47 protein-coding genes (2 of these 47 only partly in view) are annotated in these 57,671 nt (G+C 60.7%); 20 read left to right on the top strand and 27 right to left on the bottom strand.

The window, feature by feature from the left end:
* Both gatB and HNQ39_RS03770 read left to right on the top strand, forming a co-directional pair.
* Window positions 1-758, top strand: partial view of an Asp-tRNA(Asn)/Glu-tRNA(Gln) amidotransferase subunit GatB gene (gene gatB / locus HNQ39_RS03775; RefSeq protein WP_184192621.1) — the 3' portion only. Its footprint begins 685 nt before the window's first position; 758 of the gene's 1,443 nt are visible here — the last part of the coding sequence; the start codon falls outside the window, past its left edge; the stop codon is at window positions 756-758.
* Between the two features lie 126 nt (window positions 759-884).
* Window positions 885-1,892 carry a sigma-70 family RNA polymerase sigma factor gene (locus HNQ39_RS03770; protein ID WP_221289790.1) on the top strand — a complete coding sequence of 336 codons (1,008 nt, stop codon included), beginning with the start codon at window positions 885-887 and terminating at the stop codon, window positions 1,890-1,892.
* A gap of 5 nt (window positions 1,893-1,897) precedes the next feature.
* Here the strand turns inward: HNQ39_RS03770 and HNQ39_RS03765 are convergent, their stop codons facing one another.
* From HNQ39_RS03765 to HNQ39_RS03735, 7 genes are all read right to left on the bottom strand, one after another.
* The gene (locus HNQ39_RS03765; RefSeq protein ID WP_184192619.1) at window positions 1,898-3,943 is read right to left on the bottom strand and encodes an invasin domain 3-containing protein; all 2,046 of its coding nucleotides are present in this window, start codon (window positions 3,941-3,943) and stop codon (window positions 1,898-1,900) included.
* A gap of 65 nt (window positions 3,944-4,008) precedes the next feature.
* On the bottom strand, window positions 4,009-4,731 hold the full coding sequence (locus HNQ39_RS03760) for a hypothetical protein (protein WP_184192618.1): 723 nt from the start codon (window positions 4,729-4,731) through the stop codon (window positions 4,009-4,011).
* Window positions 4,732-4,798: 67 nt separating this feature from the next.
* Entirely contained in the window at window positions 4,799-7,630 is a 2,832-nt protein-coding gene (locus HNQ39_RS03755) for a hypothetical protein (RefSeq protein ID WP_184192617.1), read from the bottom strand.
* A gap of 419 nt (window positions 7,631-8,049) precedes the next feature.
* Window positions 8,050-11,343, bottom strand: a complete 3,294-nt coding sequence (locus HNQ39_RS03750; RefSeq protein WP_184192616.1) for a S8 family serine peptidase — start codon at window positions 11,341-11,343, stop codon at window positions 8,050-8,052.
* Between the two features lie 121 nt (window positions 11,344-11,464).
* On the bottom strand, window positions 11,465-13,417 hold the full coding sequence (locus tag HNQ39_RS03745) for a hypothetical protein (RefSeq protein WP_184192615.1): 1,953 nt from the start codon (window positions 13,415-13,417) through the stop codon (window positions 11,465-11,467).
* Between the two features lie 297 nt (window positions 13,418-13,714).
* Window positions 13,715-20,089 (bottom strand): carboxypeptidase regulatory-like domain-containing protein, encoded by a 6,375-nt coding sequence (locus HNQ39_RS03740; protein WP_184192614.1) that lies wholly within the window; start codon window positions 20,087-20,089, stop codon window positions 13,715-13,717.
* A 221-nt stretch (window positions 20,090-20,310) separates the two neighbouring features.
* Window positions 20,311-20,832, bottom strand: a complete 522-nt coding sequence (locus HNQ39_RS03735; protein ID WP_184192613.1) for a YkgJ family cysteine cluster protein — start codon at window positions 20,830-20,832, stop codon at window positions 20,311-20,313.
* A 54-nt stretch (window positions 20,833-20,886) separates the two neighbouring features.
* Here HNQ39_RS03735 and HNQ39_RS03730 point away from each other — a divergent pair, with 54 nt between their 5' ends.
* Window positions 20,887-21,771, top strand: a complete 885-nt coding sequence (locus HNQ39_RS03730; protein ID WP_184192612.1) for a magnesium transporter CorA family protein — start codon at window positions 20,887-20,889, stop codon at window positions 21,769-21,771.
* Between the two features lies 1 nt (window position 21,772).
* Here HNQ39_RS03730 and HNQ39_RS03725 read toward each other — a convergent pair whose 3' ends face one another.
* Window positions 21,773-22,081 (bottom strand): hypothetical protein, encoded by a 309-nt coding sequence (locus HNQ39_RS03725; RefSeq protein ID WP_184192611.1) that lies wholly within the window; start codon window positions 22,079-22,081, stop codon window positions 21,773-21,775.
* A gap of 80 nt (window positions 22,082-22,161) precedes the next feature.
* On the opposite strand from HNQ39_RS03725, the gene HNQ39_RS03720 reads away from it, so the two are divergent.
* A complete protein-coding gene (locus tag HNQ39_RS03720; RefSeq protein ID WP_184192610.1) occupies window positions 22,162-22,710 on the top strand; it encodes a hypothetical protein in 549 nt (182 codons plus the stop codon).
* A gap of 44 nt (window positions 22,711-22,754) precedes the next feature.
* Complete coding sequence (locus tag HNQ39_RS03715; RefSeq protein ID WP_184192609.1) at window positions 22,755-23,300, top strand: hypothetical protein; 546 nt, start codon at window positions 22,755-22,757, stop codon at window positions 23,298-23,300.
* A 34-nt stretch (window positions 23,301-23,334) separates the two neighbouring features.
* Here the strand turns inward: HNQ39_RS03715 and HNQ39_RS03710 are convergent, their stop codons facing one another.
* Genes HNQ39_RS03710 through HNQ39_RS03690 form a run of 5 tightly spaced genes read right to left on the bottom strand, consistent with a single transcriptional unit; the run spans window position 23,335 to window position 27,552 of the window.
* On the bottom strand, window positions 23,335-24,828 hold the full coding sequence (locus HNQ39_RS03710; RefSeq protein WP_184192608.1) for a hypothetical protein: 1,494 nt from the start codon (window positions 24,826-24,828) through the stop codon (window positions 23,335-23,337).
* A complete protein-coding gene (locus HNQ39_RS03705) occupies window positions 24,825-25,802 on the bottom strand; it encodes a glycosyltransferase family 4 protein (protein ID WP_184192607.1) in 978 nt (325 codons plus the stop codon). The genes HNQ39_RS03710 and HNQ39_RS03705 overlap by 4 nt, the downstream gene beginning before the upstream one ends.
* Window positions 25,799-26,281: a regulatory protein RecX gene (locus HNQ39_RS03700; RefSeq protein ID WP_184192606.1), complete on the bottom strand. Its 483-nt coding sequence runs from the start codon at window positions 26,279-26,281 to the stop codon at window positions 25,799-25,801. The genes HNQ39_RS03705 and HNQ39_RS03700 overlap by 4 nt, the downstream gene beginning before the upstream one ends.
* A gap of 26 nt (window positions 26,282-26,307) precedes the next feature.
* On the bottom strand, window positions 26,308-26,850 hold the full coding sequence (locus HNQ39_RS03695; RefSeq protein ID WP_184192605.1) for a GNAT family N-acetyltransferase: 543 nt from the start codon (window positions 26,848-26,850) through the stop codon (window positions 26,308-26,310).
* Between the two features lie 60 nt (window positions 26,851-26,910).
* Window positions 26,911-27,552 (bottom strand): thiamine diphosphokinase, encoded by a 642-nt coding sequence (locus tag HNQ39_RS03690; protein WP_184192604.1) that lies wholly within the window; start codon window positions 27,550-27,552, stop codon window positions 26,911-26,913.
* A gap of 55 nt (window positions 27,553-27,607) precedes the next feature.
* Here HNQ39_RS03690 and HNQ39_RS03685 point away from each other — a divergent pair, with 55 nt between their 5' ends.
* Both HNQ39_RS03685 and HNQ39_RS03680 read left to right on the top strand, forming a co-directional pair.
* On the top strand, window positions 27,608-29,224 hold the full coding sequence (locus HNQ39_RS03685; protein WP_184192603.1) for a hypothetical protein: 1,617 nt from the start codon (window positions 27,608-27,610) through the stop codon (window positions 29,222-29,224).
* An 11-nt stretch (window positions 29,225-29,235) separates the two neighbouring features.
* On the top strand, window positions 29,236-29,850 hold the full coding sequence (locus tag HNQ39_RS03680; RefSeq protein ID WP_184192602.1) for a translin family protein: 615 nt from the start codon (window positions 29,236-29,238) through the stop codon (window positions 29,848-29,850).
* On the opposite strand, the gene HNQ39_RS03675 is transcribed toward HNQ39_RS03680, so the two are convergent.
* The 4 genes from HNQ39_RS03675 to HNQ39_RS03660 all read right to left on the bottom strand — a co-directional run bounded on the left by HNQ39_RS03675 (window position 29,833) and on the right by HNQ39_RS03660 (window position 36,072).
* Entirely contained in the window at window positions 29,833-31,137 is a 1,305-nt protein-coding gene (locus HNQ39_RS03675) for an aspartate aminotransferase family protein (protein ID WP_184192601.1), read from the bottom strand. The genes HNQ39_RS03680 and HNQ39_RS03675 overlap by 18 nt on opposite strands.
* Before the next feature lie 181 nt (window positions 31,138-31,318).
* Window positions 31,319-32,809 carry an aldehyde dehydrogenase family protein gene (locus tag HNQ39_RS03670; RefSeq protein WP_184192600.1) on the bottom strand — a complete coding sequence of 497 codons (1,491 nt, stop codon included), beginning with the start codon at window positions 32,807-32,809 and terminating at the stop codon, window positions 31,319-31,321.
* Window positions 32,810-32,912: 103 nt separating this feature from the next.
* A complete protein-coding gene (locus HNQ39_RS03665) occupies window positions 32,913-34,250 on the bottom strand; it encodes a hypothetical protein (RefSeq protein ID WP_184192599.1) in 1,338 nt (445 codons plus the stop codon).
* 94 nt (window positions 34,251-34,344) lie between these two features.
* Window positions 34,345-36,072, bottom strand: a complete 1,728-nt coding sequence (locus tag HNQ39_RS03660; protein WP_184192598.1) for a protein O-mannosyl-transferase family — start codon at window positions 36,070-36,072, stop codon at window positions 34,345-34,347.
* Window positions 36,073-36,130: 58 nt separating this feature from the next.
* On the opposite strand from HNQ39_RS03660, the gene HNQ39_RS03655 reads away from it, so the two are divergent.
* Window positions 36,131-36,970, top strand: a complete 840-nt coding sequence (locus HNQ39_RS03655; protein WP_184192597.1) for an alpha/beta hydrolase — start codon at window positions 36,131-36,133, stop codon at window positions 36,968-36,970.
* A 192-nt stretch (window positions 36,971-37,162) separates the two neighbouring features.
* Here the strand turns inward: HNQ39_RS03655 and HNQ39_RS03650 are convergent, their stop codons facing one another.
* Both HNQ39_RS03650 and HNQ39_RS03645 read right to left on the bottom strand, forming a co-directional pair.
* Entirely contained in the window at window positions 37,163-38,530 is a 1,368-nt protein-coding gene (locus HNQ39_RS03650) for a sulfatase family protein (RefSeq protein WP_184192596.1), read from the bottom strand.
* Window positions 38,527-38,730, bottom strand: a complete 204-nt coding sequence (locus HNQ39_RS03645; protein ID WP_184192595.1) for a hypothetical protein — start codon at window positions 38,728-38,730, stop codon at window positions 38,527-38,529. Before HNQ39_RS03645 ends, HNQ39_RS03650 begins: the two co-directional genes overlap by 4 nt.
* 94 nt (window positions 38,731-38,824) lie before the next feature.
* Here HNQ39_RS03645 and HNQ39_RS03640 point away from each other — a divergent pair, with 94 nt between their 5' ends.
* The 5 genes from HNQ39_RS03640 (at window position 38,825) to HNQ39_RS03620 (ending at window position 44,356) form a co-directional block, all read left to right on the top strand.
* Complete coding sequence (locus HNQ39_RS03640; RefSeq protein WP_184192594.1) at window positions 38,825-39,184, top strand: hypothetical protein; 360 nt, start codon at window positions 38,825-38,827, stop codon at window positions 39,182-39,184.
* Between the two features lie 114 nt (window positions 39,185-39,298).
* Window positions 39,299-41,536: an ATP-binding protein gene (locus HNQ39_RS03635; RefSeq protein ID WP_184192593.1), complete on the top strand. Its 2,238-nt coding sequence runs from the start codon at window positions 39,299-39,301 to the stop codon at window positions 41,534-41,536.
* Between the two features lie 44 nt (window positions 41,537-41,580).
* Window positions 41,581-43,443 (top strand): response regulator, encoded by a 1,863-nt coding sequence (locus HNQ39_RS03630; protein ID WP_343075953.1) that lies wholly within the window; start codon window positions 41,581-41,583, stop codon window positions 43,441-43,443.
* 83 nt (window positions 43,444-43,526) lie between these two features.
* On the top strand, window positions 43,527-43,691 hold the full coding sequence (locus tag HNQ39_RS03625; protein WP_184192591.1) for a hypothetical protein: 165 nt from the start codon (window positions 43,527-43,529) through the stop codon (window positions 43,689-43,691).
* Between the two features lie 74 nt (window positions 43,692-43,765).
* Window positions 43,766-44,356: an SUKH-3 domain-containing protein gene (locus tag HNQ39_RS03620; RefSeq protein WP_184192590.1), complete on the top strand. Its 591-nt coding sequence runs from the start codon at window positions 43,766-43,768 to the stop codon at window positions 44,354-44,356.
* A gap of 31 nt (window positions 44,357-44,387) precedes the next feature.
* Here the strand turns inward: HNQ39_RS03620 and HNQ39_RS03615 are convergent, their stop codons facing one another.
* From HNQ39_RS03615 to HNQ39_RS03605, 3 genes are all read right to left on the bottom strand, one after another.
* The gene (locus HNQ39_RS03615) at window positions 44,388-44,648 is read right to left on the bottom strand and encodes a hypothetical protein (RefSeq protein ID WP_184192589.1); all 261 of its coding nucleotides are present in this window, start codon (window positions 44,646-44,648) and stop codon (window positions 44,388-44,390) included.
* Window positions 44,649-44,719: 71 nt separating this feature from the next.
* Window positions 44,720-45,049 carry a type II toxin-antitoxin system RelE/ParE family toxin gene (locus HNQ39_RS03610; RefSeq protein ID WP_184192588.1) on the bottom strand — a complete coding sequence of 110 codons (330 nt, stop codon included), beginning with the start codon at window positions 45,047-45,049 and terminating at the stop codon, window positions 44,720-44,722.
* Window positions 45,046-45,294: a ribbon-helix-helix domain-containing protein gene (locus HNQ39_RS03605; RefSeq protein ID WP_221289787.1), complete on the bottom strand. Its 249-nt coding sequence runs from the start codon at window positions 45,292-45,294 to the stop codon at window positions 45,046-45,048. The genes HNQ39_RS03610 and HNQ39_RS03605 overlap by 4 nt, the downstream gene beginning before the upstream one ends.
* Before the next feature lie 83 nt (window positions 45,295-45,377).
* Here HNQ39_RS03605 and purH point away from each other — a divergent pair, with 83 nt between their 5' ends.
* Window positions 45,378-46,979, top strand: coding sequence for a bifunctional phosphoribosylaminoimidazolecarboxamide formyltransferase/IMP cyclohydrolase (purH, locus tag HNQ39_RS03600; RefSeq protein ID WP_221289783.1), 1,602 nt, complete (start codon window positions 45,378-45,380; stop codon window positions 46,977-46,979).
* Between the two features lie 89 nt (window positions 46,980-47,068).
* Here purH and HNQ39_RS03595 read toward each other — a convergent pair whose 3' ends face one another.
* Both HNQ39_RS03595 and HNQ39_RS03590 read right to left on the bottom strand, forming a co-directional pair.
* The gene (locus HNQ39_RS03595; protein ID WP_184192585.1) at window positions 47,069-48,607 is read right to left on the bottom strand and encodes an alcohol dehydrogenase catalytic domain-containing protein; all 1,539 of its coding nucleotides are present in this window, start codon (window positions 48,605-48,607) and stop codon (window positions 47,069-47,071) included.
* Window positions 48,608-48,779: 172 nt separating this feature from the next.
* Window positions 48,780-49,052, bottom strand: a complete 273-nt coding sequence (locus HNQ39_RS03590; protein WP_184192584.1) for a hypothetical protein — start codon at window positions 49,050-49,052, stop codon at window positions 48,780-48,782.
* 82 nt (window positions 49,053-49,134) lie between these two features.
* Here HNQ39_RS03590 and HNQ39_RS03585 point away from each other — a divergent pair, with 82 nt between their 5' ends.
* Genes HNQ39_RS03585 through leuS form a run of 3 tightly spaced genes read left to right on the top strand, consistent with a single transcriptional unit; the run spans window position 49,135 to window position 53,965 of the window.
* On the top strand, window positions 49,135-49,854 hold the full coding sequence (locus HNQ39_RS03585) for a hypothetical protein (RefSeq protein WP_184192583.1): 720 nt from the start codon (window positions 49,135-49,137) through the stop codon (window positions 49,852-49,854).
* A 10-nt stretch (window positions 49,855-49,864) separates the two neighbouring features.
* Window positions 49,865-51,196 (top strand): hypothetical protein, encoded by a 1,332-nt coding sequence (locus tag HNQ39_RS03580; protein ID WP_184192582.1) that lies wholly within the window; start codon window positions 49,865-49,867, stop codon window positions 51,194-51,196.
* Between the two features lie 33 nt (window positions 51,197-51,229).
* Window positions 51,230-53,965, top strand: coding sequence for a leucine--tRNA ligase (gene leuS / locus HNQ39_RS03575; RefSeq protein WP_184192581.1), 2,736 nt, complete (start codon window positions 51,230-51,232; stop codon window positions 53,963-53,965).
* Window positions 53,966-54,061: 96 nt separating this feature from the next.
* On the opposite strand, the gene HNQ39_RS03570 is transcribed toward leuS, so the two are convergent.
* Window positions 54,062-54,664, bottom strand: coding sequence for a hypothetical protein (locus tag HNQ39_RS03570; protein ID WP_184192580.1), 603 nt, complete (start codon window positions 54,662-54,664; stop codon window positions 54,062-54,064).
* 164 nt (window positions 54,665-54,828) lie between these two features.
* Window positions 54,829-55,302 carry a hypothetical protein gene (locus HNQ39_RS03565; protein ID WP_184192579.1) on the bottom strand — a complete coding sequence of 158 codons (474 nt, stop codon included), beginning with the start codon at window positions 55,300-55,302 and terminating at the stop codon, window positions 54,829-54,831.
* A gap of 53 nt (window positions 55,303-55,355) precedes the next feature.
* Here HNQ39_RS03565 and HNQ39_RS03560 point away from each other — a divergent pair, with 53 nt between their 5' ends.
* Window positions 55,356-56,219 (top strand): ATP-grasp domain-containing protein, encoded by an 864-nt coding sequence (locus tag HNQ39_RS03560; RefSeq protein ID WP_184192578.1) that lies wholly within the window; start codon window positions 55,356-55,358, stop codon window positions 56,217-56,219.
* A gap of 137 nt (window positions 56,220-56,356) precedes the next feature.
* Here the strand turns inward: HNQ39_RS03560 and HNQ39_RS03555 are convergent, their stop codons facing one another.
* Window positions 56,357-56,923: a discoidin domain-containing protein gene (locus HNQ39_RS03555; protein ID WP_184192577.1), complete on the bottom strand. Its 567-nt coding sequence runs from the start codon at window positions 56,921-56,923 to the stop codon at window positions 56,357-56,359.
* A 90-nt stretch (window positions 56,924-57,013) separates the two neighbouring features.
* Here HNQ39_RS03555 and HNQ39_RS03550 point away from each other — a divergent pair, with 90 nt between their 5' ends.
* Window positions 57,014-57,340: a hypothetical protein gene (locus HNQ39_RS03550; RefSeq protein ID WP_184192576.1), complete on the top strand. Its 327-nt coding sequence runs from the start codon at window positions 57,014-57,016 to the stop codon at window positions 57,338-57,340.
* Window positions 57,341-57,361: 21 nt separating this feature from the next.
* Window positions 57,362-57,671 carry the 5' portion of a DUF1963 domain-containing protein gene (locus HNQ39_RS03545; protein ID WP_184192575.1) on the top strand. 500 nt of this gene lie beyond the right edge of the window, so the window shows 310 of its 810 coding nt (coding positions 1-310); it begins with the start codon at window positions 57,362-57,364; its stop codon lies off the right edge, out of view.

The raw sequence follows: 57,671 nt of genomic DNA, 5'->3' as shown, positions 1-57,671 counted from the left end.
AGGGAGTCGAGTACGAGGCCAAGCGCCAGATCGCCGCGATTGAGAAAGGCGAGGCCGTGCTCCAGGCCACCTACGGCTGGGACTCCGAGAAGGGCGAGACCGTCCTGCAGCGCATCAAAGAGAGCGAGCAGGAGTACCGCTACTTCCCCGAGCCGGACCTCATTCCCATCGAGTTTCTGGAGGAGTACATCGAGAGCCTGCGCGCCAGCCTCCCCGAGCTTCCGATCGCCCGTAAGCGCCGCTTTATCGAGCAGTACGGCCTCCCTGCCACCGATGCGACACAGCTCGTGGGCGAGCGTGCGACGGCAGACTTCTTCGAGGCCGCGGCCCAGAACGCCGACCCCAAGCAGGTCGCAAACTGGATGCTGGGCGACCTCACCCGCCTCGCCAACGCCGCCGGCCAAGCCGTCCATGCCACCCCCGTCACCGTGGAGCACCTTGTGGGCCTGGTGAGTGCCATTGCCAAGGGGACGATCACCGGCAAGATCGCCAAAGAGCTGATTGATTCCATGCATGCCGAGGGCAAGAGTGTGGAACAACTCATTCAGGAGCGTGGCATCAAGGTGGTCGATGCGGGTGCAGTCCGTGGAATTGTCCAGGCAGTCCTCGCCGCCAACCCCGATATTGTCGCCAAGATCAAGGCGGGCAACGACAAGAGCAAGGGCTTCTTGGTGGGCCAGGTCATGAAAGAAGCCAAGGGCCAGGCACGGCCCGATGATGTAAACCGGTTGTTAGAAGAGGAGCTCGCAAAGCTCTGAAGTTTGGGCAAAATAGTCCTAAAAACGGGAACCATTTTACCCATTTTTACTGTTTAATAGAGTGGGTGGCGCAAGCTGCCCATTTTAACGCAGACGGAAGTTAAGGCAAAGTCTAGCATGTCCAGGATGGGAAGTCTCCCTCTCAAGGATCACCCGGTTTTCTCCACGATGAACCGTGGCCGAGCAACCTCTCTACCCGACTCAAATCGGGAGTTCTCCTCACCTCTCTCCGAAGAGGAAGATGAGTTCACCGCCCCCACTCTGACGTTCTCGGACGACCTCGACGAGGAAAAAGAGAGTGCCAGTGCGCTAGATGCTCGTGAGCACGAACAACAGCTCCGCCGCTACCTGGGCCACTCGCGCTCCTCACGGCTCCTGACCGCCTTAGAGGAAGTGAGCCTTGCTCGGCGTGTTGCGCGGGGTGATCAGCAGGCCAAGGACATGCTCATTGAGTCAAACCTACGCCTCGTGATCTCGGTGGCGCGACGCTACTCGGTGCCGGGGGTTGCCCTCGCAGACCTCATCCAGGAAGGGACCATCGGCCTGATCCGCGCGGTTGAAAAATTCGACCCAGACCGTGGCTTCCGCTTCTCCACCTACGCCACCTGGTGGATTCGCCGCTCTATCGCCCGTGCCGTGATCAACCAAGGGCGCACCATCCGCATCCCGGTCTATGTCGCCGACATGATCCACAAGGTCTCTCGCACGGCAGGAACTCTGCGGCAAGAGCTCGCCCGTGAGCCCAGCCTAGAGGAGATCGCCGCAGCCGTCTCCATGGCCCCAGAGCGAGTCGATGAGATCCTGCGGGCGGCGGCAGAGCCCCTCTCTCTGGAAGCTCCCATCGGGGACCGTGAGTCGTCGCAGCTGGGTGATTTTCTCCAGGCCCAATCCACCCCCACTCCGTCCGATGTGGCGATGAACCTGATCCGCCGCGAGGAGCTTGAGGGCGTACTGTCTCAGCTCTCTGACCGCGAGCGTGAGGTGCTGTCGCTGCGCTTCGGACTGGAAGGCGATGCGCCATGCACCCTTGAAGAGGTCGGGCAGCAGCTCCACGTGACACGCGAGCGGGTGCGCCAGATCGAGCTCCGGGCGATCAAGAAGCTTCGCCGTCTTGGCCCGCAAGAGAAGTTCTAAGCGCTCTAGAAGCTAAGTCCCGTCAGGTCCACTTGGAAACGGCGGGCACTGGTGGAGTAGTAGAGGGCAACCTCGCGCCCGTTGACCATTCGAATCAGCGCATACTCCCAGTCGCGGTAGCCTGTACCCGAAAACTGGGTGTCACTCAAGCGAATCCGTCCGTACCAAGGGCCATTGAGCTGTGTCTTGGCCTCGGTAAACAGGGTACTCTGCGACGTATCAATCCCTCGTGAGCCACTCAGCGAGAAGTTCCATTTCTCGTCTTGGTTGAGGTAAGTCGTCGCCGTCAGCCGCTGTCGTCCCTGCCGCTGGCTTGTCGTCACCCCGCCTGTTGCCCCCCCCGTGGTACTCGTTCCCGCCGTGGGGACAAACAATGGTGGGGTCTGGAAGAAGTCGTAGCTCAGCTGGGCGAAGCCTAAGTTTTGCTTGCGCCACTTCACCGGTTGGGCAAGCGCTGTCGTGGTCTGGACCGAGACCCCTGACTGACCAATTCCCGTGGTCTCGGGCGCAGCCTTCACCCAGGTATAACCGAGCACCGCAGACTGAGTCAGCGTAGTTCGTGGATTGAGCTTGATTGGTGTCGCAAAGAGCCGGGTTCCTAGATTGTCGGTCTGAACCCCTGGGCGAGCAGACGTTCCTCCAAAGAAGCGCTGGTCGGTGTGCGCCCCTGTCAGGGTATAGTTCACCCCCGATTTTGGCCGCAGAAGCTTCGGATACGACTCCGCCGTGGTCTGGGTCCGCCAGTCGCCACTCGCGGGCGCAGTGATCCCCGAGACAGTATCGGTGATGCCTCGATACCGGTTGAGCGCAGCGCTCACATTGACCCGAAATGTCGGGAAGTTATGACCGATCTGGGTCGAGCCAAAGAGATCCTTACCCCCCACAAGATCCATAAAGACATTGGCATCTGTCTTGGTATCCAGTTTCTGGTTGTGCTGCAAGCGTAGCCCACGGTTCGCATTGGCGAGGTTGAGCACTTGGACTTGTCCCTCAATCGCTCCCTGGCTGTTGTAGGTCTGCTCTAGGTCCACGGTCCAGCCTTGTCGCTGGGAGTAGACCGATGAACCAAAGGGCGCTCCCCTGCGCAGGAACACGGTTCCGACGCCACGAGGCTGGACATTGTAGTAGTACGGCAGGTTCAGCCACATCCCGCTTGCCCCAACTCCAACCAGCTGCTCCCTGTAGAGCGACTGCTGGCGCAACGTCATGATGTGATAGGGAGTTGAGTAGGCCTTCTGCCCATCCAAGTAGAACGTGGCCTTACGGAACTGAACCAAGCCATCGTTATTGATCCCAATCGCCTGGGCGGAGATGACAAGGGAGGCATCTCCAAGGTCAACAAACTGCCAAGCGGGGGTATCGCTGGGAGGCAGAGGCTGCTCCACAAGCCCACGGCGAAGCTCAACACGCCCCGACGCGGTCTCCCCAATTCCGGTTTGTTGGATCAGATCAAAGGCAAGGCGATGAAAGCGCTTTCGCTGCTTCCCGATCTCCAGCACCACATTCCCCTCAGCGTAGAGACGTGTCACACCTAGCTTGTACTGAAGGTGGTCCGCAGTGATGACGATATCGCCGTAGGTAGCACGGGCGTCATGATTTTTCCCAAGAACATCGAAGATACGGGTGCGTTGATCCAGCAACGCTAAGGAGGTATAAGCGCTCCCCGAGAAACGAAGCCAGGGATTGACGAGCTCGGTGACCTGAGCATCGTTGCTGAAGGTCACCTGGGTACGTGCGGGCACGGCTCCCCCCGCCTCAAGGTTGGCTGTGATGGTTGCAATGCCAGGCTGGTCGGCAGCCGTGAGCGTAACCCGCGCGATTCCTCCCCGTGTCTCCGCCAGCAGAGTATCGAGGCGTCCCTGTGTCGTGGAGAACTGAACGCGGGTTCCGTCGGCCACGGGCGAGCCCCGGTCATCAAAGACACGTGCGGTGATGATACTGGTAGCGCGACCATCCGCACGAAGCGTCGTGCGCTCGGGCTGAAGCTCAACAGCGATCAGAGGGTTGGGGTGAGCAAGGGCTAAGACAGGGAGAAGAAGGTTATAATCCACAGTTGATTTAGAATAAAAAAACGCCCCGCTACTTCAATGGTGCAGCGGGGCGTTTCAGCGTCAGCTTAGCGTGTTGAGAGGTACAAAACACCAAGAAGCACACCGAAGATCGTCGTGACCTTCTTTTCGTTAGAGCGGGGTTTTGTTGTCTTGGTTGGCTTTGCCTTAGCTACGGTCGCAACCTTCGCCAGCTGTGGGAAGAGATTAGTCACTCCCTGCTGAGCTCCCGTATCTGCCGCACGAGCGGTCGCAGACCCTTCTTGCCGAGCCTTGGCAACATCAGCGGGTGCGATACCCTGCTGTCCATTGGCAAAGGTGCCGAGGGCTTTTCCCGCGGCCGTGTTGTAGCGTGAGAGCGAGAGGTTGAACTTCGCCGTACGTGTCGCGGCATCGAAGGAGTAGTCATCGACAAAGATCGTGACATACTCGCTGGCCCCTACAACCTCAGCAAAGCGCTGTGCCTTACGAGTATCGTCGCCTGGACCTGCATCGATGTCCTTCTCTGTGAGAATCTTATCGCTTTCGTTCAGAGCGCGTTGCACGCTGGGAAGACGCTTGTTATAGACAACCGCCGTGATCCCAACTTTTGCCAGCTGAGTACGCACAGACTCAGTCACAATCTCTTCGACAAGCTTTGTGCTCTCATTCCGATTACCATCTACGACTGCAGGGAAGAGCAGCACACTGTTAGTCTGTGCCTGGGCTTTACCTGGCAAGACCGCCATGCCTGCGATGAGCAGGAGTCCCCCTGTAAGAAGTGCGCGACGCGTCGTTTTCGGGCTCATCATAGGTTTGCTCGAATGTCCTTCCATTTCACTGTCCTTCCGGGGGCTCCCAGCACCCCCGGAGGCAATTTTAGCGCGTTACCGTCACAGGCAACGTCCGTGTGTCAGAGTCACCACTGTCGTTTGTTACCCGGACCTTGAGGATGTAGCTACCCGCAGGAACAGGTGCCCCACTCTGGCTACGGCCGTTCCAGGAAAGCTTGGCCACTCCATTCGTAGAGGCGCGGCTTCCGGCGGCAAGCACAGAGATCGGCGAGCCCGAGACCGTAGTGAGCGTAGCATCGATCGCAACATTGTCCTGGGTCATGCCAAGGAGGTAGGCATAGCTACTACCAGCCGCACGGCTCCCACCACCCGTAGAAACCAAGCGGGTAATTGCCAGCGGTCGGGTCACATCAGCGACTGCCGTTAGGACGAAGCGGCTGACCGCTCCCTTCCGGACGTTGACCTTCAGTGCGGAGGTGTTTCGCAGGTTTGTCGTCTGTCCCGTCTGCTGATCGGTGATGGTTAACCGCATACGCTTCGGAACACTATTCAAACCAGAGAGCATCACATTGACAGGGCCGTCTTCGCTGCTCGTCAGCTCAAGGTTCCAAGTTGCCTTATTGCTAGGATTCTTAAGAACCTGGGCGTAGCGGCTATTGCCATTTGCAATCTCCATCCGAACATACTTCTGCTGCTCGAAGACAGGAGGCTTAGGCATATTTCCGCGATTATCCGCAGTATTGGGAGACATTCCAATGCGAGTCGCACGATCCATCGTCCCGTCGGCGCGCCGTGCAATGATGTCCAGCGTCCAATTAGAGGTAGAGGAATCCTTGACCACACGGGTAGCGGGCTCAGGAGTAGAGCTAACAGGATCCGGCAGAACCACCGCATCACGCTGTGTCGGCGTAGCGAACAGGACGCTAACCCGAGTGTTGACGTAGATCCAGTATCCCTGCCAGGGCTTCAGTGGAGCGGTCAGATCCTCGAAGAAGGCGTACCCACCTTGACTCGGGTCGAAGTAGAAGACTCCACCCTTGATGACGTTATTACGAACAGCTTCACCAAACGAGATCGAGCTCAGCGACGGATTGCCCTCAAGAGGAACAACACGCAGATAGTTTAGCGGGATATCGTAGACGTAAGGGTTCGCAATCATGTTCCAGCCCTTGTCCAGAATTCTCTGGAGCGGAACAGGAAGCGTGTTTCCGGTAGGTGCCTGAAGGGACTCAGGTGCTGCTCCCTTGATGTAGAGCAGGCGCTTTCCAGCGCTACCCTGGCTCGGACGATAGAAGTACGCAACACCAGGCTCGATCTTAGTTTCCTTGATGTAGCGCCCTGCTCCCGTATCCGAGAGGGGATCAGGCATCCAGCGGTAAAGGATAACCGGCTCATCAATCGGGCGGCTCAAGGAGTTAATGACGGTATCAGGATCGCCATTATTGGAAAGGCTCGCATCAAACTGGAACGGGAAGCCCACCATCTGGAACGTCCCCGACTGCAGCTCAACCAGAGGAGTTGCAGGGATCGTAATCGTGCGGCCAATCGATCGGGAGAGCGGGTTTGGCCGAGCCACACCCACAGCGACCTGATAGGTAACGGGTCCAAAGACCTCACCTGTAGGCTCAACCAACCAGGAAGCAACTCCGTCTTGATCACCGATCAGCTCACCAGCTTTACCAGCGGCACTTCCAATCGGAGTAACCAGCTTCGTGGTTACATCACGAAGTCCTGTAGTAGGATCAATCGCAAAGCGAAGTCCAGGGGGCAAGGTTAGGCTTGCAGAGACACCACTGAGCGGCACGTCTGCGTCAGGCAGGCGCTGCTTCTGGCTGTAAACGCTCGCGTAGATACGGAACTTGTTATCTACCCCCGTCACAATCACGTTGCCATTTGCATCGGTGCCTGTTGTGGGAGCACCAATAAACTTGGACGCGACATCAACGAGCGTAGCAGACGTATTGCCTGCAACACCCGCAAGGGTAGCGGCACCAGGGTAGTACGAAAGTGCAGTCGGGGACTCGGTTCCAACAACGAGATCATCCGCAATCAGGTCGTTAGTTCCACCCTCGCCCACATACGCTACAACCACACGGCGTCCACCTGCAGGGATCACGTAACCCTGAGGAGTATTCCCATAGTAGACCGCTGTTGCCAGACCAGTCTCAAAGGTGGGAACGCGTATGCCTTGTGCACGTGGCAGGTACTGACCAGCTGGCGTTGCTGTCCCAGGTGCCAACTCCACAGCATCGGCAATATAGACCGACAGTGGCAGGGTAACATCACTTAAGCCACGGAAGGTCTGGCGATTGTCAAACCCGGGATCAGTCGAGGTATCTGCCCGGCGCGCATAGATATCAAGCGCATCAGGGATTGGCGGAACGACGGCACCCGGAGTAGAAGGATCATTTCCCAGCACCACCGGACGGGGGCTTATCCCGCGATCGGAGTTGACAAAGTAGAAGTTATTTGCAGCGCGCTGGTTTGTCGTCCAGCGAAGTCCGACCGTGTGAGCCTGAGTATCGGTGTTCACAATGGTCCATTCAAACCGCGCTGTGCTTCGCAAGAGGCGAATCCGCTGCTCAAGGTAGAGACTGCCGTTTGCACCCAAGTTGTAGCTACCAATTAGAAGTGGGCGATCTGCAGCACTTCCAGGAAGACCATCGGTCAGTCGGAAGGTTGGGGACAATCGAACCTGATTTGTATCAAAGCCGACATTGACCTGAGTCGCACCATCGACTAGTGCACGGAGATAGGCGGGGTAGTCTTGATACGTTCCCTCTGTCCCACCAACCGTACTAGTCTGACCTGCACCCCATCCAAACGGGAACTGTGCGTCATCGAACACGCCTAGCGCGGAAGTAGCGGGATCCTTCGTTACACCACCAAGCAACGCCTGATCGTTGTCCTGAGTCAAACGAAGGTTACCTGCAATAGTCCCTAAAGAGATTCGACCAGCGACATCACCTGTGACATGGGGAGGAATCGGAGGAACCCATGCCCCTGTCCACCCAACCGTCACCAAAATATACTCATTGTAGATATAGGCATACCAAGGTGTCGTACTAGATGGTCCCCAAGGAAAGCTTGAGCCCAGAGTGAGACCTGGCAGAGGAACAGAGATAACCCCTCCTTGAGTATCTGCCAGCGCAGACCGGGTCGTGCCAGACAGAGCCATCATCAGGCCCAGAGCGACAGCAGGTAACCGAAAGGCTCCTGGTACGTGCTTCTTTAATTCTTGTTTCCGAAGAGCGAAAATCGCCATCGAACAACCTCTCTTTTGCTTCTTCAGCGTCTCTAGGGTGCGGAGAGCTATCTCCGCACCCTTGATCGGATTTACTTTAGGATCTGAACCATTCGCTGCATATTCTGCTGCTGACCATCGGCTGTCTTGGCGCTAACCTTAACAACATAGGGACCTGCAGGAACAACGGCACCATCTTTTCCGCGACCATCCCAGTAGAGGGAGACCTCAGTACCAGGCTGTACGCGACCAGAGCTCGCTAGTGTGCGAATCTCTCGGCCAGACGTTGTCACAATACTTACCTGAGTATCTGCCTCAAGGTTAGTATTAAAGCGAACCGTCAGCCCTGCAGCAGCACGGGTCGTCGAGCCGGTTTTTAGGTTCCGGATCGCGAGAACACCGCTAGTCTGCGGCAGCATCTTGATCACAAAACGATGTACCGTGCCTGCATCACCAGACTGGTAGACATAGCTCGATCGGCTTGCCATGGGGATCACAGCGCCTGTTTGCACATCCGTTAGCACTAGGCGAGCGTTACGTGGTGCGGTACGGATACCGTCCCAGGATAGTACCACCTTTGCATTGGGGCGCACAGACTGGACCGTTGCGACCCACTCTTCTTGAGTAACTGCGTTGCCATTTAGAGGACGCATGTCATAGGCAAGTGCTCGGCTTTTACCGTTAGCTCCCTTGCTGAGGAGAGTCACATAGACATCCGATGCACCCGCAGGTGGCTTCGGAAGATCTGCCAAATCCTCACCATCGGCAGCTCCGGGGCGCTGACCAATATAGTTTTGGCCATCAACACCATTGCCAACACTTGCAATTAAGCGTGCCTGCCATCCACCTTGCTGCCCTGCATTGCTAAGCGTACTACGTGTCGCAATGCTTGCTGTGGGCACGGGAGGAACGTTAAACTGACAGTCTCGATAGACACGCACCCAGTAAGCATTGAACGGCTCAAGCTGACCGCCAGGTGCAACGGAGTAGACATAATCGCCATTTGCAAAGCCAATCAGTGCAGGAGAAACAATCCCTGCTTTGACAGCTTCCGCAATGGAGTAGCTTACACCATCAGCCCGAACAGTGACCACACTCCAGTCCACCGGGTAAGTGAACGGGGCTCCAATCATGTTCCAGCCACCACCCGAGGCATAGGCCTTGATGCCAACAGAGTTCTCTGCGACGGGGCTTACACCAGTAATCTGACCCGGGTAAGGCAACAGTGTTGTATTCACCGTCCCTGCACGATCTAGGTCCAACCAATATCCCAGCCCAATAGGAGCAATGGAGACAGAAGGAGCTGTCGTATCGTACACAACGACCGTGGAGTCTAGCTGATCGGCAGAGGCGAACCGGGCTGCGTTCTTCAGGTTGAAGGGATCAGCAGAGCGAAAGCGCGCATAGTCATCATCACTAGGCATTCGAATCGGGTTGTAACGGGACAGACCAAACACAGTTGCTTGTCCAAGCACCGCAGCCTCTGGAGTCAAGTTAGAGCCTGCAGGGCGCGTTGCAATTCCTGCCTTGAAGGGCATCGCAAACATCGTGCGACCAGCACTAAGTTGCTTCTCGACAATGGTGATGAACTGCACTTGCTCCAGTGTCTGTACAATCCCCGCCGTATTTCGTAGGTTCAATCGTGCAACGATACGATACTGGCCAGGTGAGAGATTAATCGGGGAGTAGGTTCCATCTGTGTTTCGAGCAGGTACTCGGATCCCAGTTGACTGAGAAGGACGCGTTCCCACGGCAGGCAAGGGTGGGATTTCAATCTTTCCAGCCTGACCAAGAACACCGCGACCACCAACAAACGATCTGACGATACTAGGGGTTCGCCCTACAGTCTGTACCTCGACACTCAGATCGCTCTCCAGCGACCAAAAGCCCGTTGTACCTGCAGGAGGACCACTCTGGTAGATTCGATCAGCACGGTTTATCGTCAGGGAGATTCCAGTCGAACCAAAATACGAGATACCACGGTCTCCCCCGCCCTCCAGGGTAATACCTGGGGTATAGGGATAGAGCGCAGAGTAAACGTCTAAGACACCAGGACCATACCGCTTTGGGTTTACCCCATCCGCTGCTTGCGAAGCACCATCAGAAAGCGCTTGGTAAACAGTATCAGCAGGAACTCCAGCCGCAATCAAAAGTGCGGATGCTCCTGCAACATGTGGACATGCCATCGATGTCCCGTTAGAGGGAGCGTAGCTTGGATTGGAGAAGTCAAAGGATCCGGCCACCGGAGCAGTCGACCAGATAGCACCCGGCCCTGCAACGCTAAAATCATCTCCGCCCGGAGCTCCGATTTTCTGAGGATTACCGCCATAGTTGGAATATGATGACAATACCTTCGTCGGACCAATCGCCGTGACTTTTATAACCCCGTCAATATCAGCCGGCCAAGCTTTTGTTTGAGGGTTATCGTTATCGTTAGAATCGTTACCAGCTGCAACTACAACAACGATCCCTGCTTTCAAAGCATTATTAACTGCATCAATTTCGATCTGAGCAGCAGATGCTCCGGCATAGCCTAAACTCATGTTGATAACACGAGCGCCTTGCGTAACAGAGTAATTGATGGCACTGGCAACAGTCGCAGATGAAGCGCCAAGTCCGCCCCCAGGAAAAACTTTAGCGTTGATCAACTTGATATTGACGCCTTGGCGATTCCATCCGGCGATTCCAGTCACGCCAGTCCCGTTACTTGTCGTTGCAGCTATCGTACCGGCCACATGAGTACCGTGGCCATCAACATCCAAACCAGGATTAGTTGCCCCTGAGAAATCTTGTTGCGCAACAACCTTTGAAACACCTAGAGAATCTTTAAATTCGGGATGGTTTGCGTCTATACCAGAGTCAATAACCGCGACTAGAGTTGGTTGGCCATCACCGAACTGGATGTTCCAAGCCTCTGGCATTCGGATCATCTCCATATGCCACTTCTGGCTTGAGTACAGTGGGTCATTTGGAAGAAGACGAGCACCAGGAGGCTGTTGTGCCCGGCTCAGAGCAGACTTCCCCCCCTTTAGATCACGCTTAGTATCCTGCATGTACTGCATCCAGTTGGGATCAGCACTCACACCAGGCACTTGTCGAAGCGCAGTAACAGCAGTGAGCAAATCGGCTTTAGGCGCTTCTTCTGAGAGCTGGAGATTTCGCCCCCGAACCCCAAAGACCCAGTAATGGTCACAGTATGCTACAGGCCCAATTACATCACAATTGACTTGTGCGGCGAGCGTAGCAGGGTTCATGTTATCAGGAACCTTAACTACAATCTCCCCGGGTTTAGCCTTCGGCGTCTGTGCAAGGGCTGCGGGAACCGCAACACCTAGCAACGTCGCAGCTGCCAAACTGAAAATGGCTCGAAGTTTAATTTGCCTCATCGTTGTTCTCAGGAGTCACGCACAAGTCGGGCTAAACCGCTAGCCGAAACCCCACTACCAAATCTCGATCGGTCTGTAATGAGGGGTGCGGCAGAACCGCACCCCTTTCCCTCTTTTGCGACTACGGTGCCGCAGGCGGAACACTAATCTTAGCAAAGGACGTCAGTTCCTGTGAGTAGATGTAGTTGTCCCCATTCGCTGTATCCCGTCCCATGGGTCCAGGCGTATCTAGTGAGCTTCGTGCACCAACACGATAGTAGACACGACTTCCGGCCTTGAGCGAAGCAAAGTCTGTGCTCAGGTCGTAGGACTCCGTCCGAGTCACAGCTCCCAACGTAAAGTTCGCAAAGAACGGTCCCTTTTGCACCTTTGTCTTGAAGTCAGGTGTTGAAGAGAACTCCGCCACGTACTCGTTCGCACCAGGGACCGTCTGATACGTAACCGTCACGCGCTGCATGTTCTGGTCAGAAACCGGTCCGGTCACCGCAGGACGAGACAAGGGAGTCACGGGCCCACTGCGTGCTTCCAGTGCAGACTCACGGAAGAGGGTGGTCGAGTTGTTGTTGTTCCCACCAGCAGTCGTACCACCGGCGGTCGTACCACCACCACCACCGATACCACCACCGATGCCGCCGCCGATACCACCACCGATACCGCCGCCGATACCACCACCGATACCACCACCGGAGGTAGTTGACTGCTGAGAAAGATCAGGAGCCTGGACAGCACGGTAAAGCACACTAATCTCGTAGCGGTGCGTTACACCAACAGACATTGGGACAACTGTCGAGCTCAAAGTCTTCAGTGATGTACCAAAGCCAATCTGATTACTAGTGTTTCCACCAGCGGTCGTACCACCAGCAGTCGTACCACCAGCGGTCGTGCCGCCAGCAGTTGTGCCACCAGCGGTCGTGCCAGCGGTCGTACCACCAGCAGTCGTGCCACCAGCGGTCGTCTGAGTTAGCGTAAAGGTCACATCGCTACCGTAGTCAACGACGTTATAGTTTTGGGTGCCCTGGCGAATCGGATCGTCAACAAAACGAGTTTGTGTCCGGCTAACAGCAGCGATTAGGATACCGTCGCGCCAGATATGATACTCAATAATGTTCCCACCAGGAATGTCTTGAGCAGCCTGCCAACGAAGCTCGACACGAGCAGCCGAAGGATCAAGCGATGCAGAGACGGAGCCATCCGCATAAGCACGAGCAACGACTCCAACAACACCAGCGCCTTGGTTGCTACTGCGCGTACTAAACAAGAATCCTGCGAGAAGAACGGCTCCCACAACACCAATCACAGTACTGAGCGCACTCTTCTGGTTCTTCTGCCGTGGGCGATACGTTCCGATATCAGGAATCACGTTGGACTTAATCTGCCCATCCGAAGATACCGTCACCCCTGGAATTTTCACGATTGCGCGTGCATGATCCTCAGGACGAATCCCCTTACTCGCTTCCGTAACACTAGCAACGGAGGTCGTTGACTGGACCGAAGTAACGCGAATCTTACCAACCTGCTCGCGACCACGGGTTACAATCATCTCCAGACCAGAGGAGATACCATCACGGCTTCCACGGTTTAGGAAGATACTGTCATTGGTCGTGTTTAGAACAGTCGCTTCAGGCAAACTGAACGAGCTCATCGTCCGAACTGCAAGGAATGCAGCGTTCGAAATCGCTTGCCCAATCTGGGTCTGGCGATCTGGCTCAATGCCTGCAGGAGGCGCAGGAGAGATACCTGTCTCCACAGCTCCATTGATAAACTCACCCGAGACAACATCCGTCAAGCGAACACTGAGGGTCACTTTAACACGGTTGTCAACACTGGTTGTGTTAACGATGTCGCCCGTAAGGACATAGTCCACACCCAGGGACCGCCCTAGCCGCTGAATACCGATATTATTAAACGGCGCACTCAACCCTTGCTTCTGAATCTCTTGATTAAGAACCGTGCGCGGCGTAATTTCGTAGCGACCGGTATTCGTCATCTCCAGAGCTACGGCATCCGTCGCAGTCCGGCCATCAATCTGAGTTGCCCCAACACCTGACAAAACTCCAAAGTCAATCGCTGCCACTGAAGGGATTCGAGTGGTCTGCGCTTTCGCTGCCTTTGGCATCGCCAGAATGAGCAGAGGCAACAGAAGCGCTGTTACCAGCGACCAGCTGATGCGCCGCCCTAAGCTCCCAAGCACCAAGTTTCTCAACGCGTTTTTCCTCCGTCCATTGTCGTAGCCAGCCTCTCTTTCAACGAGCAAACTGGTCGCTCGATCATGGTTCGCATTGTACCCCGCACGTATTGTTACTATTCTTCGACAGAGATTGCCTGGATTCCTTCTCTTGTCAAGAGATGAATCCAGGCAATCTCTCTTGATCTAGCGGACGCTTCCAAACGGCACTTCGCGCCGAACAGTCGCCCCCGTTATATCCTTCGCTGTGATGACTAGGCGGTAAGCCCCAGCAGGGAGATTAGCCCCTTGGGCATCACGCCCGTCCCAAACGATGCTTGTCTCACCCACACCCGATGCTCGGGTCTGGATGCGGCGCATCGTGCGACCGCTAAAGGCCTGGACTTCAAACTCTACATCTGCGTCTTGTGTAGACGAGAAGCTCAGGCGATAGCTTGTTCCAAGCTGACCACGGCTGTTTGCCGCAACCCGCAAGTTGTTGATTGCCAATAGGCGAGTCCTCGCAGGAGCAACCTCAATCTGGAAGCGGTGAGGCTGGTTGGCAATCGCTTGGTAGCTAAAGGCAGCCGCAGCTCGCATCGCATACCGCTTGTTGGTCTCTTTATCGATCAGGACAGGGATGACGTCCTTCGGCAGTTGACCAGCATTTGGCGCAAAGAGAGTTGCCTTGCCCGTCACTGTTGACTCAACAGTGAAGTTCCATGTCTTAGTACCTGGTGTTGCAGCCTGGATTAGGTCTGCAAAGCCAGCCGCACGACCGGTTTCATTGGTCCCATCAATAGAGAGATAGACACCAGGAACATCCCGTACCCGTGAGGGCTTTTCCGTATCCTGATTATCGTAACTATCCTTGGCGCTAGGAGATACTCCAATGGCGTTGTCAGTGTCCATATAGGTACCTAGCTTCACGCCTAGCTGCATCTTCCAGTCCGTCACACTGCGGCTCACGATCGAGCGTGTGGTAACCGCATCACGCTGAGCACGAGTTACAGGCGTCTTAGCAGTGCTCACCGCTCTCGACGACGGGTAGGTAAGGATTAGCTTAATGGGCTGATTCGTCAGGTTGCGGAACCAGTATCCAAACCACGGCTTGAGGACATTTGCCTGGTAGTACTGGGATCCGTTGTTAGACCCAGAGTAGCCAAATAGGACTCCGCGAACCTTGCCTTGGCGTACAGCCTCCGTCATGCTAAGCACTGCCGCACCTTCTTCCTGAATCTGTCCCTGAGCAAACAGGTCGAGATCGGGAGCAGGTGTGTTGGGGCTGGTCGGATTCACGAAGGGGTGTCCGATCAGGTTCCAACCGGGTGCGAGCGTAATGGTAAAGGTTGTACCAGGAAGAGCAGTCCCAACTTGGGTCACGGATACAGGCGAGTTGAACCTCACGAAGTACCCCTTACCAACCTGGATCTGTAGGTCTGGGTTGACGTTGTACTCCGTCCCCGTCCAGTCCGCGACATTGAAGAGATTGTAGACAGCTTGATCCTTTGCAGTATTGGCTGTCCCGTCACCGTCGTTGTCGCCAGTGGCGGAGATCCCGAAGATACCGCGTGTTGTGATCGCAGACGGACCGCTGTAGCTGTAGAGGCCGGGTGTGGAGATCAGCTGAACCCCATCACTGTAGACCTTTGCAGGTTGCATGCGGAAGTTATACGACTGACGCTCCGTCGCCGACGTTACGGTAAGGCGCGGCAGAGGTGTCGGATCGGTTGTCAAACCGACCTTGTCGCCAATAACTTCGTAGAGCCCTGGTGAGAGAGTGGTCTTAAAGTTATAGGTGTACCCCGTCGCATCACTTGTCAGAGTCGGTGTGGTGACCACTGTCTTGGCCGGCGTCGAGCTCACGATCCCATTCTGCACGATGTAGAACCGAATCGTCACACCTGCTTCTAACGCATCGCCTGTTACCTTACGAACCGTTCCGGAGACGGAACCGTCAGGCAACGGAGTCAAGCGGAATACAGGGAGAACGAGGTCACCCGTTCCACCCACCACCACCTTCGTAAAGGAGACGGTGTTGTATCCAAGCGCTGACGCAGTGATCGTGTAGGTAGATGCAGGCAGCTTGTCCAACGAACCCGCGACGGTCAGCAAGGTGTAGTTCCCCGCAGCATCCGTCTTGGCCGATGCAATCGTCGCCCCTGTCGTTTCATCGACAGCAGTCACAAAGGCATTTGCCAGAGGACTATTGGTGGTCGAGTCGAGGACAGTTCCTGTCACCTTCTGAGATTGACCACCAAGAAGGAAGTCCATCTGCGAGGTTTGGTCCTCAACGACGATCAAGCGCCACCGCTCCGGTTGTCCAGTAATGGGTCGGTTCTGAATCAGGGTACCGGATCCAAGCACCACACCCGACTGGGGCTGCTTACCGACCAAAAGATCTGTGAGTTCTGCACGGTACGCAGGGTTGACAACCGTCTTGAGGGTGCCATCCGTGTTGTACTGTGGGCGGCCCGCGGAATCCAAGTCAGGTTTCGTGGGGCTATTGACCAGGATCTCGTAGCCATCATCCCAGATCAGAAGGTCACGGATCAGGTATGCCCCTGGCCGACGACCGTCTGTTCCATCGGAAGAGATGGCACTCGCGATATTCATGGTCCCGTCCGCATTTACGCGGCGAGCCTGCACTTCAACACCACCAATACCCGTCTTACCGTCCAGTGCGAAGACACCTCCCTCAGTGAGAGGAGCAGAGGGCTTTCGAATATTGGAGAGCTGGCCAGGGTTAGCGCGCTTCAGCTGGAGCGATACCTTCGTATCGTTTGCAGCTTGGACTAGATAACCCGTTCCATGCTGGGTGTAGAACCCTTGTCGGTACCCAGAGAGGTTGTAGCGACCAATCGGCAGCCCTTGGATGATAAAGTTACCACTTGCATCCGTAAGAGCAGTTCCAACCGCAACATTACTTCCCTGAGTGGCACGAACCAGAGCGTCAGCAACCGGCGAGCCGTTGTCGTCGATAATGCGTCCCGAGATCGTGCCCGTACGGTTCGACAGAAGGAAGTTCGTCATGATCTCAGCACGGCGAGCACGGTTGAAGAGAACCGTATTGCTTCCTACTGTCTGTGGATACCAGTCGTTTCCGAGGCTCTCGAAACCAAAGGAAGCATAGTAGACACGACCACCGTTTGCGGTTGTACTGGAGATAAGGGCACCAGCACCGTTGTTGAAGTTGTACTCAAGCGTCGCTCCTGTGAGGGGGCTGATCGAGTCAATGTAGGCAGTGGTAGAGTCACTTGTCCGACCACCATCTCCCGGGCCAGTACCTGTATTGAAACGGGCACTGAGCGGTGCAGAGCGTGGTGCGCTGTAGACCCAGTTGTTTCCGTCGAAGGTACCGTAGAGGTGCTGGTCTGCTGGCCAAGCGTCATTGTTGAGCGTTGTAGTCCCAACCGCAACGATTGACTCCGCCCCGCTCCCACCACTATCCGAGACATACTGAGCCTTCAGTGTTCCACTGTAGAAAGCGTTGCTCTGGCCATTACCTGCGAGAGCAAAACCGATGTCCATACCGGAGACGAACAGAGCTCCACCATTATTAACGTAGTTGGTAAGGCGCTCTTGGGTCTTCAGGTCAGCGAGGCTACCTGCTCCCATAAAGACGTTACCAATAAAGGGAGATGCCCAGACGATGAGACGCTTCTTAACGCGAACCGTCCGCTCACTCTTCTCACCCGCCACGACGTCTGCCGGCGAAGGCGCGGCGTAGGGCAGATAAGCATCCATGAGCTCCTGTGGAACGGGCCCACGGCAGAGCGTACGCCAGATGGTGTAGCGCCCCGTGTTCGGCAGAGCGTACGTCTCACCATTGGTCTCGATGACCGGCGAGAAGTCGATCTGGCTATCCGTGTAGGAACCCACTCCAAGTGGATGGATCACACCAGGGTTGATCGCAACCCCATTGAGATAACGTCCACCGAAGCGCCCTGTCAGCTGCAACGGCCCAGCCTGAGACCAGGAGCGAAGAGTCGTTGAGCCAGGCGCAGGAGGTGCAACAGGATTGACCTCTTGCGGGTAGCGGGTCATGACAGGGTCCGTGTAGTAGGACTCTGCCCCGAACGAGACGGGTTGCGCGTTGTCGGGGTTTCCTGCGATCTCACCCGGACGGGCAATGAAGAACTTCTGCCCCAGAGTATTGTCAGAGACAAAGAGCGTATCAACATCGGGTGAGTTGGGAATAGCAGCCGTGGAGAATCCCCAGACATTGTCGTAGATGATCCAGTTGCGTGAGCCACCACCGTAGGGGTTAGTAGCATTGTCATACGCAATGACATCTATGATCCAGTCCGAAGCCTCCGCAGGCATGCGCCACTTCGCTCCGTAAAGCACACCACCACGACCGTCGGCGGGCTTTATGGGGTCACCATTAATGTCGACAAGCGGCTGGAGACGTAACCAAGCGTTCGGACGACCACCGTTACCATCTAGAGGAGGATTAGCAGCACCCGTAAAGGCAAACCTGTCGTTTGTTGCCGGAGTGTAGATAGGCCCACCCGAGTTGCGGTGATTGAAGTAGGTCACTCCATCGAGGCCAACCACTTGTGCCTCGTACTCGACGCCGACACGGTTGGAGCCATCCGCAGACATCCAGGGTAGTACCTGAGGCGGGCTGCCCTCCCACAGAACGTAGTGGGTACCCGTGTACTCTTTGTGCTCAACCCCAAGGCCACCTTGGGCAAGAGACTGGTACTTTGAGTTCGGGTTCTTGAACTGAAGCCAGACGGACTGAACACCCGACTCGCGGTCATCCATACGAACCGTGAAGAAGGCTTCTTGTCCGGGATAGAGCGGGCTGTCACTTGCACGACTGCGCGATGAAACGTCCGCATCGAAGGGCTGCGGCCGAGTATCGCCAGGCCGAACGGGGTTGATGTGAACGATCTCGCCCGAGCTCGTGCTGGTGTCGAAGCGAATCAGCGTAGGTGCACTCACATCCAGAACGGTTGCAAGGCAGATGTCGCTGTAGTTTGACGGGGTCGGGGAGGCCGGTGTCCGGAACCCTTCACCGAAGTTACCCGACTGAAGGCTTCCAACACGGTTGGACTGAAACGCGACCCGAGTGGCATTGATGAACGGAGACCATGTGGGGTACTGATCATCAAAGATGTAGCCGGGATCAGCCGTGTCGATCTGCTTGGCAGCTTGCGCCCCTGTGTTGGGACCCGACTCAACTAGCAGGTTGCCTGTTGTGGTTGCCGTCGCCGTCGCCTGCACCGCATAGATATCGTGGGTGTTACCACCTGCGGTGTATGCAGTCGGGGCCCCAGGAATATTGGGCTGACGGGTCGAGGCAAAAGCAATGTAGTACGCTGCGCCCGTCGTGTTAGTGTAGAGGTTACTTCGGGACGCAGAGAAGGAGGGCTGAACATCGTCGGAGTCCGGCGCACCCGCATACCGGTTGGTGAACTGAGTCACGGTCCCGTTGGCAACGCTCATCACGAAGATATTGCGCTTACCGCTACCATTGACCCCGGTCGCAACCGCGATGTTCTCGCCACCGACGTTTACATCCGTGGCAGGAACTCCACCACCAACATAAATATTACCGGCGACGGTAGGCTGAGCGGTAGAGTCGAAGGCAACGTACCGGCCATCAGGCGAGATACTTGGGTTTCGCTCATCGGCAGCCCCACCCGTTACCTGCGTAAAGCGGCGGGAGACGATGTTCACCGTGTAGAGGTGGTAGTTCGTATCACCCTGCAGTAGCCCCGAGAACAAGAGATCGGTTGTCCCAATCCAGCAAGCCCGTCCAACAGTGACGAACTTCTTGCCGCGGAAAGTCTGGGGATCGCCCGTCAAGTTGAGGAGGTTACTGTTCCCCCCCGGACCAATGTCAATAGTGTTTCCTGGCGAGGGCGTCACCGCGACGTACAGCTGCCATGTCTTGAGGGGATCTGTGAGAACACGGTTGTCCACAGACTTGACAAATGCCAGGCGGCCACCCGACTTATCCGGAGTGGGCCACCAGTGATCTGCCAGCGACTCTTTAGTGAGGGCGACACTGACTCCCGCTCCGTTTTGTTGTGGGTTATTGACCACGCTCGAAGCGATTCGATGGAGCTGGTAGTGGCTCGAGGCATCGGTCCCCGAGTTTTTAGCAAAGTAGATCGTCAGTTCATCGTCGGTCCAGTAAGGCATGCGCTCATCGGTTGTCTCCGAGAAAGTCGCATCCACCACTTTTTCCTGGACATTCGATCCGTTGGGACCACCGATCTGTACACGTGTGGGATTCTTAGTCCCGCCGTTGGTTTGAGCGCCCGTCGCATTCAACTCGCGAGCAGTCACGCTCGGCGAGAGAAAACGGTTATCGCCAACGCCCGAAAACGCGCGTAACGGAACCGTGTATTTACCCAGGCTCGGCGTTTGCCGTTCCCTGCGCTGCGCGTTCGCCACAGCTGTTATCCCGACCAGCGCGGTCATAAAAACAGCAAGTGCGGCATATCGCCGTGATGTAGGCACGAACTTCAAAGTGGGGTCAACCTCCTCGATTAGCCCGTTCCGCAGCCCGTATCGGACCACGACAGACAGCATCCGGGCAAGCACAGACGACAGCATGACCATTGCCGCGTCCCGCCAGTAAAGAGCGTGAGCTTACCCAGACTCCCGCTCCCGCAATGTCGCTTGTGGCCTGCACACCCGGTACCTAGTTGGACCCCTGGATAGCCAGAGATTGTTTCAGTTGTGCAGACACTGCAGAGAGACACGCGCGGATTATAACATAGCGCTGGGAAGCAAGGCAAGCCCTAAAAAACCTACCCACCATCCCATGCCTCTCTAGCACACTACCGATTCGACATCTTCCTCATGTTCTCCTCCTCCTGCCACTCTTCCCAGGTTTTTCTTTTTTGTTCCCGGTAGTCGTTCCAGACGGAGGCGGCTGCCTCGGGATAGCGAGAGACAGCCTCAATAGGACAGGGCAGCCAGCTCGTCTGACCAAAGAGTCGACAGATGGTCGGACGGGCCGGATAGACCGAGCACTGCTGGCGCTCCCTATCACGGAAGCGACAGTACGTGACCGTCACGTCCACCCCAAGCTCCTCGGAACCGGGCCAGGGGATTGTCTTCTCCTGCGCGGCGATACGAGCAAGCTCCTCGGCAGGCTGTGTGGCAAGAAAGGCGGACACGTCCTCCCACTCCTGCTGAGTAACCCCAAAACCCGCGATGCAGCGGGTCCCACAGTGATCACAGCCATCACAGACCTCTAGCTCCATCTCTGTCTCTAGGGCCTGGCGGCGTCTTAGGAATCGCTCCCAGCTCGCCTGGGAGTCGTGTGTCTCCTCCGCCATCTTGAGCAGCTCTGTCACCGCTGGGGTATCCTCCTGTTCAGACCGAGTCTAGAGCTCGCTTGTGAAGAAGTCATGAATAGCCCGCATTGTAACACGTCTATCTGGCGCCTCCCGACTGGCCTGCAAGAGATACCTCTCGACGACTGGGAGCAAGAAGCGCGCCAGCTCGGTATCCCCGAGGCCACCCTGGAGCGCTCCCGCGAGCGTGACCAGCGCTCGCGCCTGGTTCTATGCGACTCCGCCCTCTTGGTAACCCTACGGCTCTGGAGCGGCCTGACCGGAACCGATGCCGACGATCTGGAGGACGTCACCCGGGAGTGGGATCTTTTTATTGGAGCCGACATCGTGCTTCTCCACACCGATCCTCCCCTCCCTGTCTTGCCGCCAAGCGTCCAAACCCCCAGCCAGCTCCTCTTTACGCTCCTCGACGAGTGTATCGATCTCTGCTACCCGGCAATGGACCGCCTCGATGAGCAGATCGATGCCTTGGAGCTCGCGGCCTACGATCCTTTGGGCATGGTCGATATTGGCCCCGCGCTCCGTCTCAAAAAACAGCTTCTTCTCTTGCGCCAGACAGTCGCACCGCTCCGTGATCTGGTGAACCAGCTCCTTCGTCTCCAGCACCGTGTCTTGGATTCTCAGCTGACGCCGCAGCTTCAGGATATCTTCGACCGCTGCCTGCGCCTGACTGAGCAGATCGACCTCCACCGCGATATTCTCTCGGGGGTCTTGGAGGCGATCATGGCCCAGACCAGCAACCGGCTCAACCAGCAGATGAAGCGGCTCACGGCGATTGCGGCGCTGGCGCTCCCGATCACCGCGATCACGGGATTTTTCGGGATGAATATCGGCCACTTCGAGCAGGCACCGTCGTGGAGCCTGTGGGCCGCGATGGGAGTGATGGGGCTGGCCAGCGGTACGGCGCTGGTCTACTTCCGCCGCCGGGGCTACTGGTAGCCTAGTGGCCGCGCTCGATATAGGCGTAGATACGGCGGTAGAGAGTATTGACCAGGTGCGCGATCGCGGCCTCGGTATCTCCCGCCCAGTCCATCCGGACATAGTCACGGAAGGGATGCTCTGTCTCTCCAACCCGGTAGGTGGCGAGCTCCTTGGGTAGCTTGAAAGCCGCCCCTGTCGCCTCGTTGACAGCACTGACCTGTGCCTCAAACCAGTGTGAGCGGGCCAGAGCCCCCTCATCGTAGGAAACCGAGACGATCCAATCGTCGGTTCCACTTACCGTTGTATAGCGTCGCTTCAGCCTTGCCATCGCCGCCGATTGTAGCATGCTCACCCCCCTTTGTGCAACTAAGCTTGACGCGTGGGGGTGAGACCCTTATAATGAGCCCAATGCAAAACCTCGTACGAATGGCGGTCCTGGCTACCGTGCTACTGATAGGAGCGAGCGCACCTGTCCGGGCACAGCTCAACCCAACCGCTAACTCGGTGGCGGAGACAATTCCCCTACGCATCAAGCTCGGGGTTCTGCGCCCCAGTGGTAGTGACACCCGAGCACTCTCTGGTTCACAGGTGCCAGGGGGGATGGTTGACCTGAGCAGCTCGCGCTCAGAGACAGACCGCACCCTCACCGTAGGCTACTTTACGGGGAGCACTGCGGGAAAATCGTTCCGGGTTGCCCCGCTACTGGTAACAAAAACCAGCAGCGCTAGTAGCTCCGGGACATCAGGCATGACGGGCTTCTTCACCTCGGAGGGGTTCGGTGCCTACTTCGTGGACGCGGCGGGCTCTGGTTTCAAAGCACGCTTCGGGGGGTACATAGGGGCTGGTCTGCGGCTCACGGGTGGGCTTTTCGTCGAGGCCCAGTATCACTATGTCAGCGGCAGCGTCAATGGCGCGTCGCCCAATGGGATCGCCCTGTTTATCGGTCGGCGAAACTAAGTTAAAAATAAAATTACGAACCAATCTGGTTTAGGAGGCTTGTATTGAAGAACCTTCTCCGTGTGGCGACGATCTGTGGTCTGTCGCTCTTGACCTTCGGTGGGAGCGCACAGGCGCAAACACGTAGCAAGTACGAAGTAAATGCATCGGCGATCAAGCTGGGTTTCTACAGCCCAGGTAGTGGCCAGGCACGCTCAGGGGGTGGGACCCATATCCTGAGCATTGAAGGTGACACGGTGGTACAGCATGTACCCGAGCGCAACGAGACCAGCGTCCTGAGCGTTGGCTACATCGAGCGCGATAACCTTCGCATCATCCCTATCACGCTGAGCCAGCTCACCCACGATGCCAAGCGTACCTCCAGCTACGACTACTACTACGGCTACGGCCTTGGTATCTACTCCGCGCGTCTGAACCTGGGCGGCACCGAGACCACCAGTGGTGCAACCAAGACTCTGATCGGTGCACACTTCGTCCTCGGGCTGAACCTGACCGAGACGACCTTCCTAGAGACACGCTACCTGTACCCTGCCAAGTACGACGATAAGTTCATTGGTGGACTTCAGGTGATGTACGGCATCCGCCTGTAGGCTCTCGCCTTCACGGTCGGCACCCCGCTTGGGCTCACTCAGGCGGGGTGTCTGTTTTTTGGTCCGCCACAACGGGCAGCAGCAGAGTCGCCGCCGCCAGCACCCCCGAGTCGTTGAGGGCCAAGGCGAGGAGCGCGACCAAGAGCTCGTTTTTCTTTTTTTTGCGCCAAGCCAGCCCCCCTGTGCTGATCAGCAGGAGCATCCAGGGGCTTCGCACCAGCAAGTAGCCGCTCATCGCCAGCTTGCGCACCGCCAGCTCCGCGAGCCCTCCGCCGCCTTTTGTCACGGCCTGTCCCAGGTGGGAGCGCACCTGTGGCGCGCGGCTCGCCTCCCAGCGCACCACCCCTCCCACCAAGAGCAGCGCCAGAACCGCCACCCCGAGCCGGGTCTTCCGCGTGGGAGCAGCGAGCACAACCGCGGCCAGCGCAGCAAGAAAGCATCCATTGTTGGCCCCGAGGGTCGGCAGGCCAATCGCCAGCGCCACCGCAAGAAGCGCCGGGAGCTCAAAGCCCGCGGCCAGCGCACAGCCCATCAGCAGCCCCGCGCCCTCGTTGCCGATCCCGTAGAAGCGCGCCGCCTCCGCCAGTGAGTAGGAGAAGCTGTTGTACTCAAGAAGCGGCACGCCCAGGGTCGCGCCCGCCCAGAGCACCAGAGCGATCACAAAGGCAATTTTCTTAACTGTCAGCTTCCAGACCGCCAGCGCAACCGTCGCGAGAAAGAGCACGATCAGCTCAAGTCCAATAAACGGATAGAGCGGTGCTCCTAGCAAGGGGGTAAGGAGCATTGCCAGCGGCATAGCCAGAACAAGCCGCCCCAAGCGCTCCCACTTTTTCCACGCCGCCAGCAGTAGCAACGGTGTCAGGAGCCAGGGAACCACCACCAGCCCGCTCGCGCCTTGCTGCTTCCAGAGCTCTCTTTGCCGCTCTAAGTTCAGAGACTTCCCCGGGAGTAGAACCGCGGGACGGCCCGCACCAAATGGCTCTCCTAGCGCGGTGGCAGCAATATCTGTGGCGGCGATCAGGCCCGGGCGAAAGCGCACCGATGGCGAGGTGAGTAGGCCCTCGGGCACGTCCTTGCCCAGTAGCACTACTTCACGAAACTTCCACCCATCTCCAATGACTGCCCCATGATCTCCTTCGGTCATCAACCCAACCACGAGAAGCCGCTCCCCCGCAGGCAGGGCAGCGATCCGATCTTTGAGCTGCGGGCCGGGGGGGCTGGTGTAGAGGCGCTCCAAGGGGATTCGGGGAGCGTCGGGGGGAAGCGGGCTACGGCTCCCGGTTGCCAGCACCTCAAGCAGCCCCCATTTCTCTCCCACGCGGCCTGCTTTACTTGGGTAGAGCGCTCTTGCCCCTTTTCGTAGACCTTCGGAGTAAAACCTCCCCTGCCAGTCTTTGATGTACAGATTTCCAACATAGACAACCGATGTCTTTGCCGGTGGGAGTGGGGTTACTTTCGGGGGCAAGGAGCGGGTGTAGCCGAAAACGAGGGTTGCGACGAGCATCAGCCAGCCGAGGATTTTCTTCATCGGAGGAGCCTCGCGTAGACTTTTCGCGTCTCGGTGCGCATTGCAGCCTCGGTGAAGCGCTCGGTGACCCGCTGGCGGGCGTAGGTGCCCATTGCCGCAGCGCGCGCGGGGTCGTCGAGCAGGAGCTGGATGCCGACTCGAAGCGCCGCGGGATCGTCTGCGGGGACCGTCAAACCCACTGAGGCATCGGGGAGGAGCTCGGGGATTCCTCCCACGGCAGAGGCGACAATGGGCTTACCCGCCGCCATCGCCTCTAGCACGGCCAGACCGAGCCCTTCGGAGCGCGACGGCTGACAGTAGATATCGGCAGCTGCTAGCAAGAGAGGGATATCGTCACGTATTCCCAGGAGCGTTGCCCCGGTGAGCGCCGCCCGCTCGGGGCCATCGCCGGCGATATAGGCACCGGGCCAGGCTTCACAGAGGACATCCAAGCCTTTTTCTTTGGAGAGCCGCGCGACGCTCAGAATAATTTTTTGCTCCTGCGGCCAGCCCAAGCGGGCACGGGCGTCGGCCTTTGTCGGCAAGCCGGAGAACTTCTCGGTAGCGATGCCGTTGTAGATCACGTGACAGGGAACGGGCGCGGTCTTGGCCACCGCCTCCGAGACCGCGATCACGGCTTGGGCTTGCTTTAGGAGTGCCAGCGCGGGGGTCTTAGGGGCGAGGTTGTGTAGGGTCACCACCAGCGGGAGCCGGGAGACTCTTGCGGCGAGCACATAGAGCGGCAGGCGCTTGAGGCCATGGCCATGGAGCACCTGCGCCCCCACCGAGCGCGCCCAGCGTCCCGCCGCCCAGCCCCCCATGAGCTGCGCCTTGAGGCCATCGCTCTCGGGGAGGGGGAAGTGGCCGGAGAGTGCAGCGAGCTCACGCGGGGGTGCGGCGAGAAGCGCCTCGGTCTCGGGGTCGTGCAGGAGGGAGCGCACCTGCTGGAGCATTCCTCCTTGGGCAGGCCGCAGGAGATGCGCGACTCGGATCAATCCTCAACCTCGGCGGCATCGAGATCCTCGGCGACAATCCCCTGGTAGAGCTGGCGCATCACGGGCCGGATCGCGTCCCAGCCAAAGCCGCGCCGCTGTAGAAACGCCGAGAGCTTCGCCTGGGCCTCACGGCTTCGGTCTTTGGGCGGGTCGCCCACCCGCTTGACCGCCACACTCAAACAAGCCGTGCGCTCGTCGTCGTCGGTGCGGCTCTCCAGCGCCTCGGCGGAGTCGAGCCCCTTTCGGTTGAGCTCCTGGCGCAGGAGGTACTTGCCCCGGGTCTTGCCGCGCGATGCCACCCAGCGCTCGGCGAGGGCGGCATCATCGAGGTAGCCCCAGCCGCGGAGCCGCTCCAGGGCCGCAAGAATCGTCTCCTCGTCGGCCCCTTTTTTGGTCAGCCGGTCGCCCAGCTCTTTCTCACTGCGCGGCTGCTGGCCCAGGAGCCAGACACAGTAGTTGGCGGCCTCAGATTCGGTCATACCGCTATTTTACGGCGCTCTGGAGCTTACTGCCGCGCGAGCCAGTCGTCGCGGAGTGCCTCGCCCAGCCAGGCATCGTGCCAGCGCCCTAAGTGCCAGCGCTCGTGGCGCGCGACCCCGACCGTCTGGTAGCCTGCCTTCTCCAGCGCCCGGCGGCTGGCGGTGTTCTCGGTGTAGACCAGGGTCTTGAGCTTCTCCAGCCCGAGGGTTCCAAAGGCATAGTCCGTGCGCAGGGCGACAATCTCGCTGGCGTAGCCCTTCCCCCACTCCTCTTTAGCCCCGATAAGATTGCCCGTCACCGCGCTCCGGTTCTGCCAGTCGAGCTGATGGAGGCCGGTGGTGCCGATCACCTTCTCATTCTCCTTGAGCTGTGCGGCCCAGACAACCTCCGTGCTACTGCGCCCCACTTTCTCCAGCCACTCTTTCTCAAAGTCCAGGGTCGGGGGATAGGCGAGGCTCAGGTAGCGCGTGACCTCCGTATCGGCGAACCAGGCGCAGAAGAGCGGGGCGAGCTCGGGGGTCAGGGGGACAAGCCGCACACGCTCGCCCTCTAGGATAGGACCAAACATAGACATTCCTCTTTCGTTCAGACAGGGTTAACGGCTCTATCGCCAGGCAGAAAGAGAGTGCTAAAGATGGTGGAGCATGACAATCAGCTCCCCCGAGCCCACCTGCACGGTGATCGTGCTCTCCACAACCTGGTTCAGTGTGCCATCGCGGTGGCCCGGAGCGAGCCAGTCATCGGTGAGGGGCCAGCGCAGGCCGGTTGTGGTGACTCCCTCCACGCGTCCAAAGGCCAGCAGGGAGAGAGTCCGGCCCACCAGTTCGGGGCCAGTGCAGTGCCATTGCCCCTGAATCGCCTCGTAGCGCGCGGTCTCGTCGATTAACTGGACCCGTGTGTGTTTTCCGTGCTTAAGGAGTGTCGAGAAGACCGAGTAGCTATGGTCCAGCCGCCCCCCGGTCGCGCCAAAGACCGTGAGTTCCGTCGCCCCATGCTCCGCGATCACGTAGGCCAGTGCCTTATCGAGGTCGGTGTAGTCCTGGTCGGGGGTAGGGACAAGCTGCACCCCTGCGGCGCGAAGCGCCTGACACTCTTGCTCGGAGAGGGAGTCCCCATCGCCCGTGACAAGATGCGGGAGGAGGCTGTAGCGAGACAGAGTCCGCGCACCGCCGTCCACCCCGACCAGCAAGTCCGCCGACTGTGCCACCTCTAAAAGGAGCGCTGCAGCCGAATCGGAGAAGGGCGCGTTGGCACAGAGAAGAGCGTGCATGCTGTGTAGTTTACCGTCTCTTGGCCCACGTAAGGTGGTACAATCGCCAGAGACAATGGACGAAGCCGAGCGCCAAGCCCTCCGGGCCAAATACGAAAAACCTGCGCTCGCCCTGCCGGAGCTTCCCTGGCTTCGCTCCCCCCAAGTCGGCCTCTGGGTAGCGTGCGTGGCGATCTTCCTGGGCTATGTGATCTCCCTGAAGATCCCGCTCCAGCGCTGCGACGATTTCTTCAAGATCATTGGGGGCTGGTCGATTGCACAGGGCAAGGGCTACTGTGATATCTCCCGCCCCGATGCTCCCCTTCTCACCAAGTACCCCCCCTTTGCGTCGGTGCTGATGGCCCCCTTCATGGGACTTGTCGGAGATTTTCTGCGGCCCTTGCGCTTGCTCTCCATGTTCTCCTACCTGGCGAGCCTCCCTCTGCTCTACCGCCTCCTGCTCCCCCGCACCGGGCACCGCCTGGCGCTCCTGCTCCTGCTGGTCTCTGGGCTAAACCCTATCGTGCTCCGCATCCTGAACCTCGAGGGCAACGGGGGGATCATGACCCTACTGATTCTGGGGAGTATCTCTGTACTAGAGCGAAAGCCCACCCACTGGCCTTGGTGGAAGCAGGCCGTGATCCTTAGCCTGCTCCTCACCGGCTTTTTCTACTGTCACAGGATGGGAATAGTGCTCAGCCTTGGGGTGGTGCTCTACCTTGCTCTTGTCGTGCGGCAGTGGCGAACAGCCGCTCTGGTCGGAGTCCTCACGTTTGCCTGCTGCTTTCCCTGGCTCTGGCGCAGCCACCAGGCCACGGGCAACTGGATCAGCCGGGAGTACGAGGCGGAGATCGATGGCCGCATCGAGGGAGACAGCTCGCTCGGGGGGCACCTCTTGGCCGAGCTACGGAACCTGCCGGGGCTGATGGGCTACCATCTTTTTCCCTGGTCGCGTGCCAGCGGGGGGGCTCCCTGGCCCTTTCTGCAGCAGCTCGGCCTCACCTGGGTGGCTACCCTCTCGGAGTGGCTGGTCTCCACTCTGCTGGTGGTGGGCTGGGTGCGGTGCCTGCGTGAGAAGAAGCACCACTTTGTCGATCTCTATCTTGCGCTCCACACGGCGATGCTGCTGGTGTTTTTCATCAATATCGCCTACTACCTCCAGTACCTCCCTTGGCTCTACTTCTATGTGGCAGTAGGGGCGAGGACCGTGCTCCGCGGGCTCTGGCAGCGCGCTGCCTGGCCGGGCTACCTGGCGATCCTGCTGATCCTGCTCGCCAAAGACGCCAAGGCGTTCTGGCTCATGCCCGGAAGCCTGACGGACTACGACCAACGCTGGCGCTGGGTTGCCAAGCTCGTCCCCGAGCGAGAGGCGGTCTACTACCTGGGGCTGGAGAACTACGCGTTTTCGCAGCTACGCTACTTCGACACAGGGCGACGGATGGCAGTGGGCGTGACCGAGGCGGAGCTGACAGCGCTCCTGAGCGATCCCAAGCAGGCGGCTCGCTGGGTCTGTCTTCCCAAGACCGCGCCGCAGAACACGGCCCTTCAAGCGGCGGGCTGGCAGCCCGTGGTCGCGGAGCCCGACTCGGTCGTCCCCAGCGCTCAGCAGCTGGCAGGCCTCGAGCTCAGTGCCGCCCAGAAGACCTTTATCGCCAGTATCGCCCCCCCGCAGGTGCTCTGGCACCGTCCGTGAGAGAGAGTCCCATGCAGAACTTGAATGCCATTGTCTCCCAGGCGCGCGGTGCGCTGGAGGCGACCTACCAGTCCCGTGAGCGTGCCCTCGCCCATGGCCGCGCACTCACCCGCACCTGCGCCAACGCCATCCGCGCGATGCACCGGGGCGAGCTCTCTGAGGCGCGTCTGGCCGTGGCGGGCGCACAGGCCGAGGCGGTCGAGGTCGCGGCGGCGCTGGCCGACTACCCGGAGCTGCTCTACGCGGGCTATGTCCAGGATGCACACAAAGAACTGGCCGAGGCGGCGTGCCTGCTGGCGCTGATCGAGGGAGTGGACCTTCCCACGCCCGAGTCGCTGGGGATCGAGGCCGCCGCCTACCTCAACGGTCTTGCGGAGGCAGCCTCGGAGGGGCGCCGCCATGCGCTCGATGCGCTCCGCAAGGGGGAGCACACCCGCGCAGAGACGATGCTCACGGCCATGGACGAGATCCTCTCGGCGCTTGCGACCGTGGACTTCCCCGATGCGGTCACCAGTGGCCTGCGGCGCACCTGCGATGCCCTACGTGCCGTGGTCGAGCGCACCCGCGGTGATGTGACCATGGCGATGGTGCAGGACCGCCTGATGCGCTCACTCGACTCCCGCTAGCACACTCTCCACCACCGCGATCCCGGCCCAGAGGACGTCTTCGGGGGTATTCAGCGGGGGGATGAGCCGGATCACCGCGCAGTCGGCGTGGGGATCGCCGAGCTTGGCGCCACAGGTAAGTACCAGTAAGTCACGCTCGCGGCAGGCATCTTTCACCCGCTCCAGCCGGGCGTAGTCCGGGGCGCCATCGGGGGTGCGGAGCTCGATTCCCAGCATGAAGCCATTGCCACGGACATCGACAACCCCGTGCGTGCCGACCCGCTTGCCCAGCCGCGCCTTGACCTCCGCACCGAGGCGTGCCGCCCGCGCGACCAGCCCCTCACGCTCCATCAGGCGCACCGCCGCCAGCCCCGCGGCACACGAGACGGGGTTGCCTCCAAAAGTGGTGCCGTGCTCGCCGGGTGTCCAGCGTGCCAGCAGCTCCGCACGTGCCGCGATCCCCGCCAGCGGCATCCCACCGCCCACGGCCTTTCCAAAGACAACAATATCCGGGACCACTCCGAGGTGCTCGAAGGCAAACCAGCGGCCCGTGCGGCCCATTCCCGCCTGAATCTCATCGGCGATCAGCAGGGCACCGTACTGGTCGCAGAGCTCCCGCAGGCGCCTCCCAGACTCGGGCGTGCGCGGGACATAGCCGCCCTCGCCCTGCTGCGCCTCGAAGAACACCGCCGCGATATCGTCGCCATGGGTAGTAAAGAGCGCCTCCAGCCCGACACTACAGCAGCTCGGGGAGTCCATCGTGCAGCCGGCGCAGCGCGGCGCGGGGGCGTGGAGAATATGCTGTCGGAGCGGCGTTAGGAACGGCTCCAGGCTCTGCCAGTGCAGGCTCTTGGAGCGCGACAGCGCCGAGCAGAGCATGGTTCGCCCATGGAACGCCCCCACAAATGCCACGAGCTTCTTGCGTCCCGTGACCTTCAGCGCCAGCTTCGCCGCGGCATCGTTGCTCTCAGAGCCGGAGTTCATGAAGACAAAGGCGGCGTTCTCCACCCCGGCATCAGCGAGCTTGCCGCGCAGAAAGTCCGCAAGCTCCAGCTGCGGCGCGTGGCGCATGGTGTCCGATGTATGGAGCACCTGCGCGGCCTGCTCCTGGATCGCCGCCACAATTGCCGGGTGGCAGTGGCCGCAGGCATGCACCGCGATCCCCCCCGTGAAGTCGATAAACTCTCGCCCGCTCAGCGTCGTGACATTGCTTCCTTCCGTCTGACCGGCGACTTCGTCGGTCTCAAACCCCAGAACCTCCGCCAGCAACCCTGCCTGGTTGAGCTCTAGGATGTGTGTCTTATCCATTGATTTTTCCTTTCCGTCCCCCCCGGTTAGAGCGGGGGGGCTGGAGAGCGCCGCGCTGCGAAGGCCGTTCCGGCCATACCCAATTATTATGCCCGGCACGATTATTATGCCCGGCACGGGCTTTCCAGCCGAAGGCTCTCCAGTCCGGCCGTTCTCATCGGCCGGAGCCCAAAACGCTGATCTAGACGTCGATCTGGGCGCGGACCAGCTCGCTGCCCTCGGCGTAGTTGATGTAGGCGGCTTTCCACTCGGTGCACCAGTCCATCGCCATCCAGCCCGCCTCGCGGTGGCCGTTGCCGGTATTCTTGACGCCCCCAAACGGGAGCTGGATCTCCGCGCCGCTGGTAGGCAGGTTGATGTAGACAATCCCGCTCTCCAGCTCGTCGAGGGCCCGCATCCCACGCCGCAGGTTTGCCGTGTAGAGCGAGAGCGAGAGGCCATAGCCGGTGCCATTGGCGATCGCAAGGGCTTCGTCGAGGCCATCGACCGTGATGATTCCCGTGACAGGGCCGAAGATCTCCTCCTGGGCGATTCGCATTGGCGGGCGCATGTTGTCGAAGATTGTCGGGGCGTAGAAGCAGCCCTTGTCCAGCGGCGCGTCGGTGAGGGGCGTCCCACCGGTGAGCACGGTTGCGCCCTCGGCTTGACCAATCGCGACATAGCCCTGGATGCGCTCCAGCTGCGTGCGGTTCACCACGGGGCCGATCTGTGCGGCTGGGTCGGCCCCGGGGGCCATGCGGAGCTTGCCCGTCTCTTCGACCAAACGCGCGGTGAAGTGCGCCTTGATCTTGCTATCGACGATCAGGCGGCTGGCGGCGGTGCAGCGCTGGCCGGCGGTGCCAAAGGCGCTCCAGAGGCAGCCCTTGATCGCAAGCTCGATATCGGCATCGTCGAGCACCACGATCGCGTTCTTGCCGCCCAGCTCGCAGCTCACCCGCTTCATGAGCTGCCCACAGCGCCCGGCGATCTGCTTGCCCACAGAAGTGGAGCCCGTAAAGGAGATGGTCGCGACCCCCTCCGCCTCCACAAGCGCCGCGCCCGCTTCCTCGCCATAGCCGGTCACCAAGTTGACCACGCCCGCGGGAATCCCCGCATCGGCGAGGAGCTGGACAAGGAGCACGGCCATTCCGGGCGTGTCCTCGGCGGGCTTCCAGACCACGGTATTACCTGCCAGGAGCGCGGGGAACATCTTCCAGGTTGGCACGGCGATGGGAAAGTTCCACGGGGTGATCAGCCCAACCACGCCCACGGGAACCCGGCGGGCGGAGCAGTGGATATCGGGGCGCTCGGAGGGGACCACACTGCCGTTGGGGAGTCGCCCGAACGCGGCCATGTAGTGGGCCATGTCGATCGCCTCTTGGACATCGCCGCGTGCCTCGACCAGTACCTTGCCCATCTCATCGACCATGGCCTGGGAGAAGAGCTCCTTGCGCTCCTCTAGCAAGCGCCCCACTTTGGTCAGAAGCGCTCCCCGTGCGGGAGCGGGGGTCTTGCGCCAGGTAGGGTAGGCCGCCTTGGCCGCCGCCACCGCCGCCGCGACATCGCGCTGGTCGGAGCGGGCATAGACTCCGAGAGTCTGGTCCGTGTTGGCCGGGTTGGTGGATGCAAATGTCGCGCCGCCTTGGCTCGCCACCCACTCGCCGTTGATGAAGTTGGTTTTTCCGTCGGTCATGAACGGATTGTACCCACCCCCTAACCCCCGTCCGACGGGGGGACATCAAGGAAATATAAATTTCCCACAGATCCCCCCCGCCGGGCGGGGGATGGGGGGCAAGTTATTTCAGCGGGGCGCGGGTGAACTTGGCATCGCCCATGGGGGTGCTGATGCTCATGCCGGTGACCTTGCCGTCTTTGTCGCGGGTGATCTTCACGGTGAAGCCATCAGGCAGCCCCTCACCCGTCAGCTCGTCCTTGTCCGAGAGCTTCCCCTCGATAGTGGGGTTACCGTCGGCCTCGATCATCAGCTTGCCGTCCTTGACACGCATGGTGACCGTGGGGAGACCCGGCGTGTCGCTGGTGTAGACTCCCTCTAGTGCCTTCAGGCGGGCGGCGGGATCGGCGGCATCGGCCTTCTTCTCAGGCTCGGCTTTCTTCTCGGCGGCCGGGGGCTTGGGGAAGGTCGTGCGCTTGAAGCTGAGCTTGCCCACGGGGGTCTCGGCGACCAGGTGGGTGACCTTGCCGTCTTTGTCGCGGGTGAACTTGGACGTAATCCCCTCGGGCGCGTGGGTCGAGACGACATTGTCCATCTTGTCGAGCGTGAAGTCGATCTCCGGCTGCCCCTCGACAATGATGAAGAGCTTGCCTTCCTTGACAACGACCTCAAGCCCCGGAACCGGGCTGGCGCTGTCCTCGGCCTCGTACTTGCCCAGCACATCGGGGAGCTCGGTCTTGGGCGCCTCGGCACCGGGCGGCTTGGGGAAGGTCTTGCGGGTGAAGTTCAGCTTGCCCTGCGCGGTCTCGACCACGCTACCGGTCACCTTGCCGTCTTTGTCGCGGACGAGCTTCATCGACGTCACATCGGGGATCTCTGGCGTGGTCTTGATGCTGTCGTCCTTGCCGAGCTTCACCTCAAGATCGGGCTGGCCCTCGGTTTTCAGGAGCAGCTTGCCCTTCTCAAAGACCATCTCGCCCTTGATGCGCATTCCCTGGATCTCATCGGACTCGTAGACCCCCAGCACATCGGGGACATCGGCCTTCTTGGCCTCTTCCTTGGGAGCGGGCTTGGCTGCTTTGGGCTCCTCGACACGCTTGAGCTCGCCGCCGCCCATGGGGGTATCGACCTTCAGCCCCGTGATCTTCTTGTCCTTATCGCGCACCAGGGTGAAGTTGAAGCCCTCCGGCAGCCCCTCCGCGATCAGCTGGTCCTTGTCGTTGAGCTTGACATTGATCTCGGGGAAGCCCTCTGCCGCCATGATGAGCTGTGCCCCCTGGGCCTTGATCACAATGGTGGGGACTCCAGGGGCCTCTGCCTTGTAGGTTCCCAGGGCCGCTTTCTGCTGGGCGCTGAGCTCTTGCAGAAACGACGTTGACACGGCGGCGGGACGAGCCTCGCGGGCCATGGTCCCGGAGGTGAGGGCGGCGATCAGCCCTGCTGCGAAAAAGAGACGCTTCATTGTTTGGTTGCTCCTAGAAGCCCGCGACCGACAGCGCAGGCTTTTCTACGCTGTATGATACCAAAAACCTCTCTCAGGTTACCGCAAAAACGGGTTAAGGTTTCGTGGCACTCAGGAGCTGCACCGCCACCTTGCTGCGTGCCTCCATGCCCTTGAGCGTCGTGCGGGCGAGCTCGGGAGCCCAGTCCAGCGCCACCTGGTAGACTTTCTGCGCTTGCTCGGGCTGGCCCACCTGCTCGTAGAGGAAGGCGTAGTTGCAGAGCATGGTGACATAGTGGCGGCGGGTGTAGTCCCCATCGACCTCGGTGGCCGTGGCGGCGACGGGAAGCTCGGGGAGGTCGATAGTCTCCCAGGCGGCCTTGCTCTGGGCGATCACGTCGGTCATGGCCGGGGGGCTCGCCAGAGGAACCAGCACCAGGATCACCCCACGGGGCACGGGGATGTAGTGGGTGCGGAGCCACTCCAGCTCCAGCGACTCCCCGAGCTGTGCAGCGTTCTGGGCCGAGGTCCCAAAGTAGGTCGAGGCCAGGGGACGCCCCTCCAGCGATGCCCCTCCCCTCTGGGCGAGCTGCTCCGGGTCCAGAACCGTGACATCGGGCCGGAGCTTTAGAATCTGGTGGACATAGCGCAGCGAGTAGGTGTCTTCGTCGCCCTGGCAGAGCAAGACCGAGCCCGGCGCGCAGGCCAATAGCTTCTGCACCGCCAGCTGCCGAATCCCGGTGGCTGCGTGGAGGTTGCAGGCCGGAAAGCTCAGTGTCAAGCCGAACGCAGGGAGAACAAAGCACGCTCCCAGAGCCAGGATACGGGGTCGCTGCCGGCGCTCCAGGGCCTGCTCGACCTGCCCCAGAGCCACCCCCACCAGCACGACCACAAGCGCGAGCGGCACCAGGTAGTAGGAGGCGATGTCCTCGATGGTGTAGCAGAGGCAGTACCCGGCCATGGCCAGGCCCATGAGCACCAGCCCCGCGAGAGTCCCTGGCTGTCGGCGGCCCAGTGCCACTCCCCCCAGAGCCGTCAGCACCCAGAGCGGCCCAAACCCATTCTCCGCAAAGATCGCCCCCGCCAGCGTGAGCGGCTTCTGAAGCGCACTCCAAGTCGTGGGAGGAGCCAGGAAGATTCGGTAGCTCTGCCCCGTGACATGTGCCCAGAAGGCCTCGGGGCTCCCTAGCTTTCCCCAGAGGATGGTGTAGAGAGGAAGCCCACTGAGCACCAGCAAGCCGATTCCCACCAGCAGACGCCGCGCTAGCCCCGACACCTGCCAGAGGCGCGCCCCACAGAGAACCAGTAAGCCCGGCACCAGGAGCGCGACTGTCAGGTGGTGGGCAAGCCCCAGCCCGACCGAGAAGCACGCCAGAAAGAGCGCGCGCTCGTCGCCGGTGGCACGGAAGCGGAGGCACTGCCAGATCGCCAGGAGCACGAGAAAGAGATGCAGGCTATAGACCTCCACCCGATTGCACTGGCTCCAAAAAGTCAGGCTCCCCCCGAAAAACGCCGCTGCCCCCAGCGCCGCACGCACCGGCACGTCCAGAGCGCGGAGCACCCGGTAGAGGCAGGCGACCGCCGCCGCCCCCCCGAGCGCCACCAGCACCCCTATCCGAAAGGCCGGCTCCCCAAAGGGCACCAGCACCAGAAACAGCTTCCCGAGGAGGGTGAAGAGAGGATAGCCCGGAGGATGGATCACCCCCTGCCCCCAGATCGCCGCGATAATCTCCCCCGAGTCGCCGCGGAAGACCGTGGGACAGAGGGTCGCCAGATAGAGGGCCCAAAACGCCAAGCCGAGCGCAAGCATCGTGCGGCTATCCGAGGAAATTTTAGAGAGCATCCTGGTAGAAATGTCGGGCAGTTTGTCTTTTCTCTGGAGGTGGCGGTACAGTGGGCACATGAAGATCGAATCGCTCTCTCTCTGGCCCGGCAAGCTGCCCGGCGGCGCCCCCCTGGTCACCGGCCCCGAGGCCGATACGTCCAAGCCCGGTGTCGGGATGACCGGCGGCAAGCCCGTGATCCGGCTCGGCAATGTCAGCCAGCCCGAGCTGCATGTCTACCTGCCGTCGGGGAAGCGCACGGGCACCGGGGTCGTGATCTGCCCCGGCGGCGGCTACAACATCCTGGCCTGGAACCTCGAGGGCACCGAGATCGCCGAGTGGCTCAATAAGCAAGGGATTGCCGCGTTTGTGCTGAAGTACCGCGTCCCCACCGGCTCGCTCAAGCCCAACTGGGAGGGACCGACCATGGACGCCCAGCGTGCGCTTCGTCTGGTGCGTGCCAACGCGCAAAAGTGGGGCGTTACCCCCGACAAGCTCGGCATCCTCGGCTTCTCTGCGGGCGGCAAGACCGCCGGTATGGCCGCCTTGCAGAATGGAAAATCGCTCTACGACGACCAAGACGACACGGACAAGCTCTCGTGTCGCCCGGACTTTGCGGTGCTGGTCTACCCCGCGTACTTCTGCGACAACAACCTCCAGCTCCAGCCCGAGTACGCCGCGATGGTGACCAAAGACCTGCCCCCGTTCTTCTTCGCCCACGCCGCCGACGATGGCGTGACGTGCCAGAGCAGTGTCCAGCTCTTCACCGCGCTCCGAAAAGTGAGTGTCCCCGCAGAGCTCCATATCTGGGAGTCCGGCGGGCATGGCTACGGCATGCGTCCCCAGAAAGATAAGCCCATCCCCACCGCCTGGCCCAAGCGCTGCGAGGAGTGGCTGAAGGCACGGGGGCTGGTGTAGGTCGCGTTTTAGATCGCCCCCGTTTCGTATCGCCCCGGTTAGAGCGGGGCGTCTTGCTGTCGTCGCAAGCTCCGACACGAAGGCCTTCGGCCATACCGAATTATGGGCGCAGCCCTTTGTGTCCGAGGCACGAGGATAGCAAGACCGGGTACCCCTTGGGTGCGTTCATGGGAGCGATGAAAACGGCGCGACCTACACCCGCGCCTTGACGGTCTCCTGCCCCCAGCGCTGGGGGTTGGCGTAGTCCACCGTTCCATTGGCATCGGTCTTGTAGCCACAGCGGGCGATCAGAGTGTCGGCGCTAGCGAAGTCATCGCCGGTCTCTTTGAGGCGGGCGGCGAGCTTTTTCTCCAGCTCCGCCTGCACGCCCTTGAGCGCCGGGTCGTTGGCGCGATTCGTAAGCTGATACGGGTCTTCCCGGTTATCGTAGAGGAGCCAGGGGCCGCTGAGGTCACGGACATAGGTGTAGCGCACCGTGCGAATCCCCCGGTACTCCCGCCCGCCATTCCTGCGGAGCCACTCCCCAAACGGTACCGCACAGAGAATCAGCGCCGCGTCGTCGTCCCAGGTCCGTTTGCCCTGGACCACGGCGGCGAGGTTGCGGCCCTCCACGGTCGCGGGAACGGGCAGGCCGCAGAGGCCGAGCAGGGTTGGCATGAGGTCGGGGGTTCCGATGGGTCCCTCGATCGTGCGGGCTTTCCCACCGGGCAGGCGGATCAGCAGCGGCACCCGGATCGACTCGTCCCAAGGCTTCTGCTTCTTGAGCATCCCGTGCGAGTGCAGCATGTCGCCGTGATCCGACGTGTACACAAAGACCGTGTTCTCTAGCTGCCCGCTGGCCTTGAGGGCCGCGAGGAGCTTACCCACGCACTGGTCCAGCGCCGCGATATGGGCGTAGTAGCCCGCGTAGGTCTTCTGGGCATCGGCGCGGCTGGCGTCGGGGACATTGGGCCGCAGGCTCAGGGTCTTGGCATCGTAGGTCTTAAGAAGCTCCTCGGGGCACATTCTATACGGATCGTGCGGCGGCCCAAACGACAGACAGAGCAGAAACGGCTTGTCCTTGGGGCGGCTCTGTAAATACGCAAGCGCTTCGTCGGTCTGGGCGTAGGCATCGTAGCCGGGCCAGGTACGCTTTTGGGTCTCGTCGCCGGCGAAGTACTCCGAGTGGAGGTAGTTGTGGGTGCACTCTAAAACGCGCCAGTGGTCAAAGCCCTGGCGGCGCTCTTTCGGGATCCGCTGGCTACGCCCCGTGCCGTCGAGGTGCCACTTCCCGATCCACGCCGTGTCGTAGCCCGCCTGCCCAAACGCCTCCGCCAGCGATGTGGCCTTGTGGTTGAGCCGCAGGTCGTTTAAGAAAAGCCCGTGGGTCAGCGGGTACTGGCCCGTCAGAAAGCTCGCACGCCACGGCGAGCACACCGGCATGGTCGCGATCGCGTGGGTGAAGTGCACACTCTCCCGCGCAAGGGCATCCAGGTGCGGGGTCGCCACCTCTTTATTGCCCGTGTAGCCATGGTCGCACCAGCGCCACTGATCGGAGAAGACAAAAACAACATTCTTCATGGTCGCAAGACAATCCCTTCGATGCGATTCTGCACCAGAAACGGCTGCGCCAGCATCAGGCGCCGCGCGGCCTTGAGCGCCTCAGGTGTGGTCTCAATCCAGAGCACGCGGTAGCCCAGAGCCGCAATTCTCAGGGCCTCGGCGCTTCCCAGAGCCTCCACCAGAGGCGGGTTGGTCGGGTCGGTGAGGGGGGGCAGCATCTTGGCGGATTATACAGCATAGACTCTCTCTAAAATTACCCCTAAGTTCTACCAGCAATTCCTCCGACCATTAGCATGTTAAAGGATACGTTCTATGGCAAATGTTAGAACCTGCCTTGAAGAAGTGATGCGATTGCAGGGAGTGACCGGCGCTGTGCTGGTGGATCTCAAGAGTGGCAAGATGCTAGGAATTGCGGGGGACACCCCGAGCCTGGATATCGAGGCCGCGGCGAATACGGATCTTATGAAGGCCAAGTTCAGAGTACTCTCCTCTCTCGACACTAAAGAGACCATCGAGGACATTGTGATCACGCTCGGTCAGCGCTGCCAGCTTCTGCGCTGTATCGGGGGAGCACAGGGCCTGATGATCTACCTCAACATGCAGCGCCAACAGGCTAACCTCCTGGAAGCGCGCCAGAAGCTCAGCCAGCTTGAGGCGGAGCTCGTGATCTAAGAATGAAATTTTCTCAAATGAACCCGATTGTGCGAAAGGTGTGTGCCACGAATGGCTGACGTGTCTGGAATCATTGGTATGGGTGCAGGCTTAGCATGCGGCATCGGTGGCCTGATGAGTTACCTCAAAGGGAAGCAACTGATGGCCGAGGCTGCCAAGAAGTCCTCATCCGACAAGAAGTCCTCCCGCAGTAGTGAGTCGGAGGCGAAGCTAAAAGAGGTCGAGCAGCAGCTCGCCGCGAAAGAGACCAGCTTCCGCAAGGAGCTCGATGAGACCGCGCGCCGCCTGAAAGAGGCGGAGCAGCGTGCGGAGGGACTCACCAAGGACCTGGCCACCCAGGTTGCTCGTGTGGGAACTCTGGAAGGCGGCCAGAAGGCCCTTGAGGAGCAGCGCGCCCAGTGGGACGCCGAGAAGGCCAGCCTCAGCAGCGCCCTCGCCGCGGCACAGGCAAGCCTGGAGACCGCATCGGCATCGGGCGCAAGCACCGAGGAGCTCACCGCCCTCAAGAGCCAGCTCGACGAGACCCGCAGCCAGCTCAAGGATGTCGAGGCCAAGGCAGCCGATGCCGAAGCCCAGCTCCTGAAGTCGGAAGAGCGCGCCGAACAGCGCCTCAATAAGCTCACCCAGATGTCCGAGAAGGTCGCCTATGAGCTCAAGCAGACCAAGGAGGCCCTCGCCGCCGCCGAGGCCGCCAAGGGAAGCGCCGCTCCGGCGTCCACCCCGCTCGCAGGCTCCGATATCTTCCTCAACGCCCTCGTGGAGTCGTCGCACGATGCGGTCTGTGTGATCAATGAGCAAGGCAAGGTCATCACCTGGAACCGCGCCGCCGAGGCCATCTACGGCTACGGTCAGGCCGAGGCTCTGGACCTAGAGGCCGGCCTGCTGGTCGCCCACGATAGCCGCGAGAGCTTCAAGAAGGCAGTCGATCGCCTCGAAGACGCCAACAAGCCGCGCACACTCGATATCTACGGTGTCCGCAAAGACGGCAGCGCGTTCCCCATCGAGGTTGTCCTGGCAAGCTGGAAGGACGAAGCCACGGGCGAGAAGCGCTGCGTCGTGGTCACCCACGATGTCTCCGAGCGCCGCCAAGCCGAGGCCATGCGCCGCGACAAAGAGGCCGCCGAGGAGGCCAACCGCGCCAAGAGCCAGTTCCTGGCCAACATGAGCCACGAGCTCCGCACCCCGCTCAACGCGATCATCGGCTTCTCCGAGATCCTCCACGACCGCACCTTTGGCGAGCTCACCCCCAAGCAGGAGCGCTATGTCGGCAATATCCTGTCGTCGGGGCGCCACCTCCTGCAGCTCATCAACGACATTCTCGATCTCTCCAAGATCGAGGCCGGTCGCGTCCAGCTCGACTACGCCGCCTTCTCCCCGCTGACCGCCGTGCGAACGGTGGACAACCTGGTCAAGGCGCTTCTCCAGAAGAAGAACATCACTCTGGAGGTGGAGGGCGGCACCACCCTGCCCCCGCTGATCGCCGACCAGGCCAAGTTCAAGCAGGTGCTCTACAACCTGATCTCCAACGCGATCAAGTTCACCCCGGAGAACGGGAAAGTCACGGTCGTGCTGGCAACCGCCGGCAACGGCAGCTTCCTCCAGGTGGATGTCAAGGACACCGGGATCGGGATCAAGAAAGAGGACCAGGACCGCATCTTCCGCGAGTTCGAGCAGGTCGATAACTCCTACTCCCGCCAGCAGCAGGGCACGGGCCTTGGTCTGGCACTGGTGAAGAAGTTTATCGAGATGCACGGCGGCCGCATCTGGGTCAGCTCCGAGGGCGAGGGCCAGGGAAGCACCTTTAGCTTCACGGTTCCCTTCGGCCCCGAGGACAACGGCCCCGGCCGCGGCACCAAGACCGAGCGGACAACCACCGCACCCGCCAGCGCTCCCAAGTCCATGGCGCTCGTGATCGACAGCGATGCCTCCGCGGCAGAGCTGCTCACCCACCACCTGCAAGAGGGCGGCTACGATGTGGCCCGCGCCAATAGCGGAAAGGATGCCCTCTCCCTCGCCCAAGAGCTCAAGCCGGCCATCATCACGCTGGAGGTCGAGCTCAATGGGGAAGATGGCTGGGAGCTTCTCAGCCAGCTCAAGGCCGAGGCCAGCCTCAAGGCAACGCCTGTGGTGGTAGTCTCGGTGACAAAAGAGCGCAACCGCGCTCTCCAGCTGGGCGCCGCAGAGTTCGTGGTGAAGCCCGTGGAGGCCGAGAGCCTCCTGCGAACCTTCACCGATGTCCGCGAGATCAGTGCCGTTCGGATCGCCTCTGAGCAGGAAACCGAAGAAGCGAGCCCCGCCCCCCCCACCGCCGCCCCCACGCGCCGTGGTCGGAGTGAGCGTGCTGCTGCGTAGTCCCTGCCAATCTCTGGCCCGACGATACGAGACGGAGAAAGATCGTGTCTGAAAAGAAAATACTGGTTGTCGAAGACAATCCAGTGAACATGGAGCTGGTAACCGACCTCCTGGAAGTAGCAGGGTTCTCTTTTGAGATGGCTATGACCGCAGAGGAAGGCATTCGGCTCGCGGAGGCGGGGCTCCCCGACCTAATCCTGATGGACATTCAGTTGCCCGGAATGGACGGTCTGGAGGCTACCAGCATCCTCAAGAAGAATCCGAAGACCAAGCATATTGCTATTGTTGCCCTCACCGCTCATGCGATGAAAGGCGATGAGGAGCGGGCGCTGGCAGTGGGCTGTATTGGCTACATCACGAAGCCGATCAACACCCGCTCCTTCCCCCGCATGGTTCAAGAGTTTGCGGAGTCCCTCGCGGAAGCCCCCGTCCTGCTGGACGAGCCTCTGCTGGACACCCCACTCCTGACTACCGAGACGCTCGTGGAGATGCCGGCGATCACGCTGATGGCCGACGATACTCCGCTGACGCTGGCTGCCGAGGGCGACGACTCGCTCTTGACACTGGCCCAGGACGACGAGCAGCCGGTGGTTCTGGAGCTGGTCAGCGAGCCGATGTCCCCCATCGTCCTGGATATCGAGGAGCCCGTCACACGCCCCACTCTGGAGCTGGTGAAGACTCCTATCGTGCCGGCAACTCCTGTCGCTCCGCCACCGGTGGAGCAACCGATCAGCGGCAAGCGCCGCAAGCGTGGCCTGAGCTTTGCGACGGCTGCCAACAGCAGTGCACGCCTGATGGTGGTGGACGACGACGAGATCAATCGCGAGATGCTCTCGGCGATGCTCCGCACCCTGGGCTACGACTCCGAGCTGGTGAGCAGCGGCCCCGAGGCGCTGGAGAAACTCGATGCCAGCTACGACATGATCCTGCTGGACTACATGATGCCCGGCATGGACGGAGTCGAGGTCTGCAAGCGAATCCGCGAGGAGTCGCGCTTCAACGATATCCCAATCGTGATGGTCACTGCTCTCTCCGGCAAAGAGGATCGCCTCCGCGCCGTCGAAGCAGGAGCCAACGACTGGATCTGCAAACCGGTAGACCGCACGGAGCTGCAAGTCCGTGTCGCCTCGCTCCTGAAGATGAAGCGGGCACAGGACGATCTCAAGAAGCACCAGCGCAACCTGGAGGAGACGGTTCGCAGCCGTACCGCCGACCTGCGCCACGCCATGGAAGAGGTCAAGCAGTCCCAGGAGGCCGCACGCCGCTCCGCACTCGATGCAATGCAGCGCATGGCCTACACCGCGGAGTTCCGCGAGGGACCGACCGCCGCCGCCCACATCCGGGCGGTCGGGCAGTACAGCATGGTGATCGCCAAGGCGATGGGCCTGGACGAAGACGCGGCCGAGATGCTGCTCTACGCCAGCCAAGTCCATGACATCGGCCTGCTCGCCATCGAGGATAGCATCGTCAATAAGAAGGGCGAGCGCGACGAGTACGAGGAATCGGTCTACCGTCAGCACGCGATCCTGGGAGCACGCCTGCTCTCCGGGTCACCGTCGGAGCTCCTGCGCTCCGCCGAGCTGATCGCCCTCTCCCACCACGAGCGCTGGGACGGTCGGGGCTACCCGCAGGCACTGGAAGGGGACGAGATCCCCCTCTATGGCCGGATCGTAGCCATCGCCGACGCGTTCGATCAATGGACCAGCTACAACCACAAAAAGCGCTCCCTCACCAATGAGGATGCGAAGAAGAAGCTTAAAGAGGAGTCCGGGAAAGCCTTCGATCCCAAGATCGTGGACGCCGCCCTCAAGGCCTTCGACGAGATTGTGGAGTGGCAGCGCCGCTTCCGCCGCGCGGAGGAGCCGCCAGACGATTTGCCCGTCAGCGCGATCTCCTACGCAGTTTGAGAGAAAATAATAGATCACATCTCCCCCGCCGGACCTCTCCGGCGGGGATTTTTCTTTTTAGCCGGGACGGAGATCGTCCGGCTATGGGGCGTCGTGCCTCCGCCGCGCTCCGCGACCAACCCTACACCGTCACGATCTCGGACAAGCAACAGGCCTGCCAAGAGCTAAACGCCCTCCTAGAAGACCTCGCCAAGACCCGCCGCACCATCCAACGCGCCGCCAACGCCAGTGGCCCTACCACAAAGTAGCCACCCGCCCCATCCGCGCCGAGTTCGGGCTTCCCAAAACAAGACCGTTTAAAGTATAAAGAATCTGCACTGTCATGAATATCTATAGCGTACTGAAAGAGTCAGGATGGGACGATGGACGAAAAATAGAAATCGCTCCTTTTGAGGAGATTTTCCGAAATCGGAAGTTCCTGTTTTTTGATTACCATAAAACTATTTTTGAATCATTTGGAGGGTTAAATATACTTGCAAGTAAAATGGATATAGACGGGCAGATACGAATTGATTTTAGATTAAAGTCTTATATGTCCGCAGAATTTACTTTTTTGGAAAACTTCAAAACGAACATTGTATCATTTATGGATAGTATATCAGGACATAACAACTCACCATTATGCTTGTTAAATTATGAATGGACCGATGATGAAGTGTATGGATCAGATGAAATTTATATTAATGCTGACGGTATAGTTTCTTCTTTTTCAAATATCGGAGTTTTTAAATTTGGTAAATTTGACGAATTTATTTTTAAAATACTTAATCAATTAGACCCAGAAACGATTCTTAGCGAAGATGAATTAGATGCTATATTTCCAAATACGGGTGAAGAATCTGAAGCTAGTGGAATGACAGAGGAAGAGTTGCGAAAAGCAATCCTTGAAAGTGATCCTCACCGCTTTCGATAACGGGGCGGCGAAGCCAGGGGAGAAATTCCGCTCAGTTTTGTGGAGCGACTGTGGCCGGAAGGGCGGCGAGGAGGTCGTTCCAGGTCTTGACCTTGAAAATCTGCCCGATGAGCCCCTTCAGCACTTCTGTATCCTCTATCGCCTCCACCTGCTTCACTTGTTCAGAAGTCGGGACGCCCAAGTTCTGCTTACCCAGATCAAGAACGAGGCTGCGGCTGTTTTCCCGAGCCCCCCGTGCAATAATGTCCTGGTAGGTCGTGGACTGCTCCAGAATATTTTGACTCAAGATCATTTCGATAAACTCCTTGGGGTAGCGAAGCCCCATCAAAACATAGGTCGCTGTTCGAGGGTTTGGGCATGGAGCTACTCCGAAAACTCGTGCTCATCGTCGAGCAGGCTGTCTAAGTCCCGTGCGCCGTGGAGGATGCGGATGAGATAGAGATTGTGGTCGTCGTAGTGGTAGAAGATCAGGATTTTCTCGTAGCCCTTGATGCGCCAGCGCCGCAGGTCAGGAACCGCAAGGCTCCCGGCAGGAGCACCTACTCCCGGCTGATCCGCGAGAAAAGCAAAGGTCTGCACGGCGGCCTTATAGAGCTTTTGTCCTGCAGTATCGGAGACTTCGCGTTTGTAAAACGCTACTTGCTGGGATAAATCTTCGATGGCACGCTGACGCGCAACGACAGTCAGGCTCACCGCTCCATCTCGCCTGATTCTTTGCCAAAGAGCTTCGTTTCTAGCTCCGCCCAAAACTCAGGCGTGGTGACAACGGCTTCGGAAGCCAGCCCTTCAGCGATCAGTGCCTCGAACTTCTGTTGGGCTTTGTATTGCTGTCGCTCCCGAACGAGATCACGAAAGTACTCGCTCGCGGTCTGATACCCCCCCTCCACAAGCTCTTCCTCAACAAACGTCCGCATCGTGTCGGGAAGGGAGATATTCATGGTTGCCATTGCTCTTGCTCCTGAGTAGATTTTATCGCCTTTGGCAAAATTTGCCAAAACAAGATCGCGGTACAATGATCTCCGTGGAATACATCAAGATTAAACGGGCGCTGCTCTCCGTCTCCGACAAGACCGGAATCGTCGAGCTGGCGCAGGCGCTGGCGGCACGTGGGGTGGAGCTGGTCTCTACCGGCGGGACGGCAAAGGCGCTCAAGGACGCAGGACTGGCGGTACGCGCCATCGACGAGCTGACGGGCTTTCCCGAGATGCTGGAGGGGCGGGTCAAGACCCTGCACCCCAATGTCCATGGCGGGATTCTCGCGGACCGGGACAAGCCGGAGCACCTGGCGACTATCGCGGAGCATGGGATTGGGCCGATTGACCTCGTGGTCGTGAACCTCTACCCCTTTGCCAAGACCATCGCCAAGCCCGATGTGACCCTGGAAGACGCGATTGAGAACATCGATATCGGTGGCCCCGCGATGGTGCGCTCCGCCGCCAAGAACCACCAGGGCGTCGCGATTGTGGTCGATCCCACCGACTACGCCCAGCTCCTGTCCGAGAACGACGGCGACGGCGTGAGCCTGACCCTGCGGCGCAAGCTGATGGCCAAGGCCTACGCCCACACCGCGGCCTACGACTCCCTGATCGCCAGCTACTTCGAGAAGCAGTTTGTCGAGCCGGAGGCGATTCTGCCCACCACACTGCGCCTGAGCTTTGAGAAAGTCCAGGATCTACGCTACGGCGAGAACCCGCACCAAGTAGCCGGATTCTACAAAAGCTCCCCCATTCATGGGGGCGGGGGGGGCACGGAAGCCTGCATCGGCAACGCCACCCGCCGCGACGATTCGGGGAAAGAAGTCAGCTTCAACAACCTCTACGACCTCGACGGCGCGCTGGAGCTGGTCAAAGAGTTCCCCGATGCCCCGACTGCGGCGATCATCAAGCACGCCAACCCCTGTGGCTGCGCTCAAGGCGAGACCATCGCCGAGGCGTTTGTGCGTGCCCGTGAGGCCGACACGATCAGCGCCTTTGGTGGGATTCTCGCCATCAACCAGAAATTTGACCTCGCGCTGGCGGAGCAGATTGTCGGGCTGAACAACTTCCTGGAGTGCATTGTGGCGCCGGACTACGACGAGGCGGCGATCAAGAAAGTGGTCGGGGGCAAGAAGTGGGGCGCGAACCTGCGACTGCTGCAAGTGGAGGGGATCGCGGGGCCGGGCAAGGACGGCTACCTGCTGAAGCAAGTGGTCGGAGGTATGCTGGTCTCCACCCGCGACTACCGCCCCCTCAGCGAGAGCGAGCTGACGGTCAAGTCCGAGCGCCAGCCCACCGCCGATGAGCTCTCCGAGCTGCTCTTTGCTTGGCGCTGTGTCAAGCACATCAAGAGCAACGCGATTGTGATGACCAAGGGCCGCGCGATCCGTGGAGTTGGGGCGGGGCAGATGAACCGTGTCCGCTCCGTGCGCCTCGCGGTCGAGCAGGCCGGCGAGCATGGCCCCGGCTCCGTGCTGGCCAGCGATGCCTTCTTCCCCTTCCCCGACGGCCCCGAGGTCGCAGCGAAGGCAGGAGTGACGGCGATCATCCAGCCCGGTGGCTCGGTGAAGGACGATGAGACGATCGCGCTGTGCAACCAGTACAACATCGCCCTTGTCTTCACCGGCGTCCGGCACTTCCGGCACTAGGGCATCCATCCCCGGTTTACATCCATCCCCCTGCCCCCTTCCTTCGCCTGAAACCCTCGTTCCGAGGGGCGAAGGAAGGGGGTTCTTTTTTATGCGCTGAGGGCTGCTTCGGCTTCGTCGGTCCAGAACTGGCCGTCGCGGAGCTTTTCGTAGACAGCGGGGCGGACGGTTTTCAGATCAGGGAGTGCGGTGAGCGGGAGGTTCTCCACATGCGGGTAGATCACGGTCTTGCCCGAGAAGCGGCTGTTCTTCACGGCGGCGAGGCCCTCCGCGAAGGTTTCGAGGCCGCCAATCGCCGCGAGGGAGTCGCCGGTTGCCAGCGTCCCCGCTTCGAGTTTTTCTTTCACGGCGTACATATCCGCGATACTCGAGCCCGAGGTGCCGACAATCCGTACGTTCTTAAAGCAGATATCGGAGACGTCGATTGTGGCGGTGGTGCCGCGTGCGACCCCGGCAAAGACATTGAGCACACCGTTCTCCGCCAGATGCGGGAAGCTCTGCTCGATGGCCTCGATACTAGGCACCATCACCACAATATCGTCGAAGCCGTCGGGCGCGATTGCCTTCAGGTCGGGCTCGGGGCCGGTGCGGACATTGCAGAGGATCAGCTCCACGCCGCGCTCCTTGGCGAGCGCCCCAAACCGATCTGCGACCGCTTGGAGGCGGGCATCGTGACGGTCGGTGATGAGCAGGAGGCGCGGCGGCTCGGGGAGGGAGAGGGCGCGCTGTGCGTGCATCATCCCCATCGGCCCGGCGGCCCCGATAAACCAGGAGACGCCGCCGCCTAAAATCTCATTGCGCTGGTTCTCCTTGGGGCCGATATAGGCGTGGCCATCGTAGTGGATGCGTCCCACATCGACCGCCACGGGGCGCGCCAGCGGTGTCTCCACCCGCACATAGACCGTCCCGTTCTTCGCCAGCTTCTTGCACGCCGCCTCGAAGACCTCGGGGGCGGGTGCATCGCCGTTGATGTAGATGTCATCGTAGCCCTTGCCGTGCGGTGGGTCGGGCACCACCCCGTTCTGGACAATGCTCCGCCGCCCCGCGGGATCGTCGGCGAGGCGCACCTTGAGATTGGTTGGGATCAGGAGATAGTCGCCATCCGCGGTGGGTGCCGTCCGGTGCTTCCAGCGGTACGAGGCCTCCACGCAAGCCCAGGGCTCCACCAGCGCGCCCTCGGCATCGTTGGAGCTCTCGTCGAGGGGCAGTAAATAGCAGCCCTCGTCGCCGTCGAGCAGCTCCTTGCCGATCAGCCCGTACTGGCTCATCCCGCCGGTGATCGCGTAGCCGTAGGCCAGGTTGGTGCCCTTGTAGTAGACATCGGCCTGGACAATAAAGCGCTGCCCCACAGCGAAGCGATCCGTGCGCCTCTCACCCACGGCCACCACGGTCAGAGTCACCTCGTGGCCCATCACCACGGGGTTGTTCGCCAGATCGCGGCCCGTGAGGCGTGGGTGCTCGCCGCCGAGGTTGATGATCTTGATATCGGAGAAGCAGATGCCACACGCATCGTGGCGCATGAGAATCTCATCGGGGCCGGGCGGCACCAGCGGCACCGTTTCGAGCCGGACACTCTCCAGCCCCGCGCCATAGAGATGCCAGCGCTTGTAGGAAGTCGGTAGGTTCACAGGCTATTGTACCCCTCACGAAAGTCTTCCCAGACAACGAGAACACCCGGACAACCGAGAACACCCGGACAACGAGTGTCCGGGCTTAAGAGGGCGACGGGCACCTTCGTGCCCAACAGATTCGGTTGGCTCCGCAGGGAGCCGTCGCCCTTTCAAGCCCAAGGACTTGTTCCTAGGGCATCACTTCATGGCTGATGCCATCGTGGTGTCCACTGTTGATTTCGTGCAGGGTGTGCTCGTGATCCAGAGCACTCTGGTAGTGGATGGTCTGAATCGTGGCCTCGCTGAGGATGCTGGCGGTGCCCCAGAGTGCGCCTTTGCGAATGTCGAGGCGGCGACCTTTGAGCATCTGGTAGGTAACCGAGATAGCCTCGATCAGAAACGCAAGACGGGACAGGCCAATGAGGACCACAACCCCCAGCACAATCCAACCGTAGAGCGGCATCGGCGGCTCCTCCTACGGCATTTTATCAGGACGCGCCCGCCGCCAGAGCCGATTGTGAGGGACTCGGGCTATACTGGAGGTCATGCAGTCGCATCCTGGAATCTACCAAGTCACCGAGACCCTCCAGCAGGGAAAGCCGCCGGTTCGCACGATCCTCTACTACCAAGGGACGCGGGGGCGCACCCAGCAGGGGGCACTGATCACGCTCTTTCTCCAAGACAAGATCTACCAGCTCCGCCCCACGGAGAAGATCTACCGCTCTATCGCTGTGGCGCAGCTTCGGCCTGGCCAAGCGCCCGAGTACAGCAACGCCAAGGTCCAGGCCTCGTCGCGCAAGGGCGGCCAGCGCAAGACCATCGCGGGAGAGAAAGCGCAGAGCTGGCTAATCCAGAGCACGGCGCTTCTCGACATGAAGGCCCTCGCGCAGAAGGCACCCACGGAGGCAGAGCGGCGTCAGTTCCCCAAGTTCCTCACCGTGAAGATGTCGGTGGAGAACTGGCTCTCGGAAAGAGACACGCTCGCCCCGAGTGTCCAGTACGCCACCGCGGCACTGGCGGGCTCCCAGAACCCCATGGGGCAGATGATGCAGCCCTTGCTCAGTGCCGCCTCCAAGCAACACGGCATCCCCCTGACCACGACCCTCCGTGTCACCTTCGCCACGACTCCCCCGCAGAAAAACGCGCTCAACGGGACCGTGGTCGTGACAACACGGACGCTTCGTCTGGAGCACAAGTCCCTCCCCGACTCCCTCTTTGCGGTCCCCCCTGACTACAAGGAAGTTCCCTGGGACAAGTGGCAGTGAGCCGCCTCGGATGAGTAGGCTGTCCCCAGCGCGCCTCTGGGTTGGGGTGCTTGTCTTGCTGCTGGGGCTCTTTCTCTGGCACAACACCGACGACCACACCTACCAGAAGGAGCTCCGGGGAATCTACGCCCTCGCGCTCACCACGACCTCAGCGCAGGACTACCGCGCGGCCTTCGACGAGCACCAGCTTCGGCGTGGCTACCACAAGGCTCCCGAGCTCTGGCGCGACGGGGCCGCCTGGTGGCACGGGACCTGGATCCACCAGGGGACGCGCTACTTTCGCCCGCTGAGCTCGTACCTGCACTGGTTCCACTGCTGGAGCTGGGAGCACGGGGGCAGCGGCGGGTTCCTCTGGCTGGGGGTCGTGCTCTATGTCCCGGCGGCGGTGCTCATGGCCCTCCTCGCCCGGCGCTTTGTCCAGAGCCCTGTCTACGTCGCCCTCGCGGCCCCAATTCTCGTGTTCGGCGCGGACCTGAGCGGCTGGCGGACCTACTGGCTCGCGTGGTTTCCCGGCCAGCCCCAGTTCGTGCTCGTGGCCTTTATGGCGGCGAGCCTGCTGAGCTTCGACCTCTGGCTGGAGCGGGGCAAGACGCGCTCTCTCCTGAGCACGGTGCTCTTTCTGTGCCTGGCATGCCTGACCAAGGAGCACGGCTACATCCTGCCCGCACAGCTCGCCGTGCTGGCCCTACTGCGCCCCGGCTCCGCATCGTGGCGAGCGCGGGCGGGCACTGTAGGGCTGTTCTTTGGGCTCATTGGGCTCCTCTACACCTACCGCAGCAGGGTTCTCCCCGATGCCGATGAGCCGCATCTTCGTCCCTGGCGGCTCCTGCGCGGGGCGCTCTCCCACTCGCACTGGGAGCTGCGCCTCCCTCTCCAGAACGAGATCTACGACATTCCCTTGTGCGCCCTGTGCCTTTTCGGGCTCTTTTTCGTCGTACGCTGGCTCCGACAACAGACATTTGTGCAGGCGTGGCAGACTCAGACGCTAGGCCGGATTGGCTTGGTTCTCGCGCTGGTTGTTGGCGTGGGGCTCTGCCTGCTCCCTGGCTCGTGCGGCGTGGCGCTGCTGGACCCGAACCAGTCGGTGGGCGTCCAGCTCAAGCTCCTCGGGCTGCTCTTCCACTACAGCCAGCTCTACCTGACCGTTCGCTACAGCCGCAAGCACGGGACTCTCTGCCCTTGGCTCCTCTTGGTGCTGAGCAACTACCCCGTCGGTGCCTCGTTTGGCTGGCACTACGACATCACCGGCTGGCAGTTTCAGCTCCCCTACGCCGCCGTGCTCCTGCAGGTTCTCTGGCTCGACGTGCTTCAGCCCCGCATTTTAGCACGGGGTCCCTCCTGAGCGACAGAGGCGGTATACTTTGGGGATACAACTATGAGCGACGCTGTAATTGACGAAAATAGCGGGGGGCGCTACCCCTTCCGCGAGATTGAGAAGAAGTGGCAGGCCCGCTGGGCTGAGGCGAAGGTGCACAAGGCCACACAAGACACGAGCAAGCAGAAGTACTACGTGCTTGTCATGTTCCCCTACCCGTCGGGCTCCGGCCTACATGTCGGGCACTGCAAGAACTACGTCCCCGGCGATGTCGTGGCCCGCTTCAAGGCGATGCAGGGCTTCAATGTCCTCAACCCGATGGGCTGGGACGCCTTCGGGCAGCCCGCCGAACAAGACGCCATCAAGCGGGGCGTCAACCCGCGCACCGTGGTGCCGACCCTAGCCGAAGTTTACAAGAAGCAGCTCAATATCCTCGGGGTCAGCTACGACTGGGACCGCGAGATCAACTCCACCGACCCGAGCTACTACCGCTGGAACCAGTGGATCTTCCTAAAACTCTACGAGAAGGGCCTGGCGTACCGCGATGCCGCCCCCGTGAACTGGTGTGTCAATGAGAGCACGGTCCTGGCCAACGAGGAAGTGGTCGATGGCAAGTGCTGGCGCTGTGACGGCCCCGTGGTCAAGAAGCCTCTGCCGCAGTGGAAGCTGCGGATCACCAGCTACGCCGATCGCCTGCTAGCGGGTCTCGATAGCATCGACTGGGCCGAGGGCTTAAAAACCCAGCAACGCGACTGGATCGGCCGTAGCGAGGGCGCCGAGGTGGACTTCAAGCTGGCTCCCCCGTCGGACGGGGGCGGGGGGGGCATAACCGTCTTCACGACCCGCCCCGACACGCTCTGGGGCGCGACTTTTATGGTGCTCTCCCCCGAGCATCCGCTGGTCGCGGAGATTACGACGGATGCCCAAAAAGCCGCGGTCGAGGCCTACGCCGCCGACGCTGCCAAGAAGTCCGATGAAGACCGAACGGCAGAGGGCAAGGAGAAGACCGGGGTCTTCACTGGAGCCTACGCAGTCAACCCCGTCAATGGCGCGCAGATTCCTATCTGGATCGCCGACTATGTCCTAACCGGCTACGGCACCGGCGCGATCATGGCGGTCCCTGCCCACGACCAGCGCGACTTCGAGTTCGCCCGCAAGTTCGACCTGCCGATTGTTCTGGTCTACGCCGAGGCCGACACGCCCACCGAGAGCGAGCTGACCGAGGCCTTTGCCAGCGGCGGCGTTTTTCGAGAGTCTCTAGGCTCGCCGTTCTCAGGCGAGGCACAAGACAAGAGTGTGATCGTCCCCAAGGTCGTCAAGTGGATCGAGGAAAACGGCTACGGGCGCGGCAAGATTCAGTACCGGCTGCGCGACTGGCTGCTCTCCCGCCAGCGCTACTGGGGCACTCCGATTCCGATGGTGCACTGCCCGAGCTGTGGGATTGTCCCCGTTCCCGAAGACCAGCTCCCGGTGGTCCTGCCCGACTGCGAGAACTACAAGCCCGGCCCCGACGGCCGCTCGCCGCTCTCGACCATCCCGGAGTTTGTCCAGACCACCTGCCCGAGCTGTGGCGGCCCCGCCGAGCGCGAGACCGATACCATGGCCGGCTCCGTGGACTCGTCGTGGTACTTCCTGCGCTTCGCCGACCCGCACAACGCGGCCGCCGCGTGGGACAAGGCAATCGCCGACTACTGGATGCCGATCGACATGTATATCGGCGGGCGTGAGCACGCGGTCGGGCACCTGCTCTACTGCCGCTTCTTCACCAAGTTCTTCCAGGACCTGGGGCTGATCTCGGTCGATGAGCCTGCGGCCGCGCTGCGCAACCAGGGAATGCTCAACGCCTTCACGCCCGTGCTCTCGGGGACCGATAAGTCCATCAAGCCCGGCGAGTTTGTGAGCTACCCACGCGACGAGTGGATCGCGCAGTACAATGCCAACAAGGCCCCCATCCCGGCGGAGCGCATTATCGAGGTGGACGGCCAGCAGAAGATCGAGCCTATCGAGGTCGAGTTCGCCTGGCTGAAGATGAGCAAGTCCAAGCAGACCGCCGTGACGCCCGATGAGATGGCAGACAAATACGGCGCGGACTCGCTCCGCACGCTGATTCTCTTTGAAGCGCCCTTCGAGGATACGATCCAGTGGTCCGAGGAGCGCATGAACGGCCCGTACCGCTTCTTGTCGCGAGTCTGGGACACGGTGAGCGGGATTGTCTCCGCGCCGCCTGCACCGGGGACGCCCGAGGCGATCTCGACCGTGCTGAGCGGCGATCTCCCCGACACCTGGGCCCCCATGCCCGACACCGAGGTAAAGGCGCTGCGCCGCAAGCTGCATCAGACTATCGCGAAGGTGACGGTCGATATCGAGAGCTTCCGCTTCAACACGGTGGTCTCGGCCCTGATGATCCTCCACGATGCCCTGCGCAAGTTCTGCAACGCGGGTGGGGTCGCGCACCCGGCGGCACGGGAAGCGGCGGAGGGGCTGACCCTCCTGCTCGCCCCGCTCGCCCCGCACCTCGCCGATGAGCTCTGGGAGAAGCTCGGTGGCCAAGGCTACCTCTACCAGACCCAATGGCCCGTCAGTGACCCGTCGCTGGCCGCCGACGACGAAGTGACGGTCGTGGTGCAGGTCAATGGCAAGGTCCGCGAGAAGCTCCTGCTCCCCGCCGGGCTGGACAACGACACGCTCCAAGCCACCGCGCTCGACTGCGAGAAAGTCCGCGCGGACCTGGAGGGCAAGACCATCCGCAAGGTGATTGTCGTCCCCGGCAAGCTCGTCAATATCGTCGCGAATTAGGTTGGTCGATGATCGGCGGGGATTGAAAATCCCCGCCTAGGCCGCCTTCGGCGAAGCGCCCCGAGGGCGCGTGGGTTCTCCCGCGAGCGTGGGGACTTATTTCTCGACCTGACAGCTCTCCTGCGGGAAAATCAGGAGATAGCCCGTATTGCGCACCTCGGGAACATTGTGGCACCACCAAACGGCCGCTGCCGGGCTCTGTTTCACCAAGGCCTCAATCGCCTCGGCACCGGGGACGGCGTAGGCTTGCTCTGTGAGGTTCTCCGCCTTTCGTGAGAGAACGCCGAAAGCGGACACTGCTATCGGCTTGGCATTGGTACGCCGCAAAGGAATCTTGACTCCAACCCAGGCTTCCCGCATCTTCGCAGGAGCCTCACCCGGCGGGGTGGAGACGATCTTCAGTACCCCAACCTGCTCTAAGGCTTTCGCTTGCGCAATGAGGATCCCCCCCAGGGTAACTCCCGCAAGAGCTAGGACCGTGAAGAAAACAGCGGTACCATTTATGGGTAGCTCTCCTCCCCTCCCCTGTCCCGAGATCTCTCCTGTGTCGCCGCCGATTGCCACCGTGCTGGCAGCCCCCATTCCTGCAGCACTTGCTCCCGCGCTGGCACCAGCACCGCCTCCCGCAAATCCACCGTACTGCGCCTGGCAGGGGAGGGAGAGAAAAGACAGGAGAAGAACGGGCAAAAAGGTTTTCATCTGGACACGACTCCACAACGTAATAGCGAGTAGACGTCCAGGGACGGGCACCGGTTACGCTGCGTAACAGCAGCAATGACAATAAAATTCCTCGCGATCTCTGGGAGCCTGCGCGCCATGTCGTCGAATACGGCGCTCCTTGGGGCGGCGCAACGCTTCAGGCGTTAGTCCGAGCTGCCCAGATGGAGCAACCAAACCCCTGACGAGCTCACCAACGCAAAATCTTCCCAGTGGCACTCATAAAATATTGGTGGGTCGGTGAGGACTTGGTGTAGGGCTACATCGCCCAGAGCAACTTCGATGGTTTCCCACAAGCGATCCAGGATAAACTCCCGTTTGTGGGCATCTGTGATGGGTGGGGAGTGGTACTCCTGCCAGAACCACTTGGCCCAGCTCTCCCGAAGCTGACTTGGAGTGCAGGGCTCGGTTCGGATATTCCAGGCAGACGCGGGTTGTTTGGGGCTGAGCGAGGTGGAAAGCGACGAGAAATACTGCTCCAGAGCTTCGGCAAGATTGGCCGCAGGAGGAAGCAGAGTGAGCTCATAGGTAGGCTGGCAATCCGGCCCGCTGCTCAGAAGCGCCATCAGCTCCAGCATTCCCTGCAGCCGAGCCAGCGCCCGTTTTGGTGTCTCGTCCATCGTGGCTCAGTGTAGCACTTTCTTTTTCGGACCCGCACGGCGATAGAGCCAGCATGGACCTTCTCTTTCCCTGCGACTACGACGATCTCACGACACCCGACCCGGACTTTGCGGTTGAGGTGAGGGCGGCGCGGGCGGCGGGGTTTGTCTGCCACTTCTTTGACTTCAATGCGCTCCGTGCCGGGGAGCCATACCGACTGCCCCAAGGCGAGGGGCCGCTTCTCTACCGGGGCTGGATGCTCTCAGACACGGAGTACGTGGGGTTCTACACCCGACTCGTGGCGCGAGGCTGGGAGCCGATCACGCCGCCCGCCGCCTACGACGAAGCCCACTACTTGCCGCTGGCCTACCCCAACCTGATCGGGGAGACACCGCGCACGAAGTGGATTTTGGGGCGCGACGAGGCCGAGGCGTGGGCGCTCTACGCGGCGGAGTTCCGCACCAAAGACGCCATCCTCAAGGACTGGGTGAAGTCGGCGAAGTACCGGTGGCGCGAGGCGTGTTTCCTGCCCGCCGGGACGGAGCGGGAGCGCTTTGCGGAGATCTTCGCGAACTTTCTGACGGAGCGGAGCACGCTCTTTGAGAAAGGCGTCGTCTTGCGAGAGTTCCACCCGTTCCGCGTGCTCCACAAAGACCTGCGCGGGATGCCGCTCCACGAGGAGTACCGGCTGTTCTTCTGGGACGGTGCGCTGCTCTTGCTCCCACAGCTCACGCTCCTCCCCGGCCCGGAGGAGCAGCTCCCACGCTGGACGGCGCTCGCGCAGCGCTTTGGCACCCGCTTTCTCTCCCTCGATGTAGCCCGCGATCTTGCCGGCGACTGGTGGGTGGTGGAGACCGGCGACGGGCAGGTGGCGGGGCTCCCCGGCAGCATCCCGCCCGATGCGTTCTACCGGGCGCTTCGGTTGGTCGGGGGTTGAAAGCCCCCGCCTAGGCCGCCTTCGGCGAAGCGCCCCGAGGGCGCGGCGAAGGTTTTAAGGCACGTGTTATTAACCCTTCGCCCCTCGGAACGAGGGTTTCAGGCGAAGGGTGGCCGAGTGGTGCGAGGCCGGGATGCCTACGCCACCGAGAACTCGGCGATGGCGGGGGGGGCGTCGCTGGCGAGGATGTGGATACGGATGGCTTGGGCGAGTGTCGGGGGAACTTCTTCCACAAGCAGAGCGCCGATCTTTTCCCCCGCAAAGAGCGTCCGCCATTGGCCATCGTCGGTGAGGCGGTACTCGACCGCAAAGAGCTGAATCTGCTCGCCCTTGGCCTCGGAGAGGGTGATGCGCTGCACCTCCTGCATGCTCGGGAGAGTGAGCTGGAGCCAGCCGCGCGGCTCGGCGCTCTGCCAGAAGGTCTCCAGGTCGCTATCGCCCGCCAGGCTGGGGTCGTGGCCCGGCGCGGCGGTGGAGGCGGTCAGCGGGAAGAGGGGCAGGGCCGCCTCCAGCACGATCGGCGCGGGCGAGGGGGCTGTCTCCTCCTCCACCGCGGCCTGAGGCTCGGGGGAGACCTCGGGGATATCGGCGGCGGCGTCCGACGCCTTCGCGGCATCGGCCTCTGCCTGGGCCTTGTCGGAGACCTTCTTGGCGACAGCAAAGACCAGCGGGGTCAGGATCAGCGGGATAAACGGTAGCGGCATGGGTTCTCTCCTAGGTTTCTGGTGTCATTGTAGCGCATCCCGCACACTCGTGTAACGACGACGTAACGACAGCGCGGTAGAGTGCAGGCCATGGAACCAAGACAAGTCTCTCGCCCGGTGCAACAGCTGGGCGGGCTCTTTATCGCCGCAGTGGGTGCGTTTCTCACCTGGCAGGTCTGGCAAGTGGCGCACACGGGGAAGTACTTTCTGTCGGTCGGAACCACCGGCCCCGCGTTTGTCGTCATGGGCCTCGCCCTCATCGCCTTCCCCGACTCCCGCACCGAGCGGCGCGAGCGCGGCGAGTCACTCGTCGGCCTCGAAGGCTGGGCACTCCTCACACCCCGCTGGCGTGTCGTCACCGTGATGGGGATCGTCCTCACGGTCGGCTACTTTTTCTACCTAACCGGCGGTCTCTGACGCTACAATAGCGGCATCCTCATGGCACTCTATGAAAATGTCCGCGACTGGCTCCTGACACCCGGTGATCCCGGCCCGCTTCCCGTCACCAAGTTCGCCGGTGTACCCTGGTGGCCCAAGGGAACCCCGCGCCCCGTCTGCCCAGAAGGCCACACGATGGGCTTTGTCGCGCAAGTTCGCCTCGCCGATGTTCCTGGCTGGGAGTCCGATCCTGGCCTGCTCTCTTTTCACTACTGCTACGAGTGCATGTGGTACGGGGACATGGCCTTTGGCTGGGGCGACACAGAGAGTAAGAGCTACGCGGTCACGATCCTCTATCCCACAGAGCAAG

Origin of the sequence: Armatimonas rosea, assembly GCF_014202505.1 — a bacterium.
GTDB lineage: Bacteria > Armatimonadota > Armatimonadia > Armatimonadales > Armatimonadaceae > Armatimonas > Armatimonas rosea.
This window is presented reverse-complemented; position numbering and strand designations above follow the sequence as displayed.

Excerpts from the sequence above, each read along its gene's own strand:
- HNQ39_RS03770 (WP_221289790.1), top strand. The coding sequence starts at position 885 with ATGGGAAGTCTCCCTCTCAAGGATCACCCGGTTTTCTCCACGATGAAC.
- HNQ39_RS03760 (WP_184192618.1), bottom strand. The coding sequence starts at position 4,731 with ATGATGAGCCCGAAAACGACGCGTCGCGCACTTCTTACAGGGGGACTC.
- HNQ39_RS03750 (WP_184192616.1), bottom strand. The coding sequence starts at position 11,343 with ATGAGGCAAATTAAACTTCGAGCCATTTTCAGTTTGGCAGCTGCGACG.
- HNQ39_RS03740 (WP_184192614.1), bottom strand. The coding sequence starts at position 20,089 with ATGGTCATGCTGTCGTCTGTGCTTGCCCGGATGCTGTCTGTCGTGGTC.
- HNQ39_RS03730 (WP_184192612.1), top strand. The coding sequence starts at position 20,887 with ATGAATAGCCCGCATTGTAACACGTCTATCTGGCGCCTCCCGACTGGC.
- HNQ39_RS03725 (WP_184192611.1), bottom strand. The coding sequence starts at position 22,081 with ATGGCAAGGCTGAAGCGACGCTATACAACGGTAAGTGGAACCGACGAT.
- HNQ39_RS03720 (WP_184192610.1), top strand. The coding sequence starts at position 22,162 with ATGCAAAACCTCGTACGAATGGCGGTCCTGGCTACCGTGCTACTGATA.
- HNQ39_RS03710 (WP_184192608.1), bottom strand. The coding sequence starts at position 24,828 with ATGAAGAAAATCCTCGGCTGGCTGATGCTCGTCGCAACCCTCGTTTTC.
- HNQ39_RS03700 (WP_184192606.1), bottom strand. The coding sequence starts at position 26,281 with ATGACCGAATCTGAGGCCGCCAACTACTGTGTCTGGCTCCTGGGCCAG.
- HNQ39_RS03695 (WP_184192605.1), bottom strand. The coding sequence starts at position 26,850 with ATGTTTGGTCCTATCCTAGAGGGCGAGCGTGTGCGGCTTGTCCCCCTG.
- HNQ39_RS03690 (WP_184192604.1), bottom strand. The coding sequence starts at position 27,552 with ATGCACGCTCTTCTCTGTGCCAACGCGCCCTTCTCCGATTCGGCTGCA.
- HNQ39_RS03685 (WP_184192603.1), top strand. The coding sequence starts at position 27,608 with ATGGACGAAGCCGAGCGCCAAGCCCTCCGGGCCAAATACGAAAAACCT.
- HNQ39_RS03680 (WP_184192602.1), top strand. The coding sequence starts at position 29,236 with ATGCAGAACTTGAATGCCATTGTCTCCCAGGCGCGCGGTGCGCTGGAG.
- HNQ39_RS03675 (WP_184192601.1), bottom strand. The coding sequence starts at position 31,137 with ATGGATAAGACACACATCCTAGAGCTCAACCAGGCAGGGTTGCTGGCG.
- HNQ39_RS03670 (WP_184192600.1), bottom strand. The coding sequence starts at position 32,809 with ATGACCGACGGAAAAACCAACTTCATCAACGGCGAGTGGGTGGCGAGC.
- HNQ39_RS03665 (WP_184192599.1), bottom strand. The coding sequence starts at position 34,250 with ATGAAGCGTCTCTTTTTCGCAGCAGGGCTGATCGCCGCCCTCACCTCC.
- HNQ39_RS03660 (WP_184192598.1), bottom strand. The coding sequence starts at position 36,072 with ATGCTCTCTAAAATTTCCTCGGATAGCCGCACGATGCTTGCGCTCGGC.
- HNQ39_RS03655 (WP_184192597.1), top strand. The coding sequence starts at position 36,131 with ATGAAGATCGAATCGCTCTCTCTCTGGCCCGGCAAGCTGCCCGGCGGC.
- HNQ39_RS03650 (WP_184192596.1), bottom strand. The coding sequence starts at position 38,530 with ATGAAGAATGTTGTTTTTGTCTTCTCCGATCAGTGGCGCTGGTGCGAC.
- HNQ39_RS03645 (WP_184192595.1), bottom strand. The coding sequence starts at position 38,730 with ATGCTGCCCCCCCTCACCGACCCGACCAACCCGCCTCTGGTGGAGGCT.
- HNQ39_RS03640 (WP_184192594.1), top strand. The coding sequence starts at position 38,825 with ATGGCAAATGTTAGAACCTGCCTTGAAGAAGTGATGCGATTGCAGGGA.
- HNQ39_RS03635 (WP_184192593.1), top strand. The coding sequence starts at position 39,299 with ATGAGTTACCTCAAAGGGAAGCAACTGATGGCCGAGGCTGCCAAGAAG.
- HNQ39_RS03625 (WP_184192591.1), top strand. The coding sequence starts at position 43,527 with ATGGGGCGTCGTGCCTCCGCCGCGCTCCGCGACCAACCCTACACCGTC.
- HNQ39_RS03620 (WP_184192590.1), top strand. The coding sequence starts at position 43,766 with ATGAATATCTATAGCGTACTGAAAGAGTCAGGATGGGACGATGGACGA.
- HNQ39_RS03615 (WP_184192589.1), bottom strand. The coding sequence starts at position 44,648 with ATGATCTTGAGTCAAAATATTCTGGAGCAGTCCACGACCTACCAGGAC.
- HNQ39_RS03605 (WP_221289787.1), bottom strand. The coding sequence starts at position 45,294 with ATGAATATCTCCCTTCCCGACACGATGCGGACGTTTGTTGAGGAAGAG.
- HNQ39_RS03590 (WP_184192584.1), bottom strand. The coding sequence starts at position 49,052 with ATGCCGCTCTACGGTTGGATTGTGCTGGGGGTTGTGGTCCTCATTGGC.
- HNQ39_RS03585 (WP_184192583.1), top strand. The coding sequence starts at position 49,135 with ATGCAGTCGCATCCTGGAATCTACCAAGTCACCGAGACCCTCCAGCAG.
- HNQ39_RS03580 (WP_184192582.1), top strand. The coding sequence starts at position 49,865 with ATGAGTAGGCTGTCCCCAGCGCGCCTCTGGGTTGGGGTGCTTGTCTTG.
- leuS (WP_184192581.1), top strand. The coding sequence starts at position 51,230 with ATGAGCGACGCTGTAATTGACGAAAATAGCGGGGGGCGCTACCCCTTC.
- HNQ39_RS03570 (WP_184192580.1), bottom strand. The coding sequence starts at position 54,664 with ATGAAAACCTTTTTGCCCGTTCTTCTCCTGTCTTTTCTCTCCCTCCCC.
- HNQ39_RS03565 (WP_184192579.1), bottom strand. The coding sequence starts at position 55,302 with ATGGACGAGACACCAAAACGGGCGCTGGCTCGGCTGCAGGGAATGCTG.
- HNQ39_RS03560 (WP_184192578.1), top strand. The coding sequence starts at position 55,356 with ATGGACCTTCTCTTTCCCTGCGACTACGACGATCTCACGACACCCGAC.
- HNQ39_RS03555 (WP_184192577.1), bottom strand. The coding sequence starts at position 56,923 with ATGCCGCTACCGTTTATCCCGCTGATCCTGACCCCGCTGGTCTTTGCT.
- HNQ39_RS03550 (WP_184192576.1), top strand. The coding sequence starts at position 57,014 with ATGGAACCAAGACAAGTCTCTCGCCCGGTGCAACAGCTGGGCGGGCTC.